Below are 57,671 nucleotides of genomic sequence, written 5' to 3'. Positions count from 1 at the left end.
TTCTATCCAGCCCCCAGGCCCAAAAGCTGCTACAGATGCTGCAAGGAGGAAAGTAAGTCTGGTATAGTTAACACAGTTCAAAAGAGGCATTTTACCTCTTTTGAGCCAGGCAGCGTAGCTGCCTAGCTTTAAAATCGGTATCTACCGATTTTAAAGTGGGGTTACTATATAATCAGGAAAGGGGGCGGTCCGCCTGGACGACCTGAATCAACAAATCACGCAATTTCTGTCCGATCCCAATAGTATGCGTCAGCTGCAAAGCGTCATGAGTTCTCTAGGCCTTTCCCAAGACGCGGCCCAGGCTGCCCCTGCCGCCCAAAGCGCTCCGGCCAGCGGAGGCGGCGGGCCAGACCTCTCTGCTTTAGCAGGGATGCTGGGCTCTTTGGCCGGCGGGGGCAGTACGCCCCAGGATCACCCCAGTCAGAACTCCACAAGCGCTCTGGGGCCGCCAGACACCCTGGCCCTGGTGGCCAGGCTGGCCCCCCTGCTAAGCCAGATTAACCGGGAAGACGATTCCACCCGGCTGCTACAGGCCCTGCGGCCCCTGCTTAGCGGAGCCCGACAGCAGAAGATCGACGAAGCGGTAAAAATTTTACAGCTCATGCGTCTGCTCCCTCTGTTGGGCAGCGCGGGGCTGGGAAAGTAAAAGGAGGTCCCTGCCATGCCCGAGATGGATCTGCGCCGTATGCAAGAGGAAGCCGCCCGCCGCGCCCGGGAGATGCAGTCTCGGGCACGGCAGCAGGGCCGAAACCGCTCCCCACAGCCAATGCCAACTACGCCTCACCAGGAGCCGCCCCAGCCGGAGCCTTCGCCGCCACCCCCTGCAGAGCCCCCCCAGCCGGCCGCCCCTGCCACTCCTCCAGCCACTCCCAGCCTGCTGGACGAACTTTTCCAAGATCGGGAGCGCACCCTGCTTTTGGCGCTTCTCCTCCTGCTGGGGGGCGACGGGGGAAACAACGAGCTTATGTTTGCTCTCCTTTTCCTGCTGATGTAATAGTGCCCCCACCCACCACCACGTCTCCCTGGTACAGCACCACTGCCTGGCCCCTGGTAATGGCCCGCTGGGGCTCGTCAAACACCACTTGCAGGGTGTCAGGAGCGGTCTGCACTACATGGGCAGGCTGGGCGCCGTGCCGGTAGCGGATTTTCGCCTGGACCCGCATGGGCTCTTGAATGTCCGCCACGGAGATAAAGTTCAGGTCCCGGGCGGTTAGGCGGTCTGAAAAAAGCTCCTTGTGTTCCCCCAGCACCACCTGGTTGGCTACGGGGTCCACCTGGCATACATACATGGGCTGGGGGAAAGACAGCCCCAGGCCCTTCCGCTGGCCTACGGTATAGTGGATAATCCCCCTGTGCCGTCCATAGACCTGCCCCGCCGTGCCAGTAAAATCTCCAGCGGGAAAAGTCCTGCCTGCATGCCGCTGGATAAATCCGGCGTAGTCTCCGTCTGGCACAAAGCAGATGTCCTGGCTCTCCTGGCGGTGAGCGTTGACAAAGCCCGCCTGGTGGGCCAGTTCCCGTACCTGGGCTTTGGACAAGCCTCCTAGGGGCAAAAGCAGCATCGAAAGCTGCTTTTGGGTCAGGTTATAGAGCACATAGCTCTGGTCTTTGTCTGGGTCCAGGCCTGTTTTCAGCAGCCAGCGCCCAGTTTCTGGGCAGCACTCTACCCGGGCATAGTGGCCAGTGGCAACATACCGGCACCCAATCTCCTCCGCCCGATGAAAGAGCTTTCCCAGCTTCACGTAACGGTTGCAGTCAATGCAGGGATTGGGGGTTTCTCCCCGGGCGTAGGCCCCTACAAAGCGGTCCATCACCTGGCGGCGGAATTCCTCTGAGAAGTTGAACACATAAAAGGGCATCTTCAGCCGTGCACACACCGCTCGGGCATCGTTAACGCTGTCTATAGAGCAGCAGGCCTTTTCCCCTGGGTCCGCCAGTGCGTCCTCATTAGAAAAAAGCTTCAAGGTTACGCCCATCAAGTCATAGCCCTCCCGGGCCAGCAGCAGGGCGGCTACGCTGGAATCGACCCCACCGCTCATAGCCACTAGGGCCTTTGGCTTCCCCCTGGTCATAGCTTTGCCAAGTCCAGGCCCTGGCTGTGCTGTGCGAAGAACCGCCGCAGCCGGCCCCGGATCATCTCCACCCCATCCAGGGCGTCGCTCTCAATATTGATGGGCAAAATGGGGTCGTGGACCGACAGCCGCACCAAGAACCAGCCCTCGCCCTGGCCCTTGGAAAAGGACACCCGGATCCCCTCGAAGTTGTCTGGAGCAACCTGCCAGCCCATTTCTTTGGCGTAGGCCTCCAGGTCCCCGATGAGCCGGTTACCCCGGGCCCGGAAGTCCGTCTCTAAAATGGGCACCCGCACCTCCAAAGTTTCCACAGGTTCTTTTAAGGGAGCCAGCAGGTCCTCCAGGTCCCGGCCCTCTTGGCGCAGGGCCGCCATCTTGATAATAATTTTTGTCACCAGGTAGGCCCCATCGTCTAAAAAGTAGTTTTCCCGCAGGGCCGCGTGGCCGCTGGTCTCAATGGCCAGAGGGCAATCCACTCCCTGGGCGTTCATACGCAGGGCCTCGTTAATAACGTTTTTGTACCCCCGCTGAAACCGCCGGTGTTTTCCCCTCAGGGCGGTCTCGATATACTCGTGGAGTCCGTCCGAAGTAATGGAGTCTGTGACCACCATGCCCCCAGGGGCGTTTTCCAGGGCAATGGCCGAGGCCAAAGCCACCAGCCGGTTGCGATTGATTTCCCGGCCCTGGCGGTCCACCACAGCGGCCCGGTCCACATCCGTGTCAAAGATCACCCCCAGGTCCGCGCCAGAGGAGAGCACGGCCTGAGAGGCTGCGTCCATGGCTTTGGCATCCTCCGGGTTGGGAATATGGTTGGGGAAGTGGCCGTCCGGCTCCAGAAACTGGCTGCCAGACACGTCCGCGCCCAGGGGAGCCAGCACCTGACTGGCGTAGAAGCCACCAGCTCCGTTGCCCGCATCCACCGCAATTTTAAAGCCAGTCAAGGGATGCTCATAGTCCGCCGCTCTAATGCCGGACATAATCAGCTGCCGCAGGTGGGCGGCGTACTGGGCCATATGGTCCGACTGGTTCCAACTGCCCCCAGGGGCGGGCCGGGGGGCGGCGCCCGTATTGGCGGCCTCTAAAATTTCTGTAATGTCGCCACTGTCCAGGCCCCCGTCCTGGGTAAAAAACTTTAGCCCATTGCGGTGAAAGGGATGGTGGCTGGCTGTCACCTGGATGGCGCAGTGGCACGGCAGGTCCAGGACCGCCATGAACATGGAGGGGGTAGAAGCCAGGCCGCAGTCAAAGCATGTACAGCCGTAGCGGGTTAGGGCTTCTTGAAGGGCGGCAACTATGCGCGGCCCAGAGAGCCGGGAATCCCGGCCCACAGCCACCCGCAGGCCGCTGGCTGGCTGGCCCAGCCTTTTTTCGCACCAGCACAAAAAGGCTGCGGCAATGTCTCCCACAGCCTGGTCTGTCAGCTGCACGGGCCCATCTTTTTCTGTTTCTATGGCGGCCCCACGCACGTCGGTGCCGCTTTTTAGTTTTAGATAATCCACCGGAAAGACTCCCTCTTGTGTTGATTTGTTTTGATTATACCAAAAACCGGAAGAGGACGCAAGGTCAATCGGTGGAAGCGCAAAAAAAAGCAGGCTTGCCGAAGGGTCACAAGTCCGCTTTTTTGTCACAAATTTAACCTTCTGCCAATATTTGGGCTACAATCTCCTCGGTCCGCATCCCCCGGGAGCCTTTCACCAGTACACTGTCCCCAGACTTCAGCGTCCCTTTCAGCAGATCTGCCGCCTCCTGGTTGGTGGAAGCCCACCCTGCCCCTGGGCCATAGCCTTCTGCAATCTCCCGGCCCAGCTCGCCTACCGCCAGCAGTTCTACACCCTTCTCCTTGGCGTAGCGGCCAGTGTCCAGGTGTCCCTGCCGGGAATAGCTGCCCAGCTCCAGCATACCGGCTAAAACGGCGATCCGCCGCCCCCCTACCCGGGAAGCCAGCACGTCTATGGAACTGCGCATAGAGTCCGGGCTCGCGTTATAGCTGTCGTCGATTACGGTGACGCCCCGCCTCTCTTTCATCTGCTGGCGCATGGCCGGGGGCTCATAGGCGGTCAGGGCCCGGGCCGCGTCCTCCAGGGGGACTCCCAGGTGTGCGGCCACTGCCAGGGCGGCCAGGGCGTTGCGCACATTGTGTTCCCCAGCCACTGGCAGCTGTACCGGCACCCGCTCTCCCCCGGGGCCTAGGCAGGTAAAGGCCTGGCCCTCTGGGGTGCTGGCCAGGTCCACGCCCTGCCACTGGCAGCTTTTTCCCAGGCCGAACCGCACGGCGCCAGGCAGGCCTGCCAGCAGCGGGTCGTCGCCGTTGACGAACAGCGCGCCCGCCCCGGACAGGTAGCCGGCAATACGGGCTTTCTCGGCCAAAATATTTTCCTGGGTTTTCATGAACTCTATGTGGGACGTGCCGATATTGGTCATCACCACGCAGGTAGGCTTCACCACCCGGGCAATACGCTCCATTTCCCCGGGCATACTGACGCCCATCTCAATCACTGCGGCAGTGTGCTCTGGCCCCATGCCGCACACAGTGATGGGCACCCCCACCTGGCTGTTCTGGTTGCCGGCGGTCCTGTGCACCTGGAATCCGGCGGAAAGGGCCTGGGCCACCATCTCCTTGGCAGTGGTTTTTCCCACGCTGCCCGTGATACCCACAATGGGAATATCAAAGCCCTCCCGGTACCAGGCCGCGGTCCGCTGTAAGGCGGCACGGCAGTCCTCCACCAAAACCAGGGCCCCGGCCCCAGGGGGCAGGGGATGGTCTGTAAAGGCGGCACAGGCCCCGGCAGAGATGGCCGCCCCAATAAAGGCGTGGCCGTCCACCTTCTCACCCCGGACCGGCACAAACATGGCCCCGGCCCCGGCCTGGCGGCTGTCTGTAATAAAATGGGTAACCCTGGTCTCTTCCCTGCCGCAAAGCAGCCGGCCGCCTGTGGCGGACAGGATCTGGGCTATGCTGAGATTCATGAAAAAACACCTCTTTGTTTTCTTACGCGCTTACGCCAGCGAGCCCATGGGATCCCAAGGCTCCAGCTGAATAGGCTCCTGCTCCAGTTCCTTCTGCTGTTCCTCGCAGAGGTACTTTTTATGTACCACCACCTGGTAGGTATACTCCGTAAACCATTGGTCGCTCATCACATAGTAGCCGTCTACACCGGCATCCTTGCCCCAGCTGTTTTCTACCCGCCAGCGGGTGGGCTTACCCTCCTCGTCCAGGTTTACTCCCTGGAACACCATGGCGTGGGTCATCAGGCTGTCTCCATAGTCCAGACGTTGGGCTTTGTTCATGCCAAACTCGGTGCCGAAGAGCTCGTTCACCTTCAGGGCTTCCAGGTCCATAATGCCTCCATCCCGCGTGGAGCATTTGCCCACGTCACAGCCAAACCACACCGGGCTTCCGTCCTGCATCTGGCGGATGGCGGCCTGCTTTAGGTCCTCCACCGGCAGGTTTAGGTACTTCACTGGCCGGCCCTCTATCACATTGCCCAGCAGCTTCACTGTAAACGTCTTGTGGAAGGGCTTATCGGCAGTGGTCGCGTTGATCAAGCTCACATAGTTCGAAAGGTCCCAGCCCACATACTTTTCATAAAAAGCCTTACCGGTCAGGCAGGTATCGCGAATAAATTTCTTGTCCTTGTCCCGGACTTCCAGGGTGAAGGTCTTGGGAGGCTGCCCCAAAGCAACGCACAACATATTGTAAATGGTAGCCAGCATAGCCTCTTTCTGTTCCCGCAGCTCTCCGGCGGTCTTGCCCGCGGCGTGACCCTCCCGCAGAACGCAGGCGAACTCCCGCAGTTTGCGGGTCATATAGGAGGTCACCTCTCCTGTGGCGGAGGAGCACACGGTTTCGGGCATGGCGTCTTTGGGCACCACGCCATATTTTTCCACCAGGTTACACAGCATATCCCATTGGCCTCCATCGTTCAGGGGGGCCATCAGCAGATGGGCAATCAGCCGGCCGTTCGTGGGCTCATCCAGGGTTTCCAGAATGGCCTCTAAAAAATAGTTGGACTTTTCCAGCTTATCGAAGAAGAGCAGGTAGTTTTGAGAGAGCTCAAAGGTTTCCAAGTTCAGCTTTTTCATCACTTCCATCCGCATGGTATTCATAGCGGCGAACATCCAGCAGCGGCCAGAGGCCTTTTGGTTGGTGATTTTGCCTCCCTCCAGCTGAACAGAAAACTGGTATCTGTCCTCCCGCTGGGTAAAGGGGTTTAGGGCAGCTTTGCCAATCCCGTTGGCAGTAGCGGCCCGCTGGGCAACGCGCTTAGCGGGATCGGCGGCAAAATTCCTCTCAAAGGATTCCAGCAAAGCGGCTTCGATGATTTTGTTCATGTGCATTCCCTCCATTTTTATTTTCCCAGATCGCTGGGTTTATATTTTCCAAATGGGCACCCATACCTCGTAGCGGCTGCCCTGGGGCGTGTTTGCGTTCTCCTTCTCTATCCGAAATATCAAGGACTCTGGCCCGTCGGCCCGCACCCAGCCCGCGGGTATCTCTACCGTGTCGGCATACTCGTTACAGCGGCCGTTTCCAGCGTCCCCCACAGCTTCCTCGTTGGTCTCCATCCACTCCGTGGTGACGGCCAGATAGTCGCCGCCGGGGAAGTCCATCAAAGTGTAGCCTTCAGGCGTATGGTCCACATTCTTTACAAAGAGGCCCTGGCAGTAGACCCGCTGGCCCTGGGGGCCATGGAACCACACATTAATGGGTTTTTCATCCACCGCGTAGGGCAGGATGGGCTCATACCCGCCCATTTGAAAAAAATTATCCCATATCGCGGCAAAGTCAGAGCTGTCGTCTACAACATTTGTGTTTCCAAGGAAGCAAAAATCGTCCAAGTGCCGTTGATAGGTCACGATGTCTTTGTCCATTAGAAATTCCTCTCCGTTTTTGTATTCCCTTATCCGAAGGGAGCGGTACTGTAAACGCATTTAAGGCAATACCGCAGAATTCTAAGTACCGTATTGGGCAGTCAGATTTTTCGTGAGAGGGTACAGATTGAGCGCCGTCCATCTCACCATTGACCAGCGAAAGCTGTGCGCTATCACGGAAAATCTGCAAGCAAGACGGTGCTTAAGGCTCCAGCCGCGAATGGTGCGGGGTTGCCTTAAAAATCCGCAAAGCCAAGTTGCGGGTGCGGCGGGGCTTCCACCTTGGATCCAAACAATCATTCTGATTCCTTTGAACCATATTCACTGTTTAAAGTCCGTTTATTTGCTAAGGCAATTCAGAATTTCCCGGATGACCGCCCGCTCGTCAAAGGGATGCTTCACCCCCTGAATCTCCTGGTAGTCCTCATGGCCCTTGCCCGCCAGCACAATGATGTCTCCCTCCTGGGCATTCTCCAGACACCACCGAATCGCCTCTCGACGGTCCGGAATCACCATATATTCCCCGCTGGTCTTGCCCAAACCTACCTTTATATCCTCTATAATGTCCAGCACGTCCTCAAACCGGGAATTGTCCGCCGTAACCACTGACAGGTCCGCCAGCCTTCCGCTGGCCTCCCCCATTTCATACCTGCGCACCTTGGGGCGGTTGCCTCCCGCGCCGAACAGGCAAATAAGCCGCCGGGGCTCATACTCCCGCAGGGTGCGCAGCAGACTCTCCATACTTACGGCGTTATGGGCATAGTCCAGCAGCAGGGTATAGGGGCCGGGCACCGGCACCGGCTCCACCCGGCCCTTGACCCGCACCGCGCGCAGCCCCTCTTTCATGGCTTCTACAGAAATCCCCAGCTGATGGCAGCAGCCAATAGCCGCCAAGGCGTTGTAAGCGTTGAATTTCCCGGGAACCCCCACCTGGACGGTAAAGCTTAGGTCCCCGGCCGCCTCAAAGGCCACCCCCAGCATCCCGGGCCGGCTCAGATGGCGGCAGTTTTCCCCCCGCAGCTGGGCGGCGGGGGAGAAGCCGTAGCGGTACGCCGTGCAGGCGCTTTGGGCCAAAAGCTCCTCTGCGGCCGGGTCGTCGGCGTTCACCACCCCCACCGGACACATGCGGAACAGCATAGCCTTGCAGGCCAGATACTCCGCCATATCCTTGTGCTCCACACCGCCGATGTGGTCCTCGGAGAAGTTGGTAAACACCCCCAGGGCAAAGGGCAGGCCGTAGACCCGGTCGTCCTTCAGACCGATGGAGCTGACCTCCATTACCGCATATTCGCAGCCCCTGTCCGCCATCCGGCGCAGGTGCTTTTGCACCTCGTAGCTGATGGGGGTGGTGTTGGGCAGCGGGGTCACCTCCTCCCCGATTACCGCGCCAATGGTGCCCATCACCCCGGTCTTGTGCCCGGCGGCTTCTAGGATGGAACGGATCATATAGGCCGTGGTGGTCTTGCCCTTGGTGCCCGTAATGCCAATGACCTTTAGGGCGTTCTTGGCGGGATCGCCGAAAAAGGCGGCGCTCATTAGAGACAGGGCCTTTTTCGTGTCCTCCACCAGGATCACCTGGGTTCCAGGGGCCTCTACCGGTTCCTGGGCAATCACCACCGCAGCCCCAGCCCCGGCCGCCCCGGCGGCAAACCGGTGGCCATCCGAGGCGGATCCCCGCAGGCAAAAGAACGCGCAGCCAGGGCAGGCCCTGCGGGAATCGTAGACCAAGTCGGTTATTTCCACATCCTGAAAGCCCCCGGTCAGGCCCAGGGAAGCCAGCAGCTTTGAGAGAAGCATAAAAAATAAGTCCTTTCTTTCCATTTTTAGTGAGATGCGTTCCACTTTAGGGCTGGTTTGAAAATAGAGAAAGTGCCGTCTTTTTGCCCTGGCCGGTGCGGTTTGACGAAGAAAGCCGCAAGGAATCCTTTCGTATTACGAGGATTTTCCACACACCAATCCGCCCGGACCGGGAAAAAGACAGTGTTTGCGATTTTTCAAACAAGCCTTAGCCAGTGTGGTGCGATTTTAAGCAATTTCCGCTTTCTTTCCTTTTGCATCCCGCTTTTTAAAGCGGGGCGGCCCCCCTTCGATTGTGTGCCCGGTTGTGTATATTCGTGCCTTAGAAAGTGTATTTCGTAGCCTCCCGCAAATCCCCTTCTGTCCTACAATCCCAAGGCGAACCCAGGCGCTCCTGTACTTTTGCATACCAAGCCTCTGGACCAATTACAGTCCAAAAGGCTTCAGTGGGGCTTTAGCTTTTCTAAGGCTTGTTTGAAACATGGAAAACGCCGTCTTTTCACCCAGAAGCGGCCCTCTTCCGCGTCGAAAGTCCTCGTAATACCGCAAGGATTTCTTGTGGTTTTCTCCTGGAAGCTGACCACTTCTGGTCAAGAATCCGTCATTCCCTCTATGTTCAAACAAGCCCTAAACAGCAAGGAGAAAACTTTTCACCACCTGTTTTATCTGCCCCAAAGAGGCGCTGCGATCAGGTATAGAGCCGCCCAGTACAGGAGCATCACTGGCTTATGCCAAAAGTCCGGCAAGTGGCTCAGCTCTCCCTTGGCTACCATCATGTCCGAGACGAAAAAGCACGCCGTCCCCACAGCCAGGGGCCAGTATTCTGCCCCCGCTGTAAAGGGCAGCACCACCCCCAGGGCCAGCGAGGCCCCCAGCAGTGCTGGGTACAGACAAAAGGGCAGGGTCAGCCTGCCCAGGGTGGGCAGCTCTTTTCGGAACAGCCAGGCCACCCCCAGATAGGCCGCCGCCCACACCGCCAGACTCCAGGGACTCACCGGGGCCAGGCCCCAAAGCCACACCACCAGGCAGACATGGGCCCCGCCAAACACCAGCATCCCCAAGACAAATTGCAGCTCTAAAAGAGCGTCCGCCGCCGTACACAGCAGAAAAAACCAGAACACCGGTTGTGTTAAGGGATTTTCCCCACCCAGGCACAGGGCAAGGCCTGCCGAACCCACAGCCAAAAAACTGGCCGCGCACTTGGCAATCAGACTTTCCCGCGCCAACTTGGCTCCACGCAGAATAAAATAAAGGGCGAATAGCGCCCCCCAAAGGGGCAGCGCAAGGCAGGAATAGGTCAGCAGGCTCATGTCCACGTCTCCCTTTTTCAATATTCCATAATCAATATGATTATAGGCTTCTTTTCAGTCTAACGCAAGAGGAAAATTGTTGTAGTACGGCACCCGCTCCACAGGGGCAGATCCATCTCCTGGATAGCTCTCAAGGGGCCTTCCCTTTTAGAACCTGTACCAATAGGATATTGCGTATGTCTTTCCGGCAGATTTTGCCATTGGACTGCGTTACAAAACCTTATCAATCGTCAGATTGTCGGCGGTTCCGCGCCTTGCCACTGACAAAATCTGCTCGAAAATCCATACACCAATCCTATCGGTGCAGGTTCTTAGTTTCGCTTGCTTCTTCGTTCCTATAGCCTCTTTACCCTGATATAATAGGCCGAGACCAGCAGCACCGCAGCGCCGGTCCAAGCCCCTACCTCCGCATAGAAAATACCCTCCTGCTCCAGCACCAAGGGCAGAAGCAGCGCGATGCCCACACGCATGACCATCTCCACAAAGCCCGAGGCCATAGGCACCACCGTATCCCCCAGCCCCATCAGGGCCGAGCGGTAAATGTGCAGCATGTACAGAATAGGCAGGCAAAGGCTCATCACCGCCAGGTAGTGGTAGGCAATGGCCATGGAAGCCTCCACCTCCTCCGGCGTGCCGGAGATGAATAGCCCCAAAAATCCCTTGCCCAAAAGCAGCATGGCCACCGCGATAACGGCGGCTGTGATCAGGGCAATAATGGCCGCCGCGCGCATGCCCTGTTTAATGCGCTTAATCAGCCGTGCTCCCAGGTTCTGCCCCACAAAAGAGGTCACCGCGTAGCCGTAAGAGGTAGCGGCAATCTCCAGCAGGCCGTACAGCTTGTTGGTAGCTGTGAACCCGGCGATAAACAGCATGCCGTAGCGGTTCACCACAGACTGCACCACCATGCCCCCGGCGGAGATAATGGCGTTTTGCAACGCTACCGGCGAGCCCAGCTTCAGCAGGGTGGCCGTCATCTCCCGCTGGGGCCAAAAGTCGCTCTTTTCCAGCTGAATGATGGTCAGCCTGCGCACATTCTGGTAACAGTAGACAGTAGATACCGCCTGGGCAATCAGCGTGGCCCCCGCCGCTCCAGCAATGCCCCAGTGCAGGCCCATCACAAAGAGCAGGTCCAGAACGATATTCACCACAGTGGCCACAATCACCGCGTACAAAGGGGTTTTGCTGTCCCCCAGGGCCCGCAGGATAGAGGCCAGCAGGTTATATGCCGCTACAATAGGAATGCCGCTGAAAATAATCCGTAAATACAGGATGGAATTTCCAATGATGTCGTCCGGGGTGTTCAGCAGCCGCAAAACCGGGTGCGCGGCCAGCTGGCTGACCGCCAACATCACCACAGCGCCAATGCCGCACAGGGTTACCGAAACCCCCACCGACCGGGAGAGCTGGCGGTAGTCCTTAGCGCCAAAGTACTGGGCCATCAGGATAGAGAACCCCTGGGCCAAGCCCTGCACTACGCTAAGCACCAGCCAGTTCAGCCAGTCGGCCGCGCCCAGGGCCGCCAGTGCCTGAACCCCCACCACCTGGCCCACCACAGCGGTATCCACTACAGTATATAGTTGTTGAAAAACGTTTCCCACCATCAGAGGTAGAGCGAAAGAGATCAGCAATTTGACCGGGCTGCCCTCGGTCATGTTCCGGATTCGTTGTGCCATGATTGTTCCTCTCTATAATAACTTAGTCGGTAATCTATCTTATTTGGTATGATCTCCGGCTGGGGCCGCCTTTCCGCCCATTTTTGCGGTATGGGCTGGCGGGCTGCTGCCCCAGCCCTGCCTTTTTGCCTAAGAGGCGGGTTAGGCTTTGTGAAACTTTGCTTGTTTCTTCGCGTTACTTGACAGGGCAAGGCCGTGGAACTCTGGTTTCGTCTGCCGGCCCGGTCGGTTCATATGGCAGACCCCACATCCTGAAAGGGGCCCAAGGCCCTTTCACCGCGAAATGCGCCCCTCTCTCTTGGCTTATGGATATAGCTCCACGCCGTATTCCCCCGCCGCTTTTCGCCAGTATTCCTCCGGCACTTGGGGCCAGGGCAGCAGCTGCCCGCACTCTTTCTGGTACAGCTGTGCCGCCCAGGCCGGCACAGCCCCGCAGGGGTCGTTGCCCGTTAGCACGTTATACCGCAGCATAGCAGCCCAAACCGGCGCGCGTGCTGCCAGGCCAGAGGTCTCCAGCTCTCGGAGCGTTCTCTGCCAGTCATAGGGGATGCGCAAAAATTCCGGCCTCCAGCGGCCTTCCTCCAAGTGGAGCAGCGTCATCTGCGCCACCTTTGCCAGCTCGGTGGCCTGGGCTGTTCCCGGCCGGGCTCTTCTGCATACCGGGTTGCCCACCGACCCCACGCAAACCAACCGCTTGCCTTGGTGAAAAAGGCTCCACTGTTTGTGGTTGTGGCCCTTTAACAGTAGGTCTGGGCCCAGGACCGCCAACTGCTGTAAGGTGCCGTCCTCTCCCCGCATAGCGGCCCGGGTTTTTTGGGGCGAACCGTGGCAAAGAGCCACCGCCGGGGCCCCGGCTGGCCGCCACTCATCATAAATAGGCAGGCTTTGAAACCAAGCCAGGTCCTTTTCGGTGAGATTCTCATAGCAGTGCAGCAGCGCCCCCTGGGAAGAGCACTCCCGCCATTCCCCGGGGTTCTCCCGGTGGGCCAGCATATACTCCTCCCGGTTGCCCCGGATAAACCGGCAGGCATAACGGCTTTTTACCTGGTAGAGCAGCTCCAGCACCCGCTGGGGGTAGGGATGGTCTGTGACGTAGTCTCCTAAAAACAGATAATTCTCCACGCCCCGGGTCTGGGCATAGTCCAGGCAGGCCTTTAGGGCCAGGTAATTGCCATGCACGTCCGCCAGTACCGCCGCCCTCATGGCCGCGCCCCCCTTCTATTGGTGAATAGGTAGGTCCCCACCGCCACGGCGACCGCCAGGTTCAGGGAGTCTACCATCTCGCTTTGGGCAATGAACAAGCTCTTCCCATAGCGCTGAAATTCTGGGGGCAAGCCGGTGGCCTCGTTGCCGAACACAAGGGTATACAGCCCCGGCTGGGGACAAGTTTCCGGGGTCAGTACTGTGGCGCCGTCCAGCATAAAGGGAAATATCTCCCGCCCTTTGCCATAGGCGGCAAGATAGGCGGGAAAATCCGCAAACTCCTCTATTTCCAGCCGGAAAGCCGCGCCCATGGAGGCCCGCAGGGTCTTGGGGTGCCAGCGGTCCGCCCCACCGCCAATGAGGGCCAGGTTCCGGATGCCAAAGCCCAACAGCGTGCGCTGAATGGTGCCTAGGTTACCCATATCTGAGGGCTGCACCAGGGCCACATGGGGCGCTGCGGGGTTTAAGCAGCCGGGGTACTTGTACAGCTCTCCGGCGGCGTAGCAGACCTCTTTTTGGGCAATGCGTTCCAGAACCTTTTGGGCACAGTGGAAGGGCACCCCCAGCTCTTCACAAAGGGCACAAAGCTTGTCCTTCTCGCGAAAATCCTCCCGGTAATACACCGCCCGTACTGCCTGGGGGCGGCTTTTCAGCAGCTCGAAAGTGGGGAAAGGCCCCAGGGCATAGCTGTGGCTAAATTCTTTTTTATATTTTTTGGGTAATTCCATGTTGCCTCCTAAGGGAGCCTCCCTGCTGAAGTTATAAATAATGCGAAATATGACCAGGGACAGGCCGCAAAGGTTTCGTCAGTCTTTCCAAAGGCGTTAAAAAGCCCAGGCCTTGTCCAAAAAAGCCCCTTAATGCCGGGCCTTATAGCCAGTCTGGCGGCGGTTTGGCTCCGAAGGAGTCCGCAGCAGCAGGCCCGGCAGAAAAATCAACGCCGCGCCCACCACGCCCAGCGCCGCGATGCCGCCCGGGCTGCACAAAAGCGCAGCCGCACCCCCAAACCCCGGCAGATAGGTAACCAGCACCTGGTCTGTGGCGGCAGGGTCCATAAGCAGGGCCTTGCTTTCGGAAACATTATCGGCTTGGATGATACTCTGTCCCTGGCTGGTCCCCACGATCCGTCCCAGGGCCGGACCCTGGGGACCCTTATAGAAGATCACATCCCCGGGCTGGGCGGCTTTGCCCTTTTTAATAAGGGCCAGGTCGCCGCTGTGCAGCTCCGGCTCCATCGCGGCATCCCCCACAGTAAAGAACATATAGCCAAAGGCCTCTGGCGGATCGCTCTGGCTGGTAAAAAGAAGCAGGTCCCCTGCCAGCAGAAAAATCCACAAAAGGGCCAAAAGGCCCCGTAGAATCTGTATTACGGCTTTCATTTTCATCGCGTCTCCTTTTGCCGGCGCTGATTCTATATTTTTTTATTATACATCCAAGTCCCCGCCCTTCGCAAGCTTTTTTTGCCCTGTGCAACTCCCCGTTGACACATTACCAGCCCTGGGTGGTAGCCTAGCAACCGCTTGCGTGCTATAATAGGCACAAACGAAAGGAGTGTTTTATGATGAATATCGCGGACCGTATTCAAGCCCTGCGAAAAGCCCGGGGCATCTCTCAAGAAGAGCTGGCCGACCGGGTGGGGGTGTCCCGCCAAGCGGTTTCCAAATGGGAGGGCGAGCAGAGCACGCCCGACTTGGACAAGGTACTCCTCCTTAGCGACTACTTCCAAGTGAGTACCGACTACCTGTTGAAGGGAATCGAGCCTCCTCCCTCTGCCGGCGGCGACACCCGGCTGGGTAGCCGCATTCTGTACATTGCCTCAGTGGGGTTCATTTTTATCGGCCTTTTTCTGGGCCTGGGGGGTTGGTACGAGGAGCAGAGCCTGTCTAATGTCTTAGGGGGCGCAGTCATACAGGCAGTGGGCGTGGCCGCTTACTTTATCGGCCGGGCCATTTCTGCCGAAAAGCCTGGCCTGTGGGTAAAGCTTCTGGACCTGCTGGGTATGGCCTTTATGCCCGCATCTATGGCAGTGGGGGCGCTGCTGCGCCAGATGGCCGCTCCATACCCCATCGGTCTGTTCCATTGGATGGTGTTTTTAGCATTGTACGCCGCAATAGGGGCCGCCGGATTTGCCGTGTTGAAAAGAGATCGTTAACACAGTCAAAAGCCATTTTGATTCCTTTGAATCAGGGTAGCAAAGCCGGCTCACTTAAAAATCAGCTTGGCCGGTTTTCCTGTGTGTTTCCTATAGGGGTACACCGCCGGGCCTGTCCTCATTACAAAAAGAGACCGAAGCGCAGCCATGTTTCCGCGCCCGGTCTTTTTTGTCTTTGGGAGTAGAGCCTGTTTGAACATAGAGGAAGTGCCGGATTTTCGCGCAAGACGCGGCGGTTTCAAGGAGAAATCCGCGGGGAATCCTTTCTGGTATTTCGAGAATTTCCCACACAAAAATCCACCCGTATGGGGCGGAAAGAACGGCGTTTCCGATGTTTCAGACAAGCCCTAGATAAAGCAAATGGCTTCTGAATTGCATGATGCGGAATGGTCTTTGCAGGCATAAAGTCTCTTCCTACCGGCTCGGGTCCTGTGCCTAGCGGCCCTTACATATCCCGGAACTTTCGAACCCGCCGCAGCTGCCGCTGTTTCCTCTTATAAAAGACCACCAGAATGAGATAAACCAAAATTAGCGCGCCAATGGCGGCCATTACCGCGATAAACCAGGGGGCGGTTAGTAAGGATTTTCCCTGTTCCCACCCGGCGATCAGGTCGCTGCGGGCCACCGACTCGGTAGCTACCACGTCTACTGTGGCAATCTCCTCATTGGCATAGCTGAGCACCACGGTGCCAATAACCTCGCCTTTGCGGATCGGAGCCTGGACGCTTTCCGGCTTGGTCACGGTTTTTATAATCGATTCCGGCTCCACGCTTTTGGGCAGCATTACACTGACATTCCGGTCTGCCGCCAGCTGAAGCTCGTCCTTTTGAAAAGCGTACTCCAGCTTCACCGAGCTGAGGATGTCCCCTTGGGAGACCACAGTCTTTTTCTCCAGCTCGGTTAGGGCCCAGCGAAACAAGGTACGCAAGTCCCGCATCTCGTTATGGACGTCCTGCTGGTAGCCCTCCATGTCCCCCATGGCCACCCCGATATAGGTGTAGCCATAGGCTGTAGCCGAGGCCGTTAGGCAAAATCCCGCCTGGTCGTGGGACCCGGTTTTAATGCCGTTTGCGTAGGTATAAAAGTAGCTGTTGCCCAGGTGGTCCGGATAGTTCAGCAGCATTTTGTTGGTGGTGGTGGCGCCGTCTGGGTCCGGGTCCAGGTTGGTGGGCTCCTTGGGGTAGTAGTCCTGCTTGACGATGCTGGAAAAGTTGGGCAGGCTCATGGCGTACTTGGCAATAGTGGCCATGTCCCGGGCAGTGGAGTAGTGGTCCGGGTGGTGCAGACCGTGAGGATTCGTAAAGTGGGTGTTCTTACAGCCCAGCTCTTTGGCCTTGGCATTCATCTGCTGCACAAAAAAGCTGCTTTTGCTGTAATCGATCATCTCCCCCTCCACCTGGTCATCCTGGCTGACCGAGGGCTTCGCCTCCTCCCCAGAAGAGGGCGTGCCCGGGTCCTCGGGGTTGGGCAGGTTCTCAGCGCTTAGCCGGCCGCTTTCGTAAAGGCCGTCTACGTAGTACATAAAGGTTAGGGCCGCGTCGTTGCCAGAGGGCACCATCATCAGGTTCAGCATTTGAAGCCCGGAGAGCTCCTCCCCCACCAAGATGCCCGCCAACGAGCTGCCCGTGCCCTCCAGGTCATCCTCCACCTGTTGGGGCACGGTAATCAAGGCGTGCTCAATGTCTGGAATTAGCTCGTAGGCCACAATGTAGGTCATGATTTTTGTCATGGAGGCCATGGGCAGCTGTTCGTCGGGGTTATAGGTATACACCACCGTGTCGGTGTCCAGGTTCAAAAGGAACAAGGACTTGCAGTGGGGCTCAGTGCTCTCGTCCAGGTTGCCCAGATCCAGGTCCCAGTTGAAGGTAAAGCCCTCGGCAAAGCCAGGGGGCGCTGTAACAAATATTAGGGTCAGTACGGCCAAAAACGCCGCCGCAAATTTTTTCCATCTTTTCATTGGGCTTTGCTCCTCTCTTAAGGTCATGGACCTGGTCTCATCCGCCGTCTTGGCCGGCGCACCTTGTGGGGAGTTTCTTCCGCGGGCGCGGAAACGTCCGCCGCGCCCCTGTTTCTCGGCCTTTTCGGTTTCCCTCATATCCGTTTATATGTGCAAGGGCACAAACCCGTGGCCACAGGCCTGCATCACCATAATAATAAAAAATTATTATAGAAAAACACCCCGGTAAAATTCACTCCACCACTACTCGATTTCCCTCTAACAGCTGGTAGTACTCTTCCCGGCAGGTCAGAAAAATTACCTGGTGCCGCTTTCCACACTCCCGCACCAGCCCGCAGGCCTGCTCCATCCGTTCCTGGTCCATATCGGTAAAAGGGTCGTCCAGTATCAGTACACCGCCCCCCTGGGGAAACAGCTGGTCCAGGGCCGCCAGCCGGAACGCCAGAGAAACCGTTTCTTTTGTGCCCTGAGAGAGCTTTCCATAGTCCACCAGCCGCTCTTTGCTATATAGGTCCAGGTCCAGCCTGTCTCCCTGTAGAAACTCGGTCTGCACCTGCCCTTTGGAGAGGACCTCTAGGTAATAGGCAAAATTTTGGGCCAGCCTCTGCATGGGGTTGGCCGACAGGGCCTCTTTCCGGCCAAGAAACACCTCTTCTATATGCAGCCAGTGGCCAAGCAGCTCCTTTTGCGCCTCAAAATCTTCCACAGCCCGGGTCATGGCGGCGGCAGGGTCCTCTTCCAGGTTTTCCTTGTAGGCTTCCAGGCGGCTTTGGGCAGCAGCCTTTGCGGTCAGGGCCATTTCTCGGGCGGCGCGCCTTTCTTCCCGCAGGGTTTCCAGTCTTTTCAGGTGTGCCTGGGGGTCCGGGATGTCTAGAAACCCCTCTGGAATATTCTCCGTTTCCTTTAGGGCCTGGCGGACTTTTTCCAGCTTTTCTTCCACCGCCGCGCTTTCATTCTTTAGGGCGTTCCAGCTTCCATATTCCTTTATATAGCCCTCCAATACCGTTTCCCGAGCCGCGATAAAACCGCCCAGGTCCCGGCCTGCACAAAGGGTTTGGGCCTCTGCCTCCACCTCTTCTTTAGACCGGACGTCAGGGGCCGCTTTGGCCGCTTCCTTCAGCTCCTGATACTCTTGTCCGTCCAGGGCTCTCTCCAGCCGGTATTCCGCTTCTCCCATCTCCCGGTCCAGCCGGGCCCGGTCTTTCAAAAACGCTTCTAGCTCCTCCAGGCTCTTTGCCCGGTATTTTTCTAAAATCACCGCTTCCGCCTGGCGCTCTTCCGCCAGCCGCGCCTGAACCCGGGCCGCGTCTACCTGGCCGGGGGCCAGCCGCAGCTTCATTACTCCTGGTATGGTGATCTCCACAGCCTCGGTCAAAGTTACCGCCCCGCTGGGCAGCTCCACCCTCTCTCCAGTGCGCAGAGACTTAATCCACGCCTTGTGGCCTTCCAGCAGATCTAGGCCCCCACTCAGGTTCATGCCGCCCAGGCTATTTTCCAGCTGGGCCACACACCGCTGGGCTTTTCTCACCCGGTCCAGCTCCTCTTCCAGGGGGCAGGGGGTCTTTTCCGCCTGGCTCCGCAGGGCCGCCAGGGCCCCTGCCCGCGCCTCTGCTTCTTGAAACCGCTCCAGCGCTTCCCGGGCCTGCCTTTCTTTGTCCAGGTTTTTGGCTCGTTCCAGCTCCTGTTTCTTTTGAGGCCAATCTTCCAGCGCATGCTTCTGTCTTGTCCAGTCTGCTTCCAGCCGTTTCTCTGCCTCCCGCCGTTCGCTCAGCGCCTCCAGCCGGCCGGCCAGCTCCCCAAACCGGCGGCAGTCCTCCTCGGCCGGCAGAAAAAGCCTTTCCGCCTCCACATACCGCGCGCTGGCCTCGTCGGCCTCCTTTTCCAGCCGGGAAACCTCTTCCAGCACAGCCCGGGCGTCCTCCATCCTATAATAGCCCTTTAAAACGCTCCCCAGGTCCTTAGACCATCGTCCGCTTCTGCCCCGGGCCGGCTCGCCTCGCTGGGAATCCCAGTGCTTTCCCGCAATTTCTTCAATCTTCCCCCGAATGCCCCGTTCTATGGCCTCTAAAGAGGCCCCACCGCTTTCGGCAAAGGCCTGGGCTGCCACAGCGGCCAGCTCCTGCTTGGCCTCGCCGCTCTCTTTATGGCTTAGCAGACTTTGCAGCGCCGGCTCCAGATTCTTTTGAGAAGGAGACAGCAGATCGCTATACACCCCTTCGCCATATCGGAGCACATCCTTAAGAATCCCATCAATGGCATTTTGGTCGCGCAGCACTCCCTGGGGTGTGGAAAGGGTGCAGCAGGGCCGGGGGCCCCACTCCTTTTCCAAGCGGTAGGGGCCCGCTTCTGTCTCTATGCACACCGTTCCATCGGCAAAATCCCCCGCCTGCCCGCCGTCCCGGCGCTCACTGGGAAAGTAAAGGCTGCGAAACTCCTTGTCCCGGCGGTTATCCAACTTAGGGCTTTGGAACAGGGTGCGCAGCAAAAGATTCACCAAGGTCGTTTTGCCCGTCTCGTTTTTGCCGAAAAGGACATTCACCCCGTCCTCCAGCTCCACCCGCCGGTCCCTCATTCCCGCAAACTGAGTGCAGGAAATACTTGTTATCTTCATCTCAGCCGCCTCTCTTTAGGGATTTTAATAGTTCATAGGCCAGCTGGGCCTCTTTGGGCTGTGGCAAAAGTTCCTCCAGCAGGCCCGCCGCAAAAGAAGTCTCTGGGAACTCCGCCCGGATCAGCTCCCGGGAAATCAGCCGGCTTAAATCGTGGTCATGATAACTGCCCTCTAAAAAACGTGCCAAGACCTGGTCCAGCAGCTCCCCCCGGCGGTCGTATTCTTCAGCGGTTACCGCCCCGCTCAAAACCAGTTCCACCACCGAACCGTTCCCCATGCCCTCCAGTTCCCGGGCCAGCCGGGCTTCCAGCTCCCCGGCAGAAACCGCCAGCTCCTTGCGGTAAAACCGCAGCTCCCCTGGGGCCGCCTTTTTGGCTCTAGGCTTTTTATTTTCGTCTATTTCTATGATAAAGCAGCAGCCCTCGGCCCCACAGGCCACGTCCTTTTGCACATGGACCCCGGCATTGAAGATCCTTCCGGCTTCGGTAAAAACCTCCTTCTTCAGGCCTCGGGGAAAGGGCACGTGGGTGTGGCCTAAAAGCCACAGGTCCATGGGCAGGGCTTCCAGTTCTTCCCGGGTCATCAAAAAATATTTTCCCTCGCTGTCAATGGTCTCTCCCTCTACCGCGCCGTGGGCAATGCCAATATGGTACGCGCCCTGGGGCAGGGCAGGCAGGGCCTTGATCCAGCCCAGGTTATTTTCCCCTGGGGCCGAGTGCAGGGAAGTACACCCCGCCGGGTAGAGCACCACCTCTTGGCCATCTATGTTCAGGCAATAGGGTCTATACTGGCTAAGCAGCAGAACATTGTCCCTAGCCCCCAGCTCTGCCTCAAAATACTGCCAGAGCTTCGCGTCCTTATCATAATAATCATGGTTTCCCGGCAAGACTGCCACGGTGCCGCGAAAAGCGGAAAGCATATCCAAAACAGCGGCTACGTCCCGTCTCAATACACCATAAATGTTCTCAAACAGGTCCCCGGCCACTGCCAGCAGGGCGCAGTCCTCCTGGTTTGCGGTATCCACCAGGGTCTTGACCGCGGACAGCCGGGCCTGGGCTAAAGCCGCTGCCTGGGGGTGTCCGGCGTATTTCAGGCCAATGTGGTTATCCCCGGTAAGTAGTATCCTTAGCATCCTGTCACACCTCGAAAGCCTGCCCCGGAGCAGACACATCCATCACCTTTTCCGCATACTGCCGGTAGGTGGGGGTACTTTTAAACAGCGGTACCACGGAATAGTCTCCCCACATGTGCATGGGAAAGACCTTCTCCGCCTGGGCCGCCTCTAAAAAGTACTTCATGCCCAAGTCAAAGTCTGCCTCCTGCCGGGGGTCCAAGGGTACAAAGGCCACATCAATGTCCTTTCCCTCCAGCAGTGCCAGCTCATCCCTATACTGGCGGGTCATCTGGTCGTTTTGGTAGCGGGGCGCGCCATCCCATACCCAGCAGTTCAGGTCGCCAGCGTGATACAGAGTCTTGCCCTCACACTCGACCAGGAAAGCCACTCCCTGGTCTGTGGACTGCAGCGTGGCGATCTTCAGCCCATCTATCTGATAAGCCCTGCGGGGGGATACAAAGAGAGTATGCTCCCGCAGCCCCTCTGGCACGCGGCTCTCCCAGATATCGTCAGAGAGCAGAAACCGCACCTGGCGGCCGTTCTTTGCCAGGCTGAATACAGCGGGAGAGAAATGGTCGCCGTGACAGTGGCTGGCAAAGACATAGAGGGGCTTGGTGCTTTCCGGCACGTCTCCCTCGTAGTAGTCAAACAGCAGGCAGCAGGCATCCAGTTCCACATGGTAGCAGCTGTGCAGGATAAATGTGACTTTCATAGCGAACCTCCTTAATAAACAATTGAGTAAACCGCAAAAATTAAAGAGCCAGAGCGCAGAAGGGCCGACCCCTAAACGCTTACAGATACCGCATATGCTTGCCCTTTCCAGGGCGGGTTTCCGTGGTTTTGCTCATCATGTGCCGGGGCCGGAACTTTCTTCGCACGTGCAGCAGGCGGGCAATGGCCTGTCCCTTTGGCAGAACCACCACGTCGTCATAGGTCACCGCTTTAAAGAGCACCACGCACACTCCGTAAACCGCTACCGCCGCAGCAATGGCGAACACTACCGCCATTCGAGGAGAGATCACCAGGCACAGCCCCCAGTAGGCGGCGTAGGACACCGCCCCCATTATCCCTGAGGACAGCAGGATGGGCAGTGCCGTGACAATGATTCCGTCCAGGTCCGGCAGGGTTTCCCGCACGGCCAAAAGGTTCAGCACCATGATCAAAAGATACGAGGCCACCGTACTGATGGCCGAACCCATTACGTTCATCTCCGGAATCGCGATCAGAAAATAAGAAATGGCAATCTTTACCACGCCGCCAATGGCCATGTCTACCACCGGGCGAGTGGTCCGGCCAAAGGATTGTAGGATCGCATTGGTGGTCAGCAGCGTACTGTTAAAGGCAATGGCTGTGGAGAGTACCATAAGCAGCTGGGCGGCCCCAGCCGCCTCTTCCGGCTTATTGAACAGCAGCAGCTGGCAGATGGGCCCCGCGAACACGGACATACCCACACTGGCGGGAATGGCAATAATCATTGTAACCCGCATGGAAATGGAGGCGATATGATATACCGAGCGCTTGTCCCGGGAAGCAATGGCCCCCGAAAGTACGGGTAAAAGGCTGGTGGAGATGGGCACCACAAAGGCGGTGGGCAGGTCAAAAAACTTACGGGCGTGGCCCAGCACCCCGCTGAACCAGTCCGCCTGGGCCTGTGAAAAACCCGCGCCAAAGATCATCCGGTCCATCAGCACGGCGTTATCCACAAAGTCCAAAACACTTAAAAAGCAGGAGCCAATGGTAATGGGCACCGCAAAACGCACCAGGGACAAAAGCATGTCCCTGCGGGGGGGCACCAGGTCGTCGCCAGGGGGCATATCCCGGTCCCGGCGCTTTTGGCGCAGCTTATAGACCGTCAGGTATAAAAGGCCCAGCGCGGCACTGATGGACACACCCGTGATGGCCCCCACCGCCGCCCAGGCGTCTGAATCGTATCGGCTGATAATATAGGCTGCCAGACCTACGCCAATGGCCACTTTTGTCACCGCTTCGATAACCTGGGAAAGGGCTGTGGGAACCATATTGGACCGCCCCTGGAAGTAGCCCCGCAAAGCAGAGGTGATGGCAATAAAGAACGAGGTGGGGGCCAGGGCGATGATGGTATAGGCCGCGCCAGGCTTGTTCATCAGGGCCGCGATCTGGTGGGAGCCAAAGAACATCACCAGGCTGCCCAAAAGGCCGATGCCGAAAAACAGCCAAAAGGCCACGGAAAACACCTGGTCAGCCTCTTTACGCCGGCCCCGGACATAGGCGGTGCTCACCATGCGGGACACGGCGATGGGCAGGCCGGCGGTGGAGAGCATGAGGAACACAGTGAAAATATCATAAGCGCCGTAAAAGTAAGACATTCCTTCCGCGCTGATGAAATTTGCCAGGGGAATGGAGAACAGCAGCCCCAGCACCTTGACCAAAAGAGTGGAGGCGGAAAGGATGGCCGCACCCATCATAAAACCATTTTTCTTTTCCTGTGCCGTGACGCCACCTCCTTTTTATGATAAGGGCAAAGACCTAAGGACCGCCCGCTAGACATAGTTTCTGATGTCTATTGGACAATTATAACAAACCCAAGAAAAAAACGCAAGGGTGGCGGGCCAGCTCTTTACCACCGGCACGCAGCGGCCTCTAAAGCCCTTTCCGCGCTCCGCTCCTATCTTCCACCGAACTTCACCCAGCATCGGAAAAGGCAGAGCCACTGCACATATTCCAGGTTGGCGTCCCGGCCCGGCTGGGGCAGGCCTGCCAGCCCTAGGGCTGTGGAGACCTGCTTTTTTGTTAAAAGCCCCCTCAACCCCTGCCGCCGGGCTCTGGCTAAAAAGCTCTTATACAGCGCTTGTTGTTCCCAGGGCAAGTCCGGCTGGTCCAGCCGCCGCAGCTCCAAAAGAGCCGCGTCCACCCGGGGCATGGGGTGGAACTCTTTTCTGGCCACCCGCGCCGCCACTTTTGCCCCAAAGAAGGGCCGCAGGCTTAGGGAGGTCAGGTTCTCTCCGGGCAGCCCTGCAAACCGTTTGGCCGCCCCCAGCTCTACCACCAGCCACGCGGCCTGGGGCGGGTTCTTGGCCTCTGTCAGCCGCCGGATAATCTGGGTGGTGCAGGAAAACGGAATATTCGCAAACACCTTGTAGGGTTCTTGTGGCAGGGGCATTTTTAAAAAGTCTCCCCGATATAAGGAGAACCCGGAAATTGCCCCAAACCGCTCCTGTAGACACCCCCACAAGGCGGGGTCCAGCTCCGCGCAGCGCAGGGCCCCGCACCGGAGCAGAAGCTGACGGGTAATATGGCCCTTACCCGGCCCGATTTCCAGCACCAAGTCCCGGCTGTTTATATCAGAGATTTCCAGCAAACGGCGGATCACCGCCTGGCTGGTCAAAAAGTTCTGAGAAGCCCACAGGGGCACAGAACCCCCAGGACCGCTGGATGTTTTATGGACATGACTATTTTTGGACATGAAAAAAGCACCTCTCCCGTTGAGAAAATAAACGCAGAAGAAGGGTATAGCAAACAAAACCTCTTTAAGGCCTGGCTATCCCCTTATTCAATCCTCAAACGCGCAAAGATGCAAATCAGCAAAATACAACGAGCCTCCTGTCTCGCCCCAATGGGGCTTTCAATGCATATATTATAGTGTAGGAGGATGGGCTTGTCAAGGACCAGGGTTTTGAAAAGCGCCTTTCTCTACCATCTATGGTATAGTATTGGCGGTCTTGCTACTTCCGATACATTTTTTTTAAAAAAAGAAAGAAAATTTGCAAAAAGTACTTCCATTTTTCGTTTGACTGTGCTATACTTAATGCAGTCAGAAAGGAACACCCCCGGTTTCTCTGAATTTATATGAACGAATTCCAGTACCTAAAGAAAGGAAAGTGGTCGCAATGACGAAAATTTTCAAGAGGGCCCTCCCGCTACTACTGGCCATTACGCTTCTTACGGGCTGCGGCCAAACTGGGAACCCCTCTGAGGCCGGTACAGGCTCTGAAACCGCTCAGTCCGGCGTGGGCGCGGAGGAAGATCTGGACACTGCCAGCGGACTAGACTTTGAAGGTGCGGAGAACGAAGCCTATGTGGAAGAAGTGGACATGGGCGAAGTGGAGCTGGCGGAGGAGATTATCGCTCTTTCCAGCGGCAGCGCCGCCGTAATGAAAAAGGTAAAGCCCGTGGCTTCTGGCACAAAGGTGGCAAAGCAGCAGAAAGCTACCATCGATTATTCTAATACCACCGATGGCTACTTTATGGTGAAATACACCGCTACAACCAGCAAGCGCCTGCGGGTTAAGGTAACTGGCCCCCAAAGCGAATATATTCATGACATCAAGGCTGGCCAGTGGGAGACCTTTACCCTGGCGGACGGCAACGGCAGCTATACCGTAAAGGTATATGAGAATACTACCGGCAGCAAATATGCCGTGGTGTGCACCGCCACCTTTACCGCCAAGCTAAAGGATGAGTTTGGCCCCTTCCTGTACTCCAACCAGTATGTGAACTATGAGGACGCCAAAAACACCGTGGCCCAGGCCGAAAAGCTGGCGGGCAAGCAGAAAGACGCCATGAAGAAGGTAGAGGCTGTGTACAACTATGTGGTAAAGAACCTGAAGTATGACAACGCCTTTGCGGACGCGGTACGCCGTGGCGAGAAGAACGGCTATATGCCGGACCTGGACAGTGTGCTGAAGAGCAAGAAGGGCGTCTGTTTTGACTACGCCGCCCTAATGGCTGGTATGCTCCGCAGCCAGGGTGTTCCCTGTAAGCTGGTGATGGGTTATGCGAGCAACAGCGAGTACCATGCCTGGATCAACGTCTATTCCGAGAAGGACGGCTGGATTAACGGCGCGGTGCGGTTTAATGGCAAAAAATGGATGCTGATGGATCCCACCTGGGCCTCTGGCAACAATAATATCAAGTACCAGGCAAAGGCACAGTCTTATCAAGCCACCAGTATTTATTAAACTTCAGAGTACAAGGGTAAGTCCCCCATAATAAGAGGAAGGGCGTGCCGCGCAACAGCGGTACGCCTTTCCTCTATATCAAAATCGGGCGTGTCCGAAATGAAGCGTTGACAAGCGAGGCTTTGGGGAACGAATTTTGGACACGCCTCCGTCATCCCTGGGCTTGACTTTCTCTCCGCCATGCGTTATAATGGTTCCCGCGGCATGAAGCCGCATTCCAGGGGCCGAAGCCTCTGAATTCTTTAGAGATGATACTGCTTCATCTAATTAAACGCTATGAATGCTTCTTAAAAAGAGGCTGCTGTCTCTTTGTTAACTTTTTATGTGTGCATAGAAGGCACGCGCTCCCTCCCAGAGGGAACGTGTGCTTTTTTGTTGGGCGGAATCTAGCCGCCCTGCCGGTTCCTTGGGGCCGTGGAAGGACATTTTGGGCTGTACAGAAGGATCCCCACTGGCGCCGGGTTTCATCTACCGGGCCCAGCCGCCGCATGTAAGGTCACGCCTTGCTCTTTATCACTGGCACACAGCAGCCCCACACCGTGCCAGGGGAAAATAAACCGCGTTCCCTATAAGTTTCCCCTGGTTCCTGCTGTTTTCTCCATTATTTGATTGAAAGGACTCCTCCTATGAAAAAATTTCTCTGTCTTTTGCTCTCCCTGGGCCTTTGCCTGGCCCTCTGCTCCTGTAATTCCGCTGCCGGCCCCGCCGCTTCCACGCTTGTCTACGGCAGCGGGGACTATACCCGCATCAACCCGGCTATGGACGAACATTGCGAGATCAACCTGCTGCTGTTTAATGGCCTAACCGCCCACGATGGGCAAAACCAGATTGTCCCCGGCCTGGCCGAAAGCTGGGACTATGACCCCGCCTCTTATACTTACACCTTCCACCTGCGGCAAGGCGTCCTCTGGCACGACGGCGAGCCCTTTACCGCCCAGGATGTGAAATTCACCATAGAAGCCATCATGAATCCAGAGAATGGCTCGGAAAACGCCCCTAATTATGAGGATGTTCAGGAGATTACTGTGGTGGACAGCCACACTGTGGCCTTTCGTCTTAGCGGTCCCAACGCGGCATTTCTGGAATATATGACCATGGCCGTGCTCCCCCGGCACCGGCTGGAAGGGGAGGATATGCAGGAATCTGCTTTCTTCCGGGCCCCGGTGGGCACTGGCCCCTACCGGCTGGAGAGCTGGGACCCGGGCCAATCCATTGTCCTTACAAAAAATGAGGAGTATTTTCAGGGCATGGCCCAGATTGACCAAATTATTTTTAAGATTGTCCCCGATGACAATGCCCAGGCCCTTCAACTACAGTCTGGGGAACTGGACCTGGCCCTTTTGGACCCCCAGAACGCCCAAGACTTTGTGGAAAAAAAGGGCTTTGTCCGCTATGACATGACCACCGCGGACTACAGAGGCATTCTTTTCAACTTTCAGAATCCATATTGGACCGAAAACCGAGACCTGATCCCAGCCATTTGCTGCGCGATAGACCGGCAGGCTATTATTGACTCTGTGCTTTTAGGCCAGGGCATGGCCGCCTATGGTCCCTTGCAGCGGAACATCTACCACCTGGAGGACGTGGACCACTATGAGTATGACCCCGCCCGGGCCCAGCGGATTTTAGAAGAAGCCGGGTGTGTTATGGGGCCCGAGGGCTTCTACCAGCGGAACGGGGAAGAGGTGGGCTTTGTAATCAGCGTTATGCCTGGAGAACAGGACCGCATCGACATTGCCCAGGCCGCCGCCCAGCAGCTGCGGGACGTTGGCATCCGCTGCGTTGTGGAACTGCCCGCACAGATGGATTGGGCCGGGCAAATGGCCTGCCTGATTGGCTGGGGAAGTCCCTTTGACGCAGACGATCATACCTATAAAGTGTTCGGCACCGGCAAAGGAGCCAACTACTCCGGCTACTCCAACCCCCAGGTGGACCAGTTCCTGACCCAGGCCCGCCAGACCCAGGACACCGAACAGCGGAAAGAAGCTTACGCCCAGTTTCAGCAGGCCCTGGCCCAGGACCCGCCCTATGCCTTTATCTGCTACATAGATGCCAACTATGTGGCAAAAGACACCGTGCAGGGGATTGCGGCCGATACGGTGATGGGCCACCACGGGGTGGGTATTTTCTGGAATATAACAGAGTGGCGGATGGCCTAGCCGGGCCACCGGCGTGTTTCTGAAGAGGACGCATTACGCAGCCGCGAGCAGGGCTTTCAGCTCTGCTCTTTCCCACTGGGATGCGGTACCTAAAGCGGTAGGAGAGACAGGCCCCCAGGCTGCGGGATGTTTTTCCCTTTCGGCCCTCACATCTCTCACCAGAAGGAGTGAGCCTATGTCCGCCCTATTAGAAGTAAAAAATCTATCCGTTGCCTTTTCCACTCCCGCCGGAACCACACAAGTTCTGCGGCAGGTGGATCTTTCCCTAAAGGCGGGGGAAACGCTGGCCGTAGTGGGCCCCTCTGGCTGCGGGAAGAGCACTCTGTGCAAGAGCATTCTCCGCCTACTGCCTAAAAACGCCCATACCAGCGGCCAAGTGATGCTGGCAGGGGAGGACCTCATCCAAAAAAGCGAAAAAGAGTTGTGCCGCCTGCGGGGCCGGGCCATTGGGCTAGTATTCCAAGACCCTATGACCGCCCTGAACCCTAGCCGCACGATGGGTTCTCAGCTAGCGGAAGCAGTGCGGGCCCATGGTCCACGGCTGAGCAGACCGGCCCTTGGAGCCCGGGTGGAAGAGCTGCTGGCCCTGGTGGGCATTGAGCATCCGAAGGAACGGGCCCGGCTTTATCCCCACCATTTTTCCGGGGGAATGCGCCAGCGGGTTGTGCTGGCTATGGCCCTGGCGGGCGGGCCCCAAATCCTTTTGGCGGACGAGCCCACCAGCGCCCTGGATGTGACTACCCAAGCGCAAATTTTAGAACTATTGAAGAACTTCCAGCGCCGCCAAGGCCTTGCCATGGTATTGGTCACCCATGACTGGGGCGTAGTGGCCCGGGTGGCGGACCGGGTGGCCGTGATGGAAGCGGGGAAGATTATACAGTGCGGCACGGCAGAGGAAATCTTCCGCGCCCTGCCCCCCGCTGCTTTTAGCCCGGAATTTGTTTATTGTAAGCATATTTCAAAAGCGGTTTAAAATGATGCAGAGTTTTAGGGCAACACCGCAAGCCAACCGAGCGGTGGACAAGGTTTTTTCCCGCGGAAAGGGGCCTCTTTTGGGCAAAAAGACGGCGTTTCCGATGTTTCATACCAGCCCTAGCCTCTTTTGAACCAACAGCTGCCCTATAATACGCCAAAGGAGCTGGCCCCATGAAAAAAACGCGCCCTATCCTGATCCGCATTCTAAAGCAGGCTCTTGGCCTTTTGCTCAGCCTATTTCTTTTCTCCGTGCTGGTGTTTTGCCTTTCCCGGCTGGCCCCCGGGGACCCTTTGGCCTCTTATTTCGGGGACCGGATCAACCGGATGGGCCCAGAGGAGCGGGCCTGGGCGGAAAACCGCCTGGGTCTGAACGCGCCCCTGCCTGTCCAGTATCTGCGGTGGCTTCGAGGGGCTCTACAGGGGGACTTTGGCATCTCTTACAAATATAAGCAGGACGCTGCCCAGGTGATCTTCAGCCGGATTGGCAACACCCTGGCCTTGGGTGGGCTGGGCTTTGTGCTGACCTTTGGCCTGGCCCTGTTTTTAGCTGTGTTCTGCGTCTGGCATCAGGACCGGATGGTGGACCGGGTAATCTGCAAAGTGGGCACTGCCGGGGGCTGCATACCAGAGTTTTGGCTTTCCCTTGTGCTCATTCTGGTCTTTTCTGTCCAGCTGCGCTGGCTGCCCAGCTCGGGGGCGTACACTGTGGGCGGGGGCGGCTTTTGGGACCGGCTGCGGCACCTGGTCCTGCCGTTGACCGTGGTGGTATGCAGTCATCTATGGTACTATGCCTACATGCTGCGCAACCGCCTGGCAGAAGAAGCCCGGGCCGACTATGTGCTGCTGGCCCGGGCCAAGGGCCTGAACCGGGCCCAGGTGATGGTCCGGCATCTGCTGCCCAGCGCCCTGCCCTCGTACCTTAGCCTTATGGCCATTTCTGTGCCCCATATTCTGGGGGGCACCTATGTGGCGGAGACCGTGTTTTCTTACCCGGGCCTGGGCGCTCTGGCCTATGAGAGCGCCCGCTACCAGGACTACAATCTGCTTATGCTGCTGTGTCTGCTGACCGGCGGGCTGGTCATCCTGTGCGGCGCTATTTCCCGGGCCATCAGCCGCCGGCTGGACCCGCGCATGAAGGAGGGAACGCAGTGAAAGCCCTGTTGGCAAAAAAACAAGCGGGGCGGAAGTTTCCCCGTTTGGCTGCGGCTGTGCTGGGGAGCATTTTGTTTGGCTGCCTTTTCGCGGAGCTTCTCTCTTCCCACGACCCCACCTACATGGACTTGTCCCACTGCGCCCTGCCCCCAGGCCCAGTGTTCCTCTTTGGCACGGACGCCATGGGACGGGACATCTTTTCCATGATCTGGTCCGGCGGACGGGTGTCCCTGTTCATTGGCCTCACTGCCACAGCAGTATCAACCGGAGCCGCTGTGGTGTTCGGCACGGCTTGCGGCTGTGCGCCCTCCTGGCTAAACGCCCTGCTCACCCGGACGGCAGAGCTTCTGCTTAGTGTGCCGAGCCTGCTGGCCGTGGTGTTTCTCCAGGCTATTCTGGGGCAGAAGAACCCCCTGGCCCTGGCTTTTGTTTTAGGGCTTACCAGCTGGCCAGGCATGGCAAAACTGGTGGCCACAGAGGTACTGAGGATTCGCGGCAGTGAGTTCGTCGTGGCGGCCCGAGCCCTGGGAAGCGGGTTCTTCCGGGTGCTGGGGCGGCACCTGGCCCCAAACTTTCTCCCTTCTATTCTATTTATGGCTGTGATGGAAGTGCGCAGCGCAATGATGGCGGAAGCCACCCTTAGCTTTATGGGGCTTGGACTTCCGCCGGAATTCATCAGCTGGGGCGGGATGCTCTCTTTGGCGGAAAAGACCCCGGGAGACTGGTGGGTGGTGGTCATTCCCGGGCTTTTTCTTACCGCTACGCTGCTGTGCGTCACCAGTCTAGGAAACTGGCTGCGGGAAGGCGGGCATGGGAAGATGAGCAATCTATAAAAAGCATGAAACGCATTACACGGAAAAGGAGGCGTGTTCCAAACGAAGCGTTTAAAGGCGAGGCTCCGACGAACAAACGGTAAAAGTTTCGTCCACCTTTTCAAAAGTTACGGGTTTTTTTAGGGGCAGAGCCCCTAAACCGCCTGAGGCCAAAATGTCGTCATAAGCTCTTCTTTTGGACACTCCTGGAAAAGGGGTAGGCTTGACTTCTCCTCTCGATTTGCTATAATAAAGAAAATCCGCCTCGAAAGGATGCTTCTCTATGAACAAACTGACGATTACCGGTTTCTCCGACGAAATTTCCCCCGCCTTTGACCAACAGCTGGCCGCCCTTGGAGAGTTCCAGGTCACCCACCTGGAGCTGCGGGGCGCGGACTCTGTCAATGTCTCAGACCTGACCCCTGCCCAGCTGCAAGAAATAAAGGCCAAGCTGGCAGCCGCGGGTATACAAGTATCCTCTATTGGTTCCCCCATCGGGAAAATTGGCATAGAAGAACCCTTTGCCCCCCACCTGGAAAAACTGAAACGCACCCTGGAGATTCAGAAAGAGCTTTCCGCCCCCTATCTGCGCATGTTCAGCTTTTATCTCCCCCAAAACGCCCTGCCGGAAGATTACCGCTCCCAGGTGCTGGAACGCCTGGGAACCATGGTGGAGGAAGCTACCCGCTGGGACGCGGTACTCCTCCACGAAAACGAAAAGGGCATTTTCGGGGACGCCGCCCCCCGTTGTCTGGAACTGATGGAAGCCCTCTCTGGCCCCCACTTTGGGGCTGTGTTTGACTTTGCCAATTTTGTGGAGGTGGGCCAGCCTACCCTGGAGGCCTATCAGCTGCTAAGTCCCTACATCCGGTACATTCACATTAAGGATGCCACCGCGGAAAAGAAAATTGTGCCCGCCGGCCAGGGCGTGGGGCATGTGAAGGAGATTCTCAGCCAGCTGATTACCGGAGGTTGGCGGGGCTTCCTGTCTTTGGAGCCTCACCTCACCGACTTTGCCGGGCTGGCGGCACTGGAAAAGGACCCGGCCAAAAGAGAGGGCGTTTTGGACGGAAAGTCTGCCTGGAAGCTGGCTCTAAATGCCTTACGGGAGATTCTGGAGGGCATTCCCGCCGCTAAGGAGGCAATGGCATGAACAAACTAACTTGCGCTGTGGTGGGATGCGGAGGTATCGCTCATGTACATAGCGGCGCGCTAACCCGCCAGGAAACCGCCCAGCTGGCGGCTTTTGCCGACATCCGTCTGGAGCGCGCCCAGGCCTTTGCCCAGGAATTCGGCGGCAAAGCCTACGGCTCTCTGGAAGAACTGCTGGACCAAGAAGCCCTTGACGTGCTACACATCTGCACACCCCACTACCTGCATGTTCCCATGGCCCAGGAGGCTGCCCGGCGGGGCATTCATGTGTTTACTGAAAAGCCCCCGGCCATGACCCGTGCCCAGTGGGAGGCTTTTCAACAAATAAAAGGGGTCCGTCTGGGGGTCTGCTTCCAGAACCGCTATAACCCCAGCGTGGCCTATGTACGGCAGCTATTCGACTCCGGCAGGCCTGGGGCTGTGCTGGGAGCCAGGGCCTTTGTCACTTGGCATCGGGACGCCCCCTATTATACCGAGAGCGGCTGGCGGGGCGCCCTCTCTACCGAGGGCGGCGGCGTGCTCATCAACCAGTCCATCCATACCCTGGACCTAATGGTACAGTTTTTAGGTCAGGGCCAGGTTCTGGGGGCCAGCCTAGCTAACCGGCACCTACAGGGAATCATCGAAGTGGAGGACACCCTGGAGGCTGCTATAGACTTTGGCGGCAAAACCGGTCTATTCTACGCCACCACTGCCCACTGCACAGACTCTCCCGTCCTGCTGGAGCTGACTTGCGAAAACGCCACCCTGCGCCTGGAGGGCGAAGAGGTCACAGTCCGCTGGAAAGACGGCTCTATCGAGCGGCAAGATTTCTCCCAAGCCTCCCACTTGGGAGGCAAAACCTACTGGGGAGCCAGCCATGGACGCTGCATAGAGGACTTTTACCGCTGCGTCCTCAGCGGCGGGGCCTTTCGCAATGACATCTCCGGCGTGGCGGACACTGTGGAGCTGATGTTAAGGCTGTATGAGACCGCAAGAGCTTCTTAAAAAGTCCACACGAATGCGAGTCCCCAGGGGACAGCGGACTGGTCTCTATCTCTCCCCTGGATGTACTGCCTGAAACACAGCCCCAAACCGGGGCTTACACAAAAAAAGAGCCACCCAGGCGGCTCTTTTTTATTTTTTGTTTATTCAAGTGCTGTCCAGAAGAAACCCGCCGGAAATGAGAGTCTCAGCTTTTCCAGGCCACTTAAAGCAAAAGAAGTTTAGGGCTTGTTTGAAATTGAAACATCCAAAACGCCGACTTTTTGCCCAGAAGAGGCCATCTTCCGCGTCAAAAATCCTCATTCCCTCTATGTTTCAATAAGCCCTAAGCGTGCTTTTGCCCCTTGCGGAAAAATTCCCTTTGTGCTATATTTATGCGGGAAAGAATTTTCATCAGTGATGTCGAAAGGCCAGCCTTATGGACTTGTGCTTTTCGGGAAAGGAACATAGACAATGAAGCAATATGACGCGGCCATTATCGGTGCGGGCGTTACCGGCTGTGCTATTGCCCGGGAACTCTCCCGGCGGCAGGGCAGCTTTCTGGTGGTGGAGCGGGCCTTAGACGTGTGCGAGGGGACCAGCAAGGCGAATTCCGCCATTGTCCACGCAGGCTTTGACGCCCTGCCCGGCTCTCTAAAAGCCAAGATGAATGTGGAAGGCAGCCGGATGATGGACCAGATTGCAAAGGAACTGGACGTGCCCTTCCGGCGCATTGGGGCTCTGGTGGTTTGCCTGGACCCCGCCGGGCTGCCCCAGCTGGAGGCCCTGTACCAGCGGGGCATAGAAAACGGGGTGGAGGGCCTGTCCCTATTAACCGGAGAAGAGGCCCGAGCCCTGGAGCCCAACCTGACAGATGCCGTCTGCGGGGCGCTGCTGGCAAATACCTCGGGGGTGGTCTGCCCCTTTGAACTAACTCTTGGCCTGGCGGAAAACGCTGCCCACAACGGAGTAGAGTTTCGCTTTGACACAGAAGTTACCAGCCTGGAAGCAGTGCCGGAAGGCTGGCTGCTAAAAACCAACGGCGAGGACATTCTGGCTCGGGCAGTGGTAAACGCCGCCGGGGTCCATGGAGCTTGGCTGCACAATATGGTCTGTGAGAAGAAACTGAATATCATTCCCCGCAAAGGCGAGTACTGCCTTTTGGATAAGACTGCCGGGGGGCACGTGGGCCGCACCATCTTCCAACTGCCGGGGAAAATGGGCAAGGGGGTGCTGGTAACCCCCACTGTCCATGGCAACCTGCTGGTAGGCCCCACGGCGGAGGACTCCCCGGACCCAGAGGATACGGCCACCACGGCCCAGGGCCTAAGGGAGGTGGCGGAAAAGTCCGCCTGGGGGGTCAAGGGCGTTCCGATGCGCCAGGTAATTACCTCCTTTATGGGCCAGCGAGCCCATGAAGCTGGAGACGACTTTGTTCTGGCCCAGTCCGCCCCTGGCTTTTTCGACGCGTCCGGCATCGAGTCCCCAGGCCTTTCCAGCGCTCCGGCCATTGGCGTGCACATGGCCGGGATGGTCGCTGAAGCCCTGAACTTAGCAGAAAAAGAGTCCTTTGACCCCATCCGCCGGGGTGTTCCAAAGTTGGCGGAGATGGACCTGGAGGAACGGGCTAAAAAAATTGCGGAGGACCCCCGGTACGGCAGCATTATCTGCCGCTGCGAAGAGGTCTCGGAAGGGGAGATATTAGACGCCATCCACAGCACCCTGGGCGCCAAAACCCTGGATGGAGTGAAACGCCGGACTCGGGCGGGCATGGGCCGCTGCCAAAGCGGCTTCTGCTCCCCTCGGGTCATGGAGATTTTGGCCCGGGAACTCTCCATGGACCTCACCCAAGTGCGCAAAAACGGTCCCCAGGCCCAAATCGTCTTAGAAAAAACCCGGAAGGAGGAGAACTAGGTGGAACACGACATTGTGATTATCGGGGGGGGACCCGCCGGCCTGGCCGCCGCCATTGCCGCCCGGGAGGCCGGCGTCCAGGACGTACTGATCTTGGAGCGGGAAAAGGAACTGGGCGGCATTTTGAACCAGTGCATTCACAATGGGTTTGGCCTGCATACCTTTAAAGAGGAGCTTACTGGGCCCGAATACGCTGCCCGCTATATTGATAAAGCCCTGGCCCTTGGCATTCCCTATCAGTTAAGCGCCACCGTGGTGGACCTAAAGCAGGAGGGAAACCGGGTGAACGTAGTCTCTGTCAGCCGCCAGGAGGGCCTGCTGCAAACCAGAGCCAAGGCGGTGGTGCTGGCTATGGGCTGCCGGGAACGGCCCCGGGGAGCCCTGAATATTCCCGGCACCCGTCCAGCGGGTATTTTTTCCGCTGGCACCGCCCAGCGGCTGGTAAACCTGGAGGGGTACCTGCCGGGCCGGCGTATTGTGATTTTGGGCAGCGGGGACATTGGGCTGATCATGGCCCGGCGCATGACCCTGGAAGGCGCTAAGGTTCTATGCGTGGCCGAGCTGATGCCCTACTCCGGCGGGCTGAAGCGGAACATTGTCCAGTGCCTACAGGATTATGGCATTCCCCTAAAGCTTAGCCACACAGTAGTGGACATTCGGGGCAAAGAGCGGGTTACTGGGGTAACCATTGCCCAGGTGGACGAGCGCCTAAAGCCGGTCCCAGGCACGGAGGAGGACTTTGACTGCGACACCCTTCTGCTTTCCGTGGGGCTGCTGCCGGAAAACGAGCTCTCCAAGGCTGTGGGCGTAGAGCTGGTCCCAGCCACTGGCGGGCCAAAAGTTAACGAGAGCCTGGAGACTAACATTCCTGGGGTATTTGCCTGCGGCAACGTGCTGCATGTCCATGACCTGGTGGACTATGTTTCGGAGGAAGCGGTCCAGGCCGGGCGCAGTGCAGCCCGGTTTGTCCAGGGGACTGTGTCTGCCGCCCAGGAAGAGCTTTCTCTTGTCCCTGCCGGAGCGGTGCGCTACACGGTGCCCTGCACCATCTCCCCCCAGCGCATGGGGCCAGATGCCGTAGTGCGCTTTCGGGTGGGGCAGAACCTGCGGGACGCGGTGGTCACTGTGCGCACCGCAGACAAAGAACTGCTGCGCCGCAAACGGCCTGTAATGGCCCCGGGGGAGATGGAGCAAGTCCTTTTGAAAAAAGAATGGCTGGAAGGGGCGGAGGGCCCGATTATCATAGACGCAAACACTGTAAGCACTGAAAGGGAGGGCATGTAAATGGCTATAATAGAATTGACCTGTATCAGCTGTCCCCTGGGCTGCCCCCTAAAGGTGGAGACCGACGGACAGGGCCAGGTGCTCTCTGTTAGCGGAAACACCTGCAAGCGGGGAGAGGCCTATGGAAAAAAGGAGGTTGCCGCCCCCACCCGGACCGTTACCTCTACGGTACGGCTGGTGGGCGGATGCGCTCCGGTGCTGCCGGTGCGCACCCGCACGGACGTCCCGAAAGACAAAATTTTTGACTGTATGAAAGCTATCCGCCGTGTTGCAGCCCAGGCCCCGGTGGCCATAGGTGATGTGATCTTGGCGGACATCGCTGGCACAGGGGTAGACCTAGTTGCCACCCGGGCGGTGGAAACGGAGGCGCCAGTTTGCTAAGAAATAACATCAACACTATCCTCCTCGACCTGGACGGCACCCTGCTGCCCATGGAAACCCAGCGCTTTACCAACACCTATTTCCAGCTGCTGGCCCAAAAGGCCGCGCCCTTTGGCTATGAGGCCAAAAGTCTGGTGGCCGCGGTGTGGAAGGGCACAAAGGCCATGATACAGAACGATGGAAGCATGAAAAACGACGCCCGGTTCTGGCGGGTATTCGCCGGAGAACTGGGGGAACAGGTGCTGGAAATGCGGCCTGTCTTTGACAGTTTCTATGCCAACGAGTTTCACGGGGCCCGGTCCGCCGTAGAGGAGAACCCCCTGGCTAAAATTGCGGTAGACAGCCTGAAAGCAAAGGGCTATCGGGTGGCGCTGGCCACAAATCCGCTGTTCCCCGCAGTGGGGGTGGCCACCCGGCTGGGTTGGCTAGGGCTGCGGCCCCAGGACTTCGCCCTGGTGACCAGCTACGAGGGCTGCTCTTACTGCAAGCCCAACCCCCTATATTTTCAGGAAGTTTTGCGCAATCTCTCCGCCCGGCCCGAAGAGTGCCTCATGGTGGGAAACGACGCCCTGGAGGACGCTGTAGCGGCAGGACAAGCCGGGATAGAGGCCTACCTTATTACCAACTGCCTGGAACATGAAGAGTACGCGGAGGCCTCGGGGGCGCAAATGGGCAGCTTTCAAGAATTTTTGAAATTCGCCGGGGTGGAATAATGGCCCCCGCCCGCCCAATACTAAAACCACGGGCCTGTAGCCCCGGCAAAACCGTCTTGTGGGCCAGGCTGGTCCTGGGGCTCTCCTTCCTCTGCCACCTCCCCCTGCCGCTAAAGCAGAAGAACTTTCCGCCACAGCCCGCTCTTTGGGCGCGCTACGGCTTTATGGGGGTTCCGCTGGGGGATTCCTGGGCCTTTGCCTGGTTCCAGCGGCAGCGCTGGCGCATATGTTATTCAGCCCTTGCTTTTTAGCTGCTATAGAGTATAATTTAATAGGTGGGACGCTAATTCTGCCGGGGATAACGGTAACCCGCGGATTATCTCTTTTCGCCGCCCCGCTTTTCGTTCTTGCTTTGACCCCAATATTATTTTGTTAGGAGGCATCATTTATGTCCGTGAAAACCTTTACAACCGATAATTTTGACCAGGAGGTCCTGGGCTCCTCTATCCCCGTCTTGGTGGATTTTTGGGCCGAGTGGTGCGGGCCCTGCCGCATGTTTTCCCCCATTGTGGACGAGTTCGCCCAGGAAAACCCCGAGGCCGTGGTGGTGGGCAAGGTCAACGTGGACCAGCAGCCCGACCTGGCCGGCCGCTACGGCGTGATGAGCATTCCCACCGCCATTCTCTTTAAAAACGGCCAGCCTGCCGCCACGCTGGTGGGTCTTCAGCCCAAGACCGCCCTGGAGGAGCTCATCAAATAGTGGAAAACCAAGTATACGATATGCTCATTGTGGGCGGAGGCCCCGCAGGCTACACCGCCGCTCTATATGGGGCCCGGGCCGGGCTTTCTGTACTCTTGCTGGAAATGCTGGCCCCTGGGGGCCAGATGGGCACCACGGACTGGATTGACAACTATCCGGGCTTTTCCCAGGGCATAAACGGCTTTGAACTGGCCATGCAGATGAAAGAGGGCGCCGAGCGCTTTGGCGCCAAAACCCTGTTGGCCCAGGCCACCGGGCTGGAACTTAGCGAAAAGATAAAGACAGTCCGTACCGCCAAGGAGGCTTTCCAGGGCCGCACCGTGGTGCTTGCCACAGGGGCCAGCCCCCGTGAGCTGGGCCTCCCCAATGAGCGGGCTTTGCGGGGCCGGGGGGTGTCTTACTGCGCCACCTGCGACGGCATGTTCTACCGGAACAAAACCGTAGCCGTGGTGGGCGGGGGCAATACCGCTGTGGCGGACGCCCTGTACCTGACCCGGCTATGTGAAAAGGTGTACCTCATCCACCGCAGAGACAAGCTGCGGGCCCCAAAAAGCCAGCAGGAGCTGCTGGAACAAACCCCGGGGGTAGAGATGATCCTTAACAGCCAAGTAAAGGAGCTCTTGGCCGGGGACCGGCTCACCGGGCTTTTGGTGGCGGATAATGCCACGGGCCTGCGCCGGGCTCTAACCTGCGCGGGGGTGTTTATGGCTGTGGGCCAACGGCCCAATTCAGAGCTGCTGAAGGGCCAGGTGGATCTGGACGCCCAGGGCTATGTGGCGGCGGACGAGACTACCCGCACCAACCTGCCGGGCGTATTCGCCGTAGGCGACCTGCGCCAAAAGCCCCTGCGCCAGGTGGTTACCGCCGCTGCGGACGGAGCGGTAGCGGCCCATTTTGCCCAGGAATATTTAGGCGGATAAGGACCCGCAATAAAAGCCGCGCCCACCGGGGAGCGGCTTTTGGCTTTAGGGGCAGTGTGAAAGCGGGAAAGCATGGGGAAAACTGCGCCATTTCCCCAAAACTCAAGCTTTACAAAAGCTTTTAAGTATGCTAGAATAATGCGAGTACCCTTCCCTCGGACCAAACCGGGCCCCACCGACCCTGGCCTGTGGGTATGGGTGAATTTTTAAAGAGGGGCAGACCGCCCTCTTAAGAAAGGTGAATTGTTATGACCAAATCCCAGAAAACCGAGATCATCCAAAAGTATGCCCGCCACGAGGGCGACACTGGCTCGCCCGAAGTGCAGATTGCTGTGCTGACGAAGCGTATCAACGACCTAACCGAGCACCTGCGCTCCAACAAGAAGGACCATCACTCCCGCCGGGGCCTGCTGAAAATGGTTGGCCAGCGCCGCAGCCTTTTGAACTATCTAATTAAAATCGACATTGAGCGCTACCGCTCTATCATTGCCGAGCTGGGCATTCGTAAGTAATTTTTCCACCCTCGAGGAATATTGGGTTGGGCGGCGGTATGCCCGCCGCTCTTCCTGTATTCTTACCGCAAAGACCGCGCCCTTTGATGGACCCCTGTTTTACAAATAAACCAGCCGTAGACCTTGGGCCTGGGCTTGCTTATTTGTCAAACAGGACCATCGGGCGTCAACGATAACCCGCCCCCTGACCGGGGGAGAAAGGAATACCATCATGTTTGAGAATTTCAAGCGGTTTGAAACAGACTTTGCCGGCCGGCCCCTTGTCATTGAAACCGGCAAAATGGCCCAGCTGGCCAACGGCGAGTGCCTGGTGCGCTATGGCGAGACCGTGGTGCATGTGGCCGCCACCGCCTCTGCCAAGCCCCGGGACGGCATCGACTTCTTCCCGCTTTCTGTAGACTTTGAGGAAAAGCTTTACTCTGTGGGAAAAATTCCTGGCTCTTTTTTAAAGCGGGAGGGCCGCCCCAGCGAAAAGGCCACCCTGGTCTGCCGGATGATTGACCGGCCCATCCGTCCTCTGTTCCCCAAGGATATGCGCAACGACGTAGCCATTGTCTGCACCGTAATGTCTGTGGACCAGGACTGTTCGCCGGAGATCGCCGCTATGGTGGGCACCTCCATTGCCCTGTCCATCTCAGATATTCCCTGGAACGGCCCCATTTCCGGGGTTTCCGTGGGCTTAATCGATGGAGAGTTCATTATAAATCCCAATGCCGCCCAGCGGAAGGTGAGCGAAATGGCCGTTACCGTGGCTTCCACCACCCAGCGCATTGCCATGATTGAGGCCGGAGCCAATGAGATCTCCGACGAGGTGATGTATAACGGCATTATGGCCGGCCACGAGGCCAACCAGCATATTTTACAGTTTATCCAGGGCATCCAGGCGGAGCTGGGCAAAGAGAAGTTCTCTTACCCCAGCAATGAGCCGGAGCCGGAGATGTTTGAGGCCATTAAGAGCTTTGCCGAGGACGACGTGCGCGCCGCTTTGGACACGGACGATAAGAACGTGCGGGATGAACGTCTGAAGCCTGTCTATGAGAAAGTGCACGAGCGTTTTGACCCGGAATATCCAGAGCAGGAGGCCAAAATTGACGAGTGCCTGTATAAAACCCAGAAGTACGTGGTCCGCCGCTGGCTGCTGGACGAACAGAAGCGGGTGGACGGCCGTGGTATGGACGACATGCGGCCCTTGGCCGCCGAGGTAGCCCTGCTGCCCCGCACCCATGGCTCTGGCATGTTCACCCGGGGCCAGACCCAGGTGCTTACCGTGGCCACCCTGGGGTCCATCCGGGACAACCAGCTGCTGGACGGCATTGACGAGGAGGAGAGCAAGCGGTACATCCACCACTACAACTTCCCCTCCTATTCTGTGGGCGAAACACGTCCCAGCCGAGGCCCTGGACGCCGGGAGATCGGCCACGGCGCCCTGGCCGAGCGGGCTCTGGTGCCTGTGGTGCCCAGCATTGAGCAGTTCCCCTATACCATCCGCCTGGTCAGCGAGGTGCTCTCTTCCAACGGCTCCACCTCTCAGGCCTCTATCTGCGGCTCCACCCTGGCGCTGATGGACGCGGGTGTGCCCATCAAGGCCCCAGTGGCGGGCATTTCCTGCGGCCTGATCACAGAAGGCGACCGCTGGATGACCATGGTGGACATCCAGGGCATTGAAGACTTTTTCGGAGATATGGACTTTAAAGTAGGCGGTACTAAGAAGGGCATTACGGCCATTCAGATGGATCTGAAGATCAGCGGCCTGACCCCTGAGATGGTAAAAGAGGCCCTGGAAAAGACCCACAAGGCCCGAAACTATATTATTGACGAGATCATGCTTAAAGCCATTCCGGATGTTCGGCCCCAGCTCTCCGCTTACGCACCCAAGATGCTTTCCATGCAGATCCCTGTAGACAAGATCCGCGAAGTTATCGGCACCGGCGGCAAGGTCATCCAGAAAATCTGCGCCGAGTGCGAGATTACCATGGATGTGGAAGAGGACGGCCATGTGTACATCTCTGGTCTGGATATAGAGAAGTGCCACCGGGCTATGGATATTGTGGATACCATTGTTAACGACCCAGAGCCGGGCAGCTACTATAACGGCCGGGTGACCAGGCTTATGGACTTTGGCGCGTTTGTAGAGATTGCCCCGGGTAAAGAGGGGCTGGTGCACATCTCCCGGCTGGACATTAAGCGCACCGAGAAGGTTACCGACGTGGTAAACGTGGGCGATGTGGTAAAGGTGAAGGTGCTGGAGATTGACGACAAGGGGCGGCTAAACCTCTCCCGCCGGGACGCTTTGATTGACCTGGATGGCGCGGTGCCGGAAAACGACATCAGCAACGACCGGGGGCCCCGCCGGGACCGGGACCATGACCGCCGTCCTCCCCGCCGGGACCACGACCGCCGGTAAGGGATAATTGCCCTGGAAGCTTGGTATAATATTAAGAGAATTGTAAAATGACCCCCGGCAGGTAAAAGCTTGCCGGGGGTTTTTGGGAAGGGATTTCCCTCCCATCCGCAGAAGACTCCATGTCTCCCTCTTTAACACTTCCATTTTCTTGGAAGCGGCATGTTTGGGTTGACCATTCTTTGTTGTGAAGCAATGAATGCTGTGTAAAATCGACAAAGTCTTTTGCTTAAAAACCGGCTCTATCGATTTTTAAGCGCCTTTACTATAGTGATTGACAAATCCGGTAAAATCCATTAAAATAATAAGGTATAGCATATTGGATATTTTTGGGCTGCTGAAAACGGGCCGCCCACAGAAACGCAAAAGAAAGCACACAGCGCTTATCTCAAACGCGGCGGCTTCCGGCCCCGTAAGAAAGGAAGAGGTCATAATCATGAGCTTTAATATCCTTGGCACCGGCAGCTTTTTGCCCCAGCGGGTGGTAACAAACCAAGACCTGTCTGAAATGGTGGAGACCTCGGACCAGTGGATTACCCAGCGGGTGGGGGTAAAGGAGCGCAGAGTGTGCACCACCGAAACCGTCACGGATTTAGGGGCGGAGGCCGCCCGGCGGGCCCTGGAGGACGCGGGGGTTTCTGCCAGAGAGCTGGACCTGATTATTGCCGCGACCATCAGCGCAGACACCATTTCTCCTGGGCTGGCCGGGATGGTGCAGAACCGTCTTGGCGCCAGCTGCCCTGCTTTTGACATTAACGTAGCCTGTCCGGGCTTTCTTTTTGCCATGGATGTGGCCGCGGGTTTCTTTGTACGGAAAACTGTCCGGCGGGTGCTGGTGGTCAGCGCAGAACGAATGAGCGGCCTTCTGGACTGGACCGACCGGGGCACCTGCTGCATCTTCGGGGACGGCGCCGGGGCGGTGGTTCTGGGCGAGGGCAACGGCTATATAGCCAGTGAGCTGCACACCAAAGGCGGGGACGATGTGATCCATATTCCCACCGCGTGGGACAATTCCCCATTTTATCAGGTACAACGGGATAAAAACTGCGTTTTTATGAAAGGGCAGGATACCTATAAATTCGCCGTTACCTCTATGGTCAATGACATCCGCTCAGTGATGGAAAAGGCCGGTATCACCGGGGAACAGGTGAAAGCCGTGATCCCCCACCAGGCCAACCTGCGTATTATTAACGAGGCGCGCCGGCGTCTGCCGGAAATTGCCCCAGAGCGTTTTCTTGTGAACATTGACCACTGCGGCAATACTTCCTCGGCCAGTGAGCCGATTCTTTTAGACGAGGCTGCCCGGGCGGGAACCTTCCAGCCTGGGGACTATATAGTAATGGCTGCCTTTGGCGGAGGTTTATCCAGCGCGGCCTGTGTCCTGCGCTGGGCAAAATAGGCTCGGGCGCGTGTTTTGCCTTTGGCGGCTGATTGGTTGGCGCCGTGCCTCTTTGCGTACAAGGCAGCAAAGCGGTGTTTGAATGTTTGGGGGAAAAAAAAGTGAATATTTCGTTATTTTCCAATCAATATCATGTTCGGAAGATGTGTGCCGATGATGTAGCTGAAATATACAAATTATGCTGTAAAAACAGTTTATACTATCAATACTGTCCACCGTTTGTATCAGAACAGAGCATTATGGATGATATGAATGCGCTCCCTCCCAATAAGGAAATGTGCGATAAGTATTATCTGGGATTTTATGATGGGGAAAAACTGATTGCTGTGATGGATTTCATCATGGCCTATCCGGATTCATCAACAGCCTTTATTGGATTTTTTATGACGGATGTGTCCATACAGAATTCTGGAACAGGGAGCAAGATCATCAACGACCTGTGTGCTTATCTGTCCTGTATCGGGATGGCGAATATCCGCCTTGGTTGGGTAAAAGGGAATCCTCAAGCAGAACATTTTTGGCACAAAAATGGTTTTAGGGAAACAGGAGTTACATATGATACGGAAAACTATACCGTAATTGTTGCCCAGCGAGGTTTATAAATTCCAGTTTATCGGGGAGTTTGCAAAATCAGCAGAAGGCTGAATGTGACATGTCGGTCAGGACCAAGCCAGAGTTCTTAATTAATAAAGACTCATACATAATGTTATATAGAAAGGAAACCCTTCATGATCAAATCACCTCTTTGCGACCTTTTGGGCATCCAATACCCCATTTTCCAGGGCGGCATGGCCTGGATCTCCGACGGCAAGCTGGCCGCCGCTGTGTCCAATGCCGGGGGCCTGGGCATTATCTCTGCCATGAACGCCAACGCCCAGTACCTAAAGGAGCAGATCGACCTGGCCCGCAGCTTGACCGACAAGCCCTTTGGCGTGAACATTATGCTCATGTCTCCCTTTGCTCCAGAGGTGGCCGAGCTTACCGCTAAGGAGCGGGTGGCCGTGGTCACTACCGGCGCGGGAAACCCTGCCAAATATATGCCCGCTTGGCTGGATGCCGGGGTGAAGGTGGTCCCTGTGGTAGCCTCGGTGGGCATGGCCAAGCTGGTAACCAAAGCCGGGGCTTCGGCGGTAATTGCCGAGGGCGGCGAGTCTGGCGGCCACGTGGGGGAACTGACCACCATGGTACTGGTGCCCCAGGTGGTGGATGCCACCCCACTGCCTGTGCTGGCGGCGGGGGGCATTGGAGACGGCCGGGGCATTGCCGCCGCCTTTATGCTGGGGGCTGTTGGCGTGCAGGTGGGCACCCGGTTCCTGGTGGCTCATGAGTGCGGGGTCCATCAAAATTATAAAAACAAGATCCTAAAGGCCAATGATATTTCCACCATGGTTACAGGCAAGCGCCTGGGCCACCCAGTGCGGCAGATCAAGAATCCTTTTGCTAAGGAGTTTCTGAAGGCTGAGTACAGCCAGATCTCTGACGAAAAGCTGGAGGCCATGGGCCGCGGGGCCCTGTACCGGGCCGCTGTGGAGGGCGATGAGAAAACCGGCGACTTTTTGGCCGGGCAGATTGCTGGTATGGTGAACCGGGAGCAGCCCGCCGCCCAGATTATCCAGGAGATGTTCCAGGAGGCCGAGGATGTACTGAAAGGGGCGGAAAAATGGGTAAGATAGCCTTTGTATTTGCGGGCCAGGGGGCCCAGTATCCGGGTATGGGGCAGTCTTTGTACCAGTGCAGCCCTGCCGCCCGAACTGTGTTTGATCTGGCCGAAGAGCTGCGCCCCGGCACCCGGGAGCAGTGTTTTTCTGGCACAGCCGAGTTACTTTCCACCACTATAAATACTCAACCCTGCCTGTACTGCGTGGACCTGGCTGCCGCCAAGGCCCTGGAGGAAAAGGGCGTCCATGCGGACTTTGCCGCCGGGTTCTCCCTGGGGGAGATCCCGGCTCTGGCCTTTGGGGGTATTCTCAAGGAGCGGGATGGTTTTAGCTTTGTGTGTAAACGGGCCCAGGCCATGCAGCAGGCTGCGGAGGAAAACCCCGGCGCTATGGCTGCCGTGCTGAAGCTGAGCCACCAGCAGGTGGAGGAGCTGTGCGGACAGTTTTCAAAGGTGTGGCCCGTAAACTACAACTGTCCCGGACAGCTGGTGGTGGCGGGCGAGCCGGCACAGCTGGCGGAGTTTCAACTAAAAGTAAAAGACGCGGGAGGGCGGGCTGCGCCTTTGGCAGTAAGCGGAGGATTCCATTCGCCCTTTATGGAGAGCGCCGCCATTCAGCTGGAAAAGGTCCTGGGTGAGACATCTTTTGCCCCGGGCCGCCTGCCTGTTTATGCCAACTATACAGCCCAGCCCTATGGAGAGGACCCGGCAAGATGGTTGGTGAACCAGGTAAAGAGCCCTGTGCGCTGGCAGGAAACCGTGGAGGCCCTAATCCTCCAAGGGGTCGATACCTTTATAGAATGCGGCCCGGGTAAAACCCTATGCGGGCTCATCAAGAAAACAGACAAGACCGTACGAGCGCTGCCGGTACAGGATGAGGAGAGCCTAAAGGCCGCGCTGGACACTATGGGGATATAGGAATTACGCCTAACTGCTCAGCGCTGAGTGTATCCTGCCGAGACGCGGAGAAGTTCGCCAGGGAGACTGTTCTGACCCAGTTGAGTGGACGGACGAGACCAGCGGAACCGGACAAAACATTTGCTGTGCGTCCCTTGGTGGGAGCCGTGAACCAGATGTGTTCTTTTTCGGTTCTCCTGGATCTTCTTGGGCGTTTCTATATTATTATATTTTATTTTGGAGAGGAGTACCCAAAATGAAACTGGAAGGAAAAATTGCTCTTGTTACCGGCGGTTCTCAGGGCCTGGGCCGTGCCATTGCTTTGAAACTGGCGGAACATGGCGCGGACATTGCCATCGCGTATGTGGGCCCCGAGAAGCCTGCCCTGGACACCTGTGGGGAGATTGAGTCCATGGGCCGCCGGGCAAAGGCCTATATCTGCGACGTGCGGGACGAGGCTGCTGTGAACAACACCGTAAAGTCTGTGGTCCAAGACCTGGGCAAGGTGGATATTCTGGTAAATAACGCTGGTGTAACCCGGGACGGCCTGATGGTAAGCATGAAAGACGAGGACTATAACATGGTGCTGGACATCAACCTAAAGGGCGCTTTCCATATGATTCGCGCCTGTTACCGGGACTTTATGCGCAGGCGTAGCGGCAAGATTATTAATATCAGTTCCATTGCCGGCCTGGTGGGTAATGTGGGCCAGGTGAACTACTCCGCCTCTAAAGCCGGGCTCATCGGCCTCTCGAAATCTGTGGCCAAAGAGCTGGGCAGCCGGGGGATTTGCTGCAACTGCATTGCCCCTGGGTTTATTGAAACCGATATGACAAAAAATATTACTGCGGACAATCCGCTGCTGATGCAGGTGCCCATGAAGCGCATGGGCTCGCCAGAGGACGTGGCTAACGCGGCCTTGTTTTTGGCCTCGCCTGAGTCCGACTACATTACTGGCGAAACCATCCGGGTGGACGGCGGTTTAGCCACGTAGCTATAAGCAGCTTAGCCACATAAGCAATAGACCGGCTTTGGTCCATGCAGTAATGCGCCGGCCTAATTCCATATGATGGAAACGCAAATGTACAGTTGTTAAAGCGAATCTTACTGCTCCCTTCTTTGGAAGCTTGAAAGGATGATCTACCCTTGAATCGGGTTGTAATTACCGGAATGGGCGCTGTGACGCCTATTGGCAATGATGTGGAAAGTTATTGGAACAGCCTTGTCTCCGGCAGGTGCGGAGTGGGGCCCATTACGAAATTTGATGCCGGAGACTTCAAGGTCAAAGTGGCCGCTGAAATAAAAGACTTTGACCCCAGCCGGTATATGGACAAGGGGGACTTACGCAAGTTCGATCTCTTCTGCCAGTACGCACTGACCGCCGCCGGGCAGGCTGTGGAGCAGAGCGGCATTCTCCACACCATCGCCCCAGAAGAGGTGGGCGTATACTTTGGCTCCGGTATCGGCGGCATCGGTACCTTTGCCCAGCAGCAGCGTATTTTAGACGAAAAGGGCCCCCGCCGGGTATCCCCTTTCTTTATCCCCGCCCTGATCATCAACATGGCCGGTGGGCTAATTGCCATTAAGTACAATTTCCAGGGCGCGGCGGTCTCTTCTGTTACTGCCTGTGCCACGGGAAACAATGCGATTGGCGAGGCTTACCGGGCCATTAAGCACGGTTATTTGACCGCCGCCCTGACCGGTGGCGCAGAGGCGGCCATCGTTCCCCTGGGGCTGGCGGGTTTTTCCAACATGAAGGCTCTTTCCACCACAGAGGACCCCGCCGCCGCCTGTGTACCTTTTGACGCACGGCGCAACGGCTTTGTGATGGGCGAGGGCGCGGGAGCTTTGATGCTGGAGGAGTATGAGCACGCAAAAGCCCGAGGCGCGGAAATTCTGGGTGAGTTGTGCGGCTATGGCGTTACCTGTGACGCCCACCATATTACCGCTCCTAATCCAGAGGGTTCTGGCGGAGGCCGCGCCCTGAAACTGGCCTATGACGAGGCTGGCGGCTGCGCCGACCCCGCAAAGATCTATATCAATGCCCATGGTACCAGTACTCCCTTGAACGATGCCTGCGAGACAAAAGCCATTAAGCTGGGTTTGGGAGAGGATGCTGCCCGGGCCTGCCTGGTGAGCTCTACCAAGTCCATGACCGGCCACATGCTGGGGGCTGCCGGAGCTGTGGAGGCCATTGCCTGTGTGCTGGCCCTGAAAAACGGTGTGGTTCCGCCCACTATTGGTTATCAGGAGCCAGACCCAGAATGCGACCTGGACTATGTGCCAAATACCGCGCGTCAGGTAAACATAGAGCTAGCTCTATCTGCCTCTTTAGGCTTTGGCGGACATAACGCCTACTTAGCGTTTAAAAAACTTTGAAAGGCGGCATGGTGATGGATATAAAATCAATTGAGAGTCTGGCCCGGCTCATGAAGGAAAACGCCTTGACCTCTTTGGAGCTGACCCAGGACGGGGTAAGCCTAAAGCTGGAACGAGTCAATACTGTCGCCCCTGCCCAGGCCCTAACGGCCTCACCCTTTTCTCCCGCTCCGGTAGAGCCGGATCCGCCCCCAAAAAATGGTACCCTTGTGCTTTCGCCCACCGTGGGGGTATTCTATGCGGCCCCCGCGCCGGATAGTCCGCCTTTTGTGGAGGCGGGCGCTAAAGTGCGCAAAGGAGACACCCTATGCATTATTGAGGCCATGAAACTGATGAACGAGATTCCCGCCGAAATAGACGGTACGGTGGCGGAAATTTGCGTAGGCAACGGCCAGGTGGTGGAATATAACCAGCCCCTGTTCCGCATTGTGCCGTAAGGGAGGGCCGAGGCGTGAATCGAGACGAGATTAAGAAAGTGCTGCCCCACCGGGAACCCATGTTATTGGTGGACCAGGTGGAGTTAGTTGACGGCAAAAGCCAGGGTAAGTACCAGGTACGAGGGGACGAGTTCTTTTTGCAGGGACACTTCCCAGGCAATCCGGTGGTGCCAGGCGTCATTCAGTGCGAAATGCTGGCTCAATCCGCATGCGTGCTGCTCATTGGCCAGGCCGAAGGTATGACACCCCTGTTCACGGGCCTACAAAATGTGAAGTTTCGGGGGCAGGTAAAGCCCGGGGATGTATTTGAGAGCCAGTGCGAACTGGTACGCAGCCGGGGGCAGTTCTACTTTGCCAAGGGGACCGGCCGGGTAAACGGCAAGGTCTGCGTTTCGGCGGAGTTCTCTTTTGCATTGGTAAAGGTGGACGCGGAGTAAGAGTTTATTTCTTGGAAGTAATGCGGAGCGGTTTCATTGCCGGTTCGGGACGTTCGCTGCTGGCGGCCCAGGAAAAGTACCGAAGTTTCCAAACGTTCCCGCTCTCACCCGGCTTTCTGCTTTGTGGCAGGGGCTGTGGCTGGCCCGTATTAGAAATAGTTTCGCCAGCCTTTTCCAAAGGCTGCGGGGTGTGGGGCAGAGGGTCCCACGGCCTTCAGGGCTGCGGGGTGTGACAAAGGCCCCAGGGCCTTTAAGAAAGGGGTGGACGCATGTTCACAAAAATTCTAATTGCCAACCGAGGCGAGATTGCGGTCCGGATCATTCGAGCCTGCAAAGAAATGGGCATTTCCAGTGTAGCGGTCTATTCTCAGGTGGACCGGGAGTCCCTGCATGTGGGGCTAGCGGACCAGGCCGTGTGTATTGGCGGAGCCAGGGCTGAGGACAGCTACCTGAATGGAGAACGGATTATCAGTGCGGCAGTGGCTACCGGCGCCCAGGCCATCCATCCTGGCTATGGTTTTTTGTCTGAGAACGCTGAATTCGCTGGCATGTGCCGCAAATATGGTATTACCTTTATCGGCCCTCCAGGGGACGTGATTGCCAAAATGGGTGACAAAGACGCGGCCCGTCGCTTGATGAGGGAAAACGGTGTGCCCACCACCCCTGGCACCCAGGTTCTGGCCACTGTGGAAGAAGCAAAGGCCGCTGCTAAAGAGCTGGGCTATCCGGTAATGGTAAAGGCCAGCGCTGGGGGTGGCGGAAAGGGTATCCGCCTAGTAGAGCGCCCCGAGGACCTGGAGCGGGCCTTTTTGACCGCTTCCGCTGAGGTGGAGAAAGCCTTTGGAGATGGGCGGCTCTATATGGAAAAGTATCTGGCCCCTGTTAAGCATATTGAGGTACAGCTGTTGGCAGACACCACAGGCCGGGTAGTTTGCCTGGGGGAGCGGGAATGTTCCATTCAAAAAAACAACCAAAAGCTTATTGAGGAATCGCCCTCGCCTGGAGTGAACCCTGAGACCCGGCAAAAGCTTATGGAGGCCGCCACCAAGGCCGCTAAGGCAGCGGAATATGTCAATGCGGGTACTGTAGAGTTTTTGATGGACAAGAGCGGGAATTTCTATTTTATGGAGATGAACACCCGTTTGCAGGTAGAGCACCCAGTAAGCGAACTGGTTACCGGTGTGGACATTGTCAAATGGCAGATCCGTATTGCCGCGGGGGTGCCCCTTGACTTTTCCCAAGAGGACATTGACCTGCGGGGCGCGGCAATTGAGTGCAGGATCAACGCGACCCATGCCAGCCAGGTACGTTTTTTCCATCCACCGGGGGGGCCCTGGGTGCGGTTTGATACCCTGCTGTACCAGGGGTATGACATCTCTCCCTATTATGACTCCATGCTGGGTAAGCTTATTGTTTATTCCTCTACCCGGGAGGAGGCCATCCGTAAAATGCAGTCCGCTCTATGCGAACTGATTATAGACGGAACCGGAAACAATATTGAAGAGCAGATTGAGATTGTTCGAGACCGGCAGTTCCGGGCCGGGGACTACTACACAGACTTTATGAAATACTTTAGACCAAAAGGCTAAGGAGGGCGCAGGCTGATGAATTTGATGGGACTGTTCCGCTCGCCCCAAAACGAGCTGGAAAAGGGCGGCAAAGAGGCCGAGGACAGCGGTATTCGCAGTGCCTGCCCCCGCTGTGGGGTACAGCTGCCCTTAAGCGACCTACAAGAAAACATGAATGTGTGCACTGCTTGCGGCTATCATTTTCGCATGGGGCCTCGGGAGCGTATTGGTTATATTGCGGATGAGGGCACCTTTGAAGAATTAGACGCGGACTTGATTAGCCGGGACATTTTGGGGTTTCCCAACTATGACCAGAAGCTGCGCAACGCCCGGCTTTCCTCCCGAGAGAAAGATGCTGTGGTATGCGGCACCGCCCAGGTGGGGGGGCATCCCTGCGCCCTATTTATTATGGACTCTAACTTTATGATGGGAAGCATGGGTACTGTGGTAGGGGAAAAGATCACCCGCTTATTTGAGTATGCCACCAGCCTAGGCGCTCCAGTAGTAGGCTTTACGGTCTCTGGAGGGGCGCGGATGCAGGAGGGGATTCTCTCGCTAATGCAAATGGCCAAAACCAGCGCCGCTGTGGAGCGCCACAGCCAGGCGGGGCTCTTTTACCTGACGGTGCTGACCGACCCCACCCTGGGCGGTATAACCGCCAGCTTTGCCATGGATGGAGACATCATCATGGCCGAGCCCGGGGCCACCATTGGCTTTGCCGGGGCCCGGGTGATTGAGCAGACCATTCGAAAAAAGCTGCCCCAGGGCTTTCAGACAGCGGAATTTCTTGTAGAGCACGGCTTTGTAGACCTGATTGTGCCCCGGGACCGGCAGAAAACAGTGATTGCCCAGCTGCTGGCTCTGCACGGGTCTGGGCATATGGTGCCCGCTATGTTTGGAGGTGACTAGTTTTGAGCGCGTATGACAAAGTGGTTTTAGCACGGTCCAAGGGACGTCCCACGGGTCTTGTGTATATTGAAAATGTATTTGACGATTTTATTGAGCTCCACGGCGACCGGCGCTTTTCTGACGATCCGGCTATTGTAGGCGGCTTGGCGTCTCTAGATAGTCATCCGGTAACGGTGATTGCCATTGAGAAAGGCGCGGATACCAAGGAACGGGTGCGGAGAAATTTTGGTATGCCAAATCCAGAGGGCTACCGGAAAGCCCTGCGGCTGATGAAACAGGCGGAAAAGTTCCGCCGGCCGGTGGTGTGCTTTGTGGATACCTCTGGGGCCTACTGCGGTTTGGGGGCCGAGGAGCGGGGCCAAGGGCAGGCTATTGCTGAAAATTTATTAGAGCTCTCTTCATTGCGTACACCTGTGATCTCCATTCTAGTAGGGGAGGGGGGCAGCGGCGGAGCTTTGGCCCTGGCCTTGGCAGATCAGGTGTGGATTCTGGAAAATGCGGTATACTCCGTTATTTCACCAGAGGGCTGTGCCAGTATCCTATGGAAGGACGCTAAAAAAGTAAAAGACGCTGCTGAGTGCCTGCGTTTGACCGCTCAGGATATGCAGGAGCTGGGTATTGTGGAGCAGGTCATTCCTGAGGAAAATTTTGAGGACTCTTACGTGCAGATTCGAGATCAGCTGGCAGAGATACTGCCTGGTCTGCTGGCAAAGCCCACAGAGGAGCTGTTAGAAGAGCGGTATAAGCGGTTTCGAAAGTTTTGAGAGTGCGCGGAGGAGGGATGAGCCAGGGGTCTCGGAATGGGCGCCAACTGTTCCCGCCATTCTTCCTGTTCAGAAAGAGCATCTGCCTGGTTGCGTACAGCTCATTCATAAGAGCTTCCTTACTGTAGCGGAGGACTTTGGTTTCACCCCTGAAAATGCGTTTAGGTTTACGGCATTTGCCATTACCCAGGAACGTCTAGCCCAGCAGCTAGCTGATCCAGACTGGCTGCTGTTTGTCTGCTGGTATAATGGACAGCTGGCGGGATATTACTCCATACATTTTCAAAATCATGCTGTGTGTGAGATAAATCATCTCTGTATAGACCCTTCCCTTTGTCACAAAGGGAAGGGCCAGGGGCTGTTGGAGCATGCTTTTGTTCAGGCACGCCAACGTCCTTGCAAGAAGATGGTCCTTGGTCTTGTGGAGGAAAATCTAGTGCTGAAGAGATGGTACCAGAGTTTTGATTTTTTCCCCTTTACTTGTGGGTATATGGAGAAGCTACTTTAGGAGGACAGCATGGAAAATATCCGCACGGAGTTTGGCAGCGAGAATCTTGATAAAATTTTCAGATACTTTATGCGCACCATCCTGCGCATTGAGAAGGCCGGGATACTGGCTTTGCCCGTTGAAAATGATCTGGCTGGGGAGACCCAGCGCTCATACTTAGATTTAGCAGTACGAATGATTACAGATGCCCAGCCGGAAGAAGTGGCTAGGCCCATTTTGGAATCCCAGTACAGTTTTATTTTGAATAATACTTCGCTGCCGCCTGAGGCCGCTATGGAAATGTGGTTTATTCGGGAACTGTCTTTGCATATTCATTATGACAAGGACCCTAGTGAGTTTTTACTGCGCTCTGGTAACCTATGGGGCCCGCTGACCGAAGAATTTGCCTGTCGCACTTTCTATCCAAATTTTGATGAGGAGTGGCAGAAGATGCACTATGTGGATGATGTTATGGCTCATATTCCCGAGGAACTACTGCGCCCAGAAGATTATTAATTTAAGAGTTCAACGAAATGTAACCGCTCTCTGAAAAAGAGAGCGGCTTTTTTACGTCTTTTTTATAGATTGCCCCATTATCTTCATCTCCTGTGGCACGAAAAAGGTCCTTTGGGACAAGTCTTTCTTAGAACTTCCATTTCAAATTGCCAATTCTATGTCTTTATTTTGCCAGTTGTAATATATAGTTAACTTCCACTCAGCGGCGAAAAAGGCCGGCTGAGAATCTAAAATTTAAGAGGGTTGAAATCATGAACAAAAGCAAGTTTCTGAAGAAATCACTTGCGATGCTTCTGGCCATCATGATGGTCGTCGCAATGATTCCGCTCAGTGCTGCGGCGGAGGATGCTCCCACAGATCCCGCACCGACTCCGGAGCTAAAGCATCCGGACGTCACCGCGAACAACCGCACAGCAACCTATGCTGACGGCAAATATACTGTGACGGTATATGATACCACCACAGTAAGCCTGGCATGGGTCACCGAGCCTGACTACGAGCTAACCATTACCACAGCTCGTAACGTCAAGCGCAAGCTTCCGGTGAACGGCATTGACCTGCTCACCGAGGCTACCAAGGTCTCCGACAATGTTTATACCATTGACCTGGAGATTAAGGACACCGCTAAGGAGAACGCTGTGGAGAATACCTCCATCGAGTTCACCGTGGGGACCACCGTGCCCAACGACGACACCACTCTGCGCGCCATCCGGCCCAACCAGAGCTGGCGCGAGGGCACCACGGACTACACCTTTAAGGGCATTAAGGGCACTGTGGATAACGAGAACGCGGTTATCACCATTGTGCTGCCTCTGGGCATGACCCGCGAGGACGTAGGTCTGGGCGACGGCGTTAATGGTGCCGGTTCCTTCGGCAACACTACTAACGCCACCTCTGTAGGCGACATCCAGTTCCGCCGGGTGTTCGTTCCCTCCTCCGCTCATGCCGAGATCAGCTACAAGGACGGCGCAAACCAGATGGAGAGCATCGTCACCGTAACCGCTCCCGACAAGCACACCAAAAACTACACCGTAAAGTTTGTGCATGAGGCCGCCTTGAGCGACGTGGGTGTAAAGCTGGTTGCTAGCAAGGACCATTACAACACTGCTCTCCCTGCCGACGAGGGCGTGCTGGACAGCGATGGCAAGACCCTGGTCTACACCATTTTGGTGCCTGACTTCAACATTGCCAACACCCAGGCCCATGTGCTCTTTAATCATGACGAGAACGTTCTGCGGGTAGAGGACCCCAACACAGACCTCATTTGGGCCAATGCTTATGATGATACCGACGATGAGCCCATTAAGAGTGAGCAGAACACCATCACCTTTACTGCCAAGAATGGCACCCTGGTTGCCTACCTCAACGTAAAGACCGAGGCTAACTACGACGATGGCGTTACCACCGAGCCTTCTTACTTTAAGAACGTGAAAATCGTCCTGCGTGACAAGGCTACCGCCACCACCGCAGGCACTCCCGAGATGATCACCTTCCAGCTGAACGGCTACGAGGCCAAGTGGAACTTTGGCGGCCTGCCCACCAGCTTTGACTACATGGTAGACAGCAACTATATCTACCGTGACGGCGCTGGCGTGCATCCTGCCCGTATCAGCCTACGTACCGACAGCGAGGCTGTTATCTCTGTGCCTGCCCAGGACGACGATAGCGATGGAAGCTACTGGAAGGTAGTGGCCACTGCTACCGGGGCTGACCTGTATCTGGATAAGCCCAACCTCAACTCCGCTACCTACATCGACAATCTGGACACCGGCGACGGCAGCTTTACCATTCGCGTGGCAAATCCGTCTGACGCCACCAAGTTTACGGATTATAAGATCACCATTAAGCGTGCCCAGAACGCCGGTACCGACATTCAGCGCGCCTACCTGGTGAACGGCAAGGGCGAGATGGTCTACGAAGCCACCAAGACCGCTGGCACCCAGGACTTTGTGTTCCGGGTACCGGAGAGTGTTTATGCGGCTAACAGCACAATCGTTGATGTTCCCGCTGTTCAAAAGAAGATTAACAACGCCCCTACTCAAATTCTGTTCCCTGGAACAGCTGATGCCAATAAGTTCACTATATCAGTGAATGGTGGTGGCGATTTCGCAGCAAATCTAGCTACAGTTCTTGCTGATATGGGCATTGATGATGAAAGTGATCTGAAGATTGTTTGGAACGATACTTCATCCTGTATGGATCTTCAGGCTAAGAAAAATGGTGCCTATGTAGTGATTGCTGAAGGTGAAGGCAGCGCTGCGGATAAGAAAGTTATTACATTTACTGGTCTGGATACAAATGATACTGAGATTTGTACTATTACAAACACGAATGCCTCTTTGGGTACTGACAATCCTAGTGTTGCCACATGGCTGAAGCAATTTGTGGGTAGTGGGTATATTCTGAAAAACGATGCAGGTACGACGACTACTACGTTTACTGCACCGAAGGACGCTACTTATATACAAACCCTGCACAGCAACCTGACCGGTCTGTACCTCATTCTGGAGTCCAGCGACGGCGCTGTGGTAACCCCCGGCGGCCTGTGGCGCGGCACCAACACCTACACCAATACCCTTGGTGACAGCGTGTGGACCGTAGACCCCGGTACTCGTTACTGGAGTCAGTTTGCCAAGGCCAACTACTACACTGAGACTGAAAATGGCAAAACCACCCTGGGTGACCTGTGGAACATCAGCTACCTGCTGAACAAGACCCGCAACGCCCCTGGCACCACTGCTAACACCGACGTACTGATTCTAAGCGTTAGCAACAACAACGACGAGACCCACAAGGGCGTGTGGACCATCTCCTTTGAGAAGGAGAAGTCCAACGGCAGCTCCTCCAACAACAAGGAAGCAGAGCTGGATCTGATCGGCGCTTCTACTGCCCTGGAGGAGGACCTGCTCCACGGTGGCCGGACCATGACCAACTTTGCTGCTCTGGCAAACCGTTATGCTGCTACTCCTACCGCAGCCCCTGACGTAAATCGTGCCGACGCTCCTTACATCGGTACCATGGGCGGCCACAACTACTATGCCAAGGCTGACCAGAAAATTGAGATTCTGCCCATCCCCAATGGCAACGGCAAGGAATACGCCATTAAGATCCATGTGCCCGAGGACTTCGGCGTAAACGCGGCTACTAACGCTGCCGTTAACGAGACCATTTACCTGGATGGCCTGACCTCTTCCGCCAATTCCACTGTGTACCGTGCAGATGCCAATACTCCCACTACCTATAACGCATATACCAATGATGATGATAACTGGTATGTACCTTATCTGGTGGATGGCATAAGCCTGGATATGGATGATCAGACTAAGGCTGGTAACGGTGTTGCTGCCAAGCAGTTCGCGATCGACTGCACAACTTCAAATGCCGATTTGGCCGCTTGGTCTGCCGACGGCAAGGGCTTTACTCCCAGCCGTGTTTCTGAAACTAACAAACTGTACGTGGTAAGCCAGGACGACGCCGCTAAGTGGGCTGCTGCCAGTGTAGGCAACGACCCCAATAAGGCCGCTGCTGCCGCCACCCGCGTGTACTATGTGACCGTGGTGAAGGATAAAGCCAAGACTGGCGACAGCCTGGTGAACGTTTCCGGCAACGACAAGGTGAACGCTACTGCTGGCCGTTACTACAAGACCATCAACATCGACGTTCCCTATAGCTACAACTGGAACACTTACCGCGACAACGATAGCAAAGACTTCAAACTGACCTGGACTGTGGACGACGGCGCTGTTCTGCTGAACGCTGCCGACGATACCACCCGCAAGCCCTTTAACACTGCCGACGCGGCCCTGGATCCCTATTTCACCAAGATGAACGACCAGAACCGTGTGGACAATTCTATCGACAGCGACACTACTTTCTTTGTAAAGGACAACGAGCTGTGGATTATTGACCCCCTGACCGGCGATGAGACCCAGGTAACCGGCATGGGCGCCAACACCAAGTACCTCTACCAGCTGTGGGGCACCATTCTGGGCAAAGAGGCCGAGCTCCATGTGTACAACGAGAACCAGCACACCATGGATAACTACCGCTTGCAGCTGACCATTAACGGCATTGACAAGCAGGCCAATATCCTCAGCCTGCGCGTGGACGAAACTCCCGCCGAGCTGGACGTTGACACCCTCACCGCCAAGGTTGACCTGACCCATGCGGAAGAAGTAGATATTACCAAGGTGCGCCTGGACATTACCGTGTCTCCTATGGCCACCATTGAGAGTGTGGACGGCGAGGAATATGACCCTGCCGACCACTTGAAGACCTTTAACCTGAGCAATCCCATTCCCATTGTTGTGGTTGCCGAGGATGGCGTGACCAAGAATGTGTGGACCCTGTCCGCCAATGAAATCATCGAGCCCACCCCGAGCCCGACGCCCAGCGAGAAACCGAGCCCGAGCCCGACGCCGGACTTTGACGTGCTTGAGAAGTACCCCGACCTGGCTGGCATTAGTGCCGGAACATTGGAAGAAA

The 57,671-nt window shown here is 56.8% G+C and carries 52 protein-coding genes (1 of these 52 running past the window's edge); 35 read left to right on the top strand and 17 right to left on the bottom strand.

Translation table 11 applies throughout. The features are described 5' to 3' along the window. The 3 genes from U8U68_RS05915 to U8U68_RS05905 form a co-directional block, all read left to right on the top strand. Positions 1-56, top strand: the 3' end of a protein-coding gene (locus U8U68_RS05915) for a hypothetical protein (RefSeq protein WP_322199910.1). The gene continues 193 nt to the left of window position 1, outside the view; 56 of the gene's 249 nt are visible here — the last part of the coding sequence; its start codon lies beyond the left edge, outside the window; its stop codon occupies positions 54-56. Between the two features lie 209 nt (positions 57-265). Next, positions 266-646, top strand: coding sequence for a hypothetical protein (locus tag U8U68_RS05910; protein ID WP_322199909.1), 381 nt, complete (start codon positions 266-268; stop codon positions 644-646). Between the two features lie 15 nt (positions 647-661). After that, on the top strand, positions 662-994 hold the full coding sequence (locus U8U68_RS05905; RefSeq protein WP_322199908.1) for a hypothetical protein: 333 nt from the start codon (positions 662-664) through the stop codon (positions 992-994). Here U8U68_RS05905 and mnmA read toward each other — a convergent pair. The 11 genes from mnmA to U8U68_RS05850 all read right to left on the bottom strand — a co-directional run bounded on the left by mnmA (position 963) and on the right by U8U68_RS05850 (position 14,306). Continuing rightward, entirely contained in the window at positions 963-2,072 is a 1,110-nt protein-coding gene (gene mnmA / locus U8U68_RS05900) for a tRNA 2-thiouridine(34) synthase MnmA (protein WP_322199907.1), read from the bottom strand. The two genes, U8U68_RS05905 and mnmA, sit on opposite strands and share 32 nt — an antisense overlap. Beyond that, positions 2,069-3,571, bottom strand: coding sequence for a phosphohexomutase domain-containing protein (locus U8U68_RS05895; protein ID WP_322199906.1), 1,503 nt, complete (start codon positions 3,569-3,571; stop codon positions 2,069-2,071). The genes mnmA and U8U68_RS05895 overlap by 4 nt, the downstream gene beginning before the upstream one ends. Positions 3,572-3,704: 133 nt before the next feature. After that, positions 3,705-5,039: a UDP-N-acetylmuramoyl-tripeptide--D-alanyl-D-alanine ligase gene (locus tag U8U68_RS05890; RefSeq protein WP_322199905.1), complete on the bottom strand. Its 1,335-nt coding sequence runs from the start codon at positions 5,037-5,039 to the stop codon at positions 3,705-3,707. 30 nt (positions 5,040-5,069) lie between these two features. Further along, positions 5,070-6,404, bottom strand: a complete 1,335-nt coding sequence (locus U8U68_RS05885; RefSeq protein WP_322199904.1) for a C1 family peptidase — start codon at positions 6,402-6,404, stop codon at positions 5,070-5,072. Positions 6,405-6,443: 39 nt separating this feature from the next. After that, on the bottom strand, positions 6,444-6,944 hold the full coding sequence (locus tag U8U68_RS05880; RefSeq protein WP_322199903.1) for a GyrI-like domain-containing protein: 501 nt from the start codon (positions 6,942-6,944) through the stop codon (positions 6,444-6,446). A gap of 339 nt (positions 6,945-7,283) precedes the next feature. Then, positions 7,284-8,741, bottom strand: coding sequence for a UDP-N-acetylmuramoyl-L-alanyl-D-glutamate--2,6-diaminopimelate ligase (locus U8U68_RS05875; RefSeq protein ID WP_322199902.1), 1,458 nt, complete (start codon positions 8,739-8,741; stop codon positions 7,284-7,286). A 662-nt stretch (positions 8,742-9,403) separates the two neighbouring features. Then, on the bottom strand, positions 9,404-10,051 hold the full coding sequence (locus tag U8U68_RS05870) for a lysoplasmalogenase family protein (RefSeq protein WP_322199901.1): 648 nt from the start codon (positions 10,049-10,051) through the stop codon (positions 9,404-9,406). 335 nt (positions 10,052-10,386) lie between these two features. Next, positions 10,387-11,724 (bottom strand): MATE family efflux transporter, encoded by a 1,338-nt coding sequence (locus U8U68_RS05865; RefSeq protein ID WP_322199900.1) that lies wholly within the window; start codon positions 11,722-11,724, stop codon positions 10,387-10,389. A gap of 303 nt (positions 11,725-12,027) precedes the next feature. Continuing rightward, positions 12,028-12,927, bottom strand: coding sequence for a metallophosphoesterase family protein (locus U8U68_RS05860; RefSeq protein WP_322199899.1), 900 nt, complete (start codon positions 12,925-12,927; stop codon positions 12,028-12,030). Next, complete coding sequence (locus tag U8U68_RS05855; RefSeq protein WP_322199898.1) at positions 12,924-13,655, bottom strand: TrmH family RNA methyltransferase; 732 nt, start codon at positions 13,653-13,655, stop codon at positions 12,924-12,926. The genes U8U68_RS05860 and U8U68_RS05855 overlap by 4 nt, the downstream gene beginning before the upstream one ends. Positions 13,656-13,784: 129 nt before the next feature. Then, the gene (locus tag U8U68_RS05850; RefSeq protein ID WP_322199897.1) at positions 13,785-14,306 is read right to left on the bottom strand and encodes a S24/S26 family peptidase; all 522 of its coding nucleotides are present in this window, start codon (positions 14,304-14,306) and stop codon (positions 13,785-13,787) included. A gap of 179 nt (positions 14,307-14,485) precedes the next feature. On the opposite strand from U8U68_RS05850, the gene U8U68_RS05845 reads away from it, so the two are divergent. Beyond that, positions 14,486-15,079: a helix-turn-helix domain-containing protein gene (locus U8U68_RS05845; protein ID WP_322199896.1), complete on the top strand. Its 594-nt coding sequence runs from the start codon at positions 14,486-14,488 to the stop codon at positions 15,077-15,079. Between the two features lie 192 nt (positions 15,080-15,271). Continuing rightward, a complete protein-coding gene (locus tag U8U68_RS05840) occupies positions 15,272-15,430 on the top strand; it encodes a hypothetical protein (protein WP_322199895.1) in 159 nt (52 codons plus the stop codon). A gap of 94 nt (positions 15,431-15,524) precedes the next feature. On the opposite strand, the gene U8U68_RS05835 is transcribed toward U8U68_RS05840, so the two are convergent. The 6 genes from U8U68_RS05835 to U8U68_RS05810 all read right to left on the bottom strand — a co-directional run bounded on the left by U8U68_RS05835 (position 15,525) and on the right by U8U68_RS05810 (position 24,203). Further along, positions 15,525-17,036, bottom strand: coding sequence for a D-alanyl-D-alanine carboxypeptidase family protein (locus tag U8U68_RS05835; protein ID WP_322199894.1), 1,512 nt, complete (start codon positions 17,034-17,036; stop codon positions 15,525-15,527). A gap of 232 nt (positions 17,037-17,268) precedes the next feature. Continuing rightward, positions 17,269-19,647, bottom strand: coding sequence for an ATP-binding protein (locus tag U8U68_RS05830; protein ID WP_322199893.1), 2,379 nt, complete (start codon positions 19,645-19,647; stop codon positions 17,269-17,271). 1 nt (position 19,648) lies between these two features. Further along, positions 19,649-20,779 (bottom strand): metallophosphoesterase family protein, encoded by a 1,131-nt coding sequence (locus U8U68_RS05825; RefSeq protein ID WP_322199892.1) that lies wholly within the window; start codon positions 20,777-20,779, stop codon positions 19,649-19,651. Between the two features lie 4 nt (positions 20,780-20,783). Continuing rightward, on the bottom strand, positions 20,784-21,473 hold the full coding sequence (locus tag U8U68_RS05820) for an MBL fold metallo-hydrolase (RefSeq protein ID WP_322199891.1): 690 nt from the start codon (positions 21,471-21,473) through the stop codon (positions 20,784-20,786). 79 nt (positions 21,474-21,552) lie between these two features. Further along, positions 21,553-23,205 (bottom strand): putative polysaccharide biosynthesis protein, encoded by a 1,653-nt coding sequence (locus U8U68_RS05815; protein ID WP_322199890.1) that lies wholly within the window; start codon positions 23,203-23,205, stop codon positions 21,553-21,555. Between the two features lie 200 nt (positions 23,206-23,405). Then, a complete protein-coding gene (locus U8U68_RS05810) occupies positions 23,406-24,203 on the bottom strand; it encodes a ribosomal RNA small subunit methyltransferase A (protein WP_322199889.1) in 798 nt (265 codons plus the stop codon). Positions 24,204-24,627: 424 nt separating this feature from the next. Between U8U68_RS05810 and U8U68_RS05805 the strand changes: the two genes are divergently transcribed. The 30 genes from U8U68_RS05805 to U8U68_RS05665 form a co-directional block, all read left to right on the top strand. After that, positions 24,628-25,698 (top strand): transglutaminase-like domain-containing protein, encoded by a 1,071-nt coding sequence (locus U8U68_RS05805; RefSeq protein WP_322199888.1) that lies wholly within the window; start codon positions 24,628-24,630, stop codon positions 25,696-25,698. Positions 25,699-26,324: 626 nt separating this feature from the next. Then, positions 26,325-27,857 carry an ABC transporter substrate-binding protein gene (locus U8U68_RS05800; RefSeq protein WP_322199887.1) on the top strand — a complete coding sequence of 511 codons (1,533 nt, stop codon included), beginning with the start codon at positions 26,325-26,327 and terminating at the stop codon, positions 27,855-27,857. 175 nt (positions 27,858-28,032) lie between these two features. Then, positions 28,033-28,830, top strand: a complete 798-nt coding sequence (locus U8U68_RS05795; RefSeq protein WP_322199886.1) for an ABC transporter ATP-binding protein — start codon at positions 28,033-28,035, stop codon at positions 28,828-28,830. 173 nt (positions 28,831-29,003) lie between these two features. Further along, a complete protein-coding gene (locus U8U68_RS05790; RefSeq protein ID WP_322199885.1) occupies positions 29,004-29,984 on the top strand; it encodes an ABC transporter permease in 981 nt (326 codons plus the stop codon). After that, entirely contained in the window at positions 29,981-30,817 is an 837-nt protein-coding gene (locus tag U8U68_RS05785) for an ABC transporter permease (protein ID WP_322199884.1), read from the top strand. Before U8U68_RS05790 ends, U8U68_RS05785 begins: the two co-directional genes overlap by 4 nt. Positions 30,818-31,079: 262 nt before the next feature. Next, positions 31,080-31,949: a sugar phosphate isomerase/epimerase family protein gene (locus tag U8U68_RS05780; RefSeq protein ID WP_322199883.1), complete on the top strand. Its 870-nt coding sequence runs from the start codon at positions 31,080-31,082 to the stop codon at positions 31,947-31,949. Next, positions 31,946-32,935 carry a Gfo/Idh/MocA family protein gene (locus U8U68_RS05775; protein WP_322199882.1) on the top strand — a complete coding sequence of 330 codons (990 nt, stop codon included), beginning with the start codon at positions 31,946-31,948 and terminating at the stop codon, positions 32,933-32,935. The genes U8U68_RS05780 and U8U68_RS05775 overlap by 4 nt, the downstream gene beginning before the upstream one ends. A gap of 225 nt (positions 32,936-33,160) precedes the next feature. Continuing rightward, complete coding sequence (locus U8U68_RS05770; RefSeq protein ID WP_322199881.1) at positions 33,161-33,382, top strand: hypothetical protein; 222 nt, start codon at positions 33,161-33,163, stop codon at positions 33,380-33,382. A 3-nt stretch (positions 33,383-33,385) separates the two neighbouring features. Next, a complete protein-coding gene (locus tag U8U68_RS05765; protein ID WP_322199880.1) occupies positions 33,386-34,825 on the top strand; it encodes an NAD(P)/FAD-dependent oxidoreductase in 1,440 nt (479 codons plus the stop codon). Next, complete coding sequence (locus U8U68_RS05760) at positions 34,826-36,109, top strand: NAD(P)/FAD-dependent oxidoreductase (RefSeq protein ID WP_322199879.1); 1,284 nt, start codon at positions 34,826-34,828, stop codon at positions 36,107-36,109. Further along, positions 36,110-36,490, top strand: coding sequence for a DUF1667 domain-containing protein (locus U8U68_RS05755; RefSeq protein WP_322199878.1), 381 nt, complete (start codon positions 36,110-36,112; stop codon positions 36,488-36,490). Continuing rightward, complete coding sequence (locus U8U68_RS05750) at positions 36,484-37,203, top strand: HAD family hydrolase (protein WP_322199877.1); 720 nt, start codon at positions 36,484-36,486, stop codon at positions 37,201-37,203. The genes U8U68_RS05755 and U8U68_RS05750 overlap by 7 nt, the downstream gene beginning before the upstream one ends. 388 nt (positions 37,204-37,591) lie before the next feature. Continuing rightward, positions 37,592-37,903, top strand: a complete 312-nt coding sequence (gene trxA, locus U8U68_RS05745; RefSeq protein WP_322199876.1) for a thioredoxin — start codon at positions 37,592-37,594, stop codon at positions 37,901-37,903. Further along, positions 37,900-38,823, top strand: coding sequence for a thioredoxin-disulfide reductase (gene trxB / locus U8U68_RS05740; RefSeq protein WP_367575798.1), 924 nt, complete (start codon positions 37,900-37,902; stop codon positions 38,821-38,823). The genes trxA and trxB overlap by 4 nt, the downstream gene beginning before the upstream one ends. A gap of 248 nt (positions 38,824-39,071) precedes the next feature. Beyond that, positions 39,072-39,335, top strand: a complete 264-nt coding sequence (rpsO, locus tag U8U68_RS05735; protein ID WP_322199874.1) for a 30S ribosomal protein S15 — start codon at positions 39,072-39,074, stop codon at positions 39,333-39,335. A gap of 211 nt (positions 39,336-39,546) precedes the next feature. After that, positions 39,547-41,739 carry a polyribonucleotide nucleotidyltransferase gene (locus U8U68_RS05730; RefSeq protein ID WP_322199873.1) on the top strand — a complete coding sequence of 731 codons (2,193 nt, stop codon included), beginning with the start codon at positions 39,547-39,549 and terminating at the stop codon, positions 41,737-41,739. 433 nt (positions 41,740-42,172) lie between these two features. Next, a complete protein-coding gene (locus U8U68_RS05725) occupies positions 42,173-43,135 on the top strand; it encodes a beta-ketoacyl-ACP synthase III (RefSeq protein ID WP_322199872.1) in 963 nt (320 codons plus the stop codon). 32 nt (positions 43,136-43,167) lie between these two features. Beyond that, a complete protein-coding gene (locus tag U8U68_RS05720; protein WP_322199871.1) occupies positions 43,168-43,737 on the top strand; it encodes a GNAT family N-acetyltransferase in 570 nt (189 codons plus the stop codon). A 126-nt stretch (positions 43,738-43,863) separates the two neighbouring features. Then, complete coding sequence (locus U8U68_RS05715) at positions 43,864-44,808, top strand: nitronate monooxygenase (protein WP_322199870.1); 945 nt, start codon at positions 43,864-43,866, stop codon at positions 44,806-44,808. After that, positions 44,796-45,710: an ACP S-malonyltransferase gene (locus U8U68_RS05710; RefSeq protein ID WP_322199869.1), complete on the top strand. Its 915-nt coding sequence runs from the start codon at positions 44,796-44,798 to the stop codon at positions 45,708-45,710. The genes U8U68_RS05715 and U8U68_RS05710 overlap by 13 nt, the downstream gene beginning before the upstream one ends. A gap of 235 nt (positions 45,711-45,945) precedes the next feature. Continuing rightward, complete coding sequence (fabG, locus tag U8U68_RS05705; protein ID WP_322199868.1) at positions 45,946-46,683, top strand: 3-oxoacyl-[acyl-carrier-protein] reductase; 738 nt, start codon at positions 45,946-45,948, stop codon at positions 46,681-46,683. 152 nt (positions 46,684-46,835) lie between these two features. After that, positions 46,836-48,068: a beta-ketoacyl-ACP synthase II gene (fabF, locus tag U8U68_RS05700; protein WP_322199867.1), complete on the top strand. Its 1,233-nt coding sequence runs from the start codon at positions 46,836-46,838 to the stop codon at positions 48,066-48,068. A 14-nt stretch (positions 48,069-48,082) separates the two neighbouring features. Continuing rightward, positions 48,083-48,505, top strand: coding sequence for an acetyl-CoA carboxylase biotin carboxyl carrier protein (gene accB / locus U8U68_RS05695; protein WP_322199866.1), 423 nt, complete (start codon positions 48,083-48,085; stop codon positions 48,503-48,505). Between the two features lie 14 nt (positions 48,506-48,519). Further along, positions 48,520-48,942 carry a 3-hydroxyacyl-ACP dehydratase FabZ gene (gene fabZ, locus U8U68_RS05690; protein ID WP_322199865.1) on the top strand — a complete coding sequence of 141 codons (423 nt, stop codon included), beginning with the start codon at positions 48,520-48,522 and terminating at the stop codon, positions 48,940-48,942. Positions 48,943-49,211: 269 nt separating this feature from the next. Continuing rightward, positions 49,212-50,531 (top strand): acetyl-CoA carboxylase biotin carboxylase subunit, encoded by a 1,320-nt coding sequence (locus U8U68_RS05685; protein WP_322199864.1) that lies wholly within the window; start codon positions 49,212-49,214, stop codon positions 50,529-50,531. A 24-nt stretch (positions 50,532-50,555) separates the two neighbouring features. Next, entirely contained in the window at positions 50,556-51,419 is an 864-nt protein-coding gene (gene accD / locus U8U68_RS05680) for an acetyl-CoA carboxylase, carboxyltransferase subunit beta (RefSeq protein ID WP_437124417.1), read from the top strand. Between the two features lie 2 nt (positions 51,420-51,421). Then, positions 51,422-52,183: an acetyl-CoA carboxylase carboxyltransferase subunit alpha gene (locus tag U8U68_RS05675; protein WP_322199862.1), complete on the top strand. Its 762-nt coding sequence runs from the start codon at positions 51,422-51,424 to the stop codon at positions 52,181-52,183. Next, positions 52,161-52,691: a GNAT family N-acetyltransferase gene (locus U8U68_RS22320; RefSeq protein WP_367575797.1), complete on the top strand. Its 531-nt coding sequence runs from the start codon at positions 52,161-52,163 to the stop codon at positions 52,689-52,691. The genes U8U68_RS05675 and U8U68_RS22320 overlap by 23 nt, the downstream gene beginning before the upstream one ends. A 9-nt stretch (positions 52,692-52,700) precedes the next feature. Then, a complete protein-coding gene (locus tag U8U68_RS05670; RefSeq protein WP_322199861.1) occupies positions 52,701-53,186 on the top strand; it encodes a hypothetical protein in 486 nt (161 codons plus the stop codon). Between the two features lie 251 nt (positions 53,187-53,437). Next, a partial coding sequence (locus U8U68_RS05665; protein ID WP_322199860.1) for a hypothetical protein occupies positions 53,438-57,671 on the top strand: 4,234 nt, incomplete at its 3' end.

The sequence above is a fragment of the Acutalibacter intestini genome (assembly GCF_034334985.1).
Classification (GTDB): domain Bacteria; phylum Bacillota; class Clostridia; order Oscillospirales; family Acutalibacteraceae; genus Acutalibacter; species Acutalibacter intestini.
The sequence above is the reverse complement of the archived record's forward strand: the minus strand, read 5'-3'. Positions and strand labels throughout refer to the sequence as shown.

Bases quoted from the DNA above. Each gene is read 5' to 3' on its own strand.
- rpsO (WP_322199874.1), top strand. From the start codon at position 39,072: ATGACCAAATCCCAGAAAACCGAGATCATCCAAAAGTATGCCCGCCAC.
- U8U68_RS05880 (WP_322199903.1), bottom strand. From the start codon at position 6,944: ATGGACAAAGACATCGTGACCTATCAACGGCACTTGGACGATTTTTGC.
- U8U68_RS05875 (WP_322199902.1), bottom strand. From the start codon at position 8,741: ATGCTTCTCTCAAAGCTGCTGGCTTCCCTGGGCCTGACCGGGGGCTTT.
- U8U68_RS05905 (WP_322199908.1), top strand. From the start codon at position 662: ATGCCCGAGATGGATCTGCGCCGTATGCAAGAGGAAGCCGCCCGCCGC.
- U8U68_RS05670 (WP_322199861.1), top strand. From the start codon at position 52,701: ATGGAAAATATCCGCACGGAGTTTGGCAGCGAGAATCTTGATAAAATT.
- U8U68_RS05685 (WP_322199864.1), top strand. From the start codon at position 49,212: ATGTTCACAAAAATTCTAATTGCCAACCGAGGCGAGATTGCGGTCCGG.
- U8U68_RS05725 (WP_322199872.1), top strand. From the start codon at position 42,173: ATGAGCTTTAATATCCTTGGCACCGGCAGCTTTTTGCCCCAGCGGGTG.
- U8U68_RS05870 (WP_322199901.1), bottom strand. From the start codon at position 10,051: ATGAGCCTGCTGACCTATTCCTGCCTTGCGCTGCCCCTTTGGGGGGCG.
- U8U68_RS05810 (WP_322199889.1), bottom strand. From the start codon at position 24,203: ATGTCCAAAAATAGTCATGTCCATAAAACATCCAGCGGTCCTGGGGGT.
- U8U68_RS05755 (WP_322199878.1), top strand. From the start codon at position 36,110: ATGGCTATAATAGAATTGACCTGTATCAGCTGTCCCCTGGGCTGCCCC.
- U8U68_RS05865 (WP_322199900.1), bottom strand. From the start codon at position 11,724: ATGGCACAACGAATCCGGAACATGACCGAGGGCAGCCCGGTCAAATTG.
- accD (WP_437124417.1), top strand. From the start codon at position 50,556: ATGGGACTGTTCCGCTCGCCCCAAAACGAGCTGGAAAAGGGCGGCAAA.
- U8U68_RS05835 (WP_322199894.1), bottom strand. From the start codon at position 17,036: ATGAAAAGATGGAAAAAATTTGCGGCGGCGTTTTTGGCCGTACTGACC.
- U8U68_RS05715 (WP_322199870.1), top strand. From the start codon at position 43,864: ATGATCAAATCACCTCTTTGCGACCTTTTGGGCATCCAATACCCCATT.
- mnmA (WP_322199907.1), bottom strand. From the start codon at position 2,072: ATGACCAGGGGGAAGCCAAAGGCCCTAGTGGCTATGAGCGGTGGGGTC.
- U8U68_RS05850 (WP_322199897.1), bottom strand. From the start codon at position 14,306: ATGAAAGCCGTAATACAGATTCTACGGGGCCTTTTGGCCCTTTTGTGG.
- U8U68_RS05845 (WP_322199896.1), top strand. From the start codon at position 14,486: ATGATGAATATCGCGGACCGTATTCAAGCCCTGCGAAAAGCCCGGGGC.
- U8U68_RS05805 (WP_322199888.1), top strand. From the start codon at position 24,628: ATGACGAAAATTTTCAAGAGGGCCCTCCCGCTACTACTGGCCATTACG.
- U8U68_RS05815 (WP_322199890.1), bottom strand. From the start codon at position 23,205: ATGATGGGTGCGGCCATCCTTTCCGCCTCCACTCTTTTGGTCAAGGTG.
- U8U68_RS05710 (WP_322199869.1), top strand. From the start codon at position 44,796: ATGGGTAAGATAGCCTTTGTATTTGCGGGCCAGGGGGCCCAGTATCCG.
- U8U68_RS05910 (WP_322199909.1), top strand. From the start codon at position 266: ATGAGTTCTCTAGGCCTTTCCCAAGACGCGGCCCAGGCTGCCCCTGCC.
- U8U68_RS05830 (WP_322199893.1), bottom strand. From the start codon at position 19,647: ATGAAGATAACAAGTATTTCCTGCACTCAGTTTGCGGGAATGAGGGAC.
- U8U68_RS05790 (WP_322199885.1), top strand. From the start codon at position 29,004: ATGAAAAAAACGCGCCCTATCCTGATCCGCATTCTAAAGCAGGCTCTT.
- trxA (WP_322199876.1), top strand. From the start codon at position 37,592: ATGTCCGTGAAAACCTTTACAACCGATAATTTTGACCAGGAGGTCCTG.
- U8U68_RS05890 (WP_322199905.1), bottom strand. From the start codon at position 5,039: ATGAATCTCAGCATAGCCCAGATCCTGTCCGCCACAGGCGGCCGGCTG.
- U8U68_RS05825 (WP_322199892.1), bottom strand. From the start codon at position 20,779: ATGCTAAGGATACTACTTACCGGGGATAACCACATTGGCCTGAAATAC.
- U8U68_RS05780 (WP_322199883.1), top strand. From the start codon at position 31,080: ATGAACAAACTGACGATTACCGGTTTCTCCGACGAAATTTCCCCCGCC.
- U8U68_RS05765 (WP_322199880.1), top strand. From the start codon at position 33,386: ATGAAGCAATATGACGCGGCCATTATCGGTGCGGGCGTTACCGGCTGT.
- U8U68_RS05855 (WP_322199898.1), bottom strand. From the start codon at position 13,655: ATGGAATTACCCAAAAAATATAAAAAAGAATTTAGCCACAGCTATGCC.
- U8U68_RS05775 (WP_322199882.1), top strand. From the start codon at position 31,946: ATGAACAAACTAACTTGCGCTGTGGTGGGATGCGGAGGTATCGCTCAT.
- U8U68_RS05795 (WP_322199886.1), top strand. From the start codon at position 28,033: ATGTCCGCCCTATTAGAAGTAAAAAATCTATCCGTTGCCTTTTCCACT.
- fabG (WP_322199868.1), top strand. From the start codon at position 45,946: ATGAAACTGGAAGGAAAAATTGCTCTTGTTACCGGCGGTTCTCAGGGC.
- accB (WP_322199866.1), top strand. From the start codon at position 48,083: ATGGATATAAAATCAATTGAGAGTCTGGCCCGGCTCATGAAGGAAAAC.
- U8U68_RS05885 (WP_322199904.1), bottom strand. From the start codon at position 6,404: ATGAACAAAATCATCGAAGCCGCTTTGCTGGAATCCTTTGAGAGGAAT.
- U8U68_RS05730 (WP_322199873.1), top strand. From the start codon at position 39,547: ATGTTTGAGAATTTCAAGCGGTTTGAAACAGACTTTGCCGGCCGGCCC.
- U8U68_RS05820 (WP_322199891.1), bottom strand. From the start codon at position 21,473: ATGAAAGTCACATTTATCCTGCACAGCTGCTACCATGTGGAACTGGAT.
- U8U68_RS05800 (WP_322199887.1), top strand. From the start codon at position 26,325: ATGAAAAAATTTCTCTGTCTTTTGCTCTCCCTGGGCCTTTGCCTGGCC.
- U8U68_RS05860 (WP_322199899.1), bottom strand. From the start codon at position 12,927: ATGAGGGCGGCGGTACTGGCGGACGTGCATGGCAATTACCTGGCCCTA.